Below are 57,671 nucleotides of genomic sequence, written 5' to 3'. Positions count from 1 at the left end.
TATTCCCTTCAAACAACTGCTCCATTTCCTCTTCATAAAAAAAATGAGGAAGTTTTTTTTCTTTTTTTGGATGAAACAGAGATTGAAATGCGTCGTCTCGAATATTATATTCTTTATGAAGAAATTTATAATAAGAACGAATAGAGGATATCTTTCTAGAAATAGTAGTTCTCGCTAGTTTCTCATCATATAACTTCGTCACATATAATCGGGCATGAATATATTCAACCTCATTTAAATCAGTTACTCCCTCTATTTTTAAAAAAGACAGAAACTGCTTTATATCTTTATCGTACTCTTGTACTGTATGATTCGAATAATTTCTTTCTAATTGTATGTATTCCATAAAAGCATGAAGTTCTTCTAACCCTATGATGATTATCAACTCCACTCCAATATATCTGCATTATAAAAGCCTCTAAAAGTATACAACTTTTGAGAGGCTTTTAGCAATTATAACGCAGTACTTTTCATAAAATTTCGAATTGTTGTCAGTGCTCTATTTGCTAATTGTTCGGTTTTCACTTTTTTATCTCTAACTTTTGGCTGTAAGTCAGGGAATAAACCAAAATTAATATTCATCGGTTGGAAGTTTTTTGGGTTCGCTTCTGTTATATATCTTGCCATGCTTCCAAGTGCTGTTTCAGCCGGAAATACGACTAAATCTTCACCTTTAGCTAGTTTAGCTGCATTAATGCCAGCCAATAATCCACTACCCGCTGACTCTACATAACCTTCTACACCTGTCATTTGACCAGCAAAGAAAATTTGTTTATTTGCTTTTAACTGATAAGTTGGTTCTAGGACATATGGCGAATTAATGAACGTATTACGATGCATAACACCGTAACGCACAATCTCCACGTTTTCAAGACCAGGTATTAGTTTCAATACCTCTTTTTGTGGTCCCCATTTCAAATGTGTCTGGAAGCCAACAATATTATAAAGTGTACCCGCACCATCATCTTGTCGAAGCTGAACTACTGCATATGGACGTTCCCCTGTTTTGGGATCTTCTAATCCTACCGGTTTCATCGGCCCAAATAACAATGTCTTACGACCACGCCCAGCCATTACCTCAACAGGCATACAGCCCTCAAAGAAAATTTCTTTTTCAAATTCTTTTAATGGTACAACTTCCGCAGCTACCAAAGCATCGTAAAAGCGATTAAACTCATCCTCAGTCATCGGACAATTTAAGTAAGCAGCTTCCCCTTTGTCGTATCTGGATTTCAGATAAACTTTATCCATATCAATGCTATCTTTTTCTACGATCGGAGCCGCAGCATCATAAAAATACAAGTAATCTTGACCAGTCAGCTCTTTTACCTTTTCCGCAAGAGCTGGAGAAGTTAATGGGCCAGTCGCTATTATAGTGATGCCTTCTGGGATTTCTGTTACTTCCTCATTGACAATTTCTATTAACGGATGGTTACGTATAGCTTCTGTAACTTTTCCGGAGAAATCATGTCTGTCAACTGCAAGTGCACCTCCAGCAGGCACACTACTATTATCTGCTGATTGTATAATAATCGAGTCCAACATACGCATTTCTTCTTTAATAACGCCTACAGCATTAGTTAAGTTATTCGCTCTAAGTGAATTGGAGCATACTAATTCAGCAAATTTGTCCGTATGATGCGCAGGGGTTTGTTTAACAGGTCGCATTTCGTAAAGACGTACATTTATACCTCTTTTTGCTATTTGCCACGCTGCTTCACTTCCTGCAAGTCCTGCACCAATAACGTTTACTATTTCAGTCATGTCGTAGCCTTCTTTCTAACTTTGCGGATCTTCTTTATAATCACACGCAACACATTGTATTTGTATACCTTTTTTCAATTTCTTCTCTACTAACATTTCATTACATTTTGGACATGGTCGGGCTATCGGCTTATCCCATGAAACGAATTCACATGTTGGATATTGGTTACAGCCATAAAACAACCGCTTTGTTTTACTTTTTCTTTCTACTATTTGACCCTCTTCACACGATCGGCAAGGGACACCTATTTCCTTGATAATTGCCTTTGTATTGCGACATTCGGGGAAGTTGCTACAAGCCATAAATTTACCGTATCGCCCTAATTTATACACCATTGGTGAACCACAGTTTTCACAATCTTCTCCTGTTGGTTCATCTTTAATAACAATTTTTTCCATCTCAGCGTCTGCATAAATGACACGCTTCTCAAAATCTTGATAGAAGCCATCAATTACTTCCACCCATTTAACATGTCCCTCTTCTACACTATCCAAATCTCTTTCCATCTGGGCAGTAAACTCTATATCTAAAATTTGAGGGAAGAACTCCAATACGAGATGATGGACAATTGTTCCAAGCTCAGTAGGAACAAAACGCTTCGTTTCTAAAGCTACATATCCTCGTTTTTGAATCGTATCTAAAGTTGGAGCATAAGTAGAGGGTCTACCTATCCCTATCTCTTCTAGTGTTTTCACAAGTCTTGCTTCCGAGTATCTTGGAGGAGGTTGAGTAAAATGTTGCTTCGGATCAATGGACAATGCATTGACCTTATCTCCGACCTCTAGAATCGGTAATAGCTTGTCCTTATCATCTGTTTGATCATCCGAACCTTCCACATACACCTTCATAAATCCTGGAAATTTAACTTGAGAACCATTTGCTCTAAAGTAAACTTCCCCGTTTTTAAGGTCAACGGCTACGGTGTCTAGTATAGCTGATGCCATTTGACTAGCTAAAAAACGTTCCCATATTAATTTGTATAACTTTAGTTGGTCACGAGATAGAATTGCTTTAACTTCATTTGGGGTTCTTAATACACTGGTAGGTCGAACAGCTTCGTGGGCATCTTGTGATTTCTTCGATTGCTTTTCTGCTTCCTTCGTCGAAATGTATTCCGAACCATATTCATTTTTAATATATTCCTGTGCATCTGCCTTTGCACTCTCAGAGATTCTTGTTGAATCTGTACGCATATAAGTAATTAACCCGACTATACCTTGTTTTTTGCCTAGGTCAATTCCTTCATATAATTGCTGTGCAAGCATCATTGTTTTTCTAGCTCTAAAATTCAGCTTTCTAGCAGCTTCCTGTTGAAGCGAGGATGTAGTAAATGAAAGAGCTGGATTACGTTTGCGTTCTTTTTTCACTACATTGGCAACTTCAAATTTTTTACCTTTAATTAATGTTAACACTTCTTTTACTTCTTGTTCATTCGTAAGCTTACGTTTTTCTTTTTCACTGCCATAATAGAGAGCATCGAATGCTTTCTTGCTTTTATCGAATTGCCCTTCAATTGTCCAGTATTCTTCTGGTGTGAAATTATTTATCTCATTTTCTCGATCCATAATTAAACGAAGAGCTACCGATTGAACACGTCCTGCTGAAAGTCCTTTTTTAACTTTTTTCCATAAAATTGGACTTATATTGTATCCTACCAGTCTGTCTAAAATTCTTCTTGCTTGCTGAGCATCTACTAAATCCGTATTTATTGGTCTAGGGTGTTTAAAGGATTCTAGTATTGCCTCTTTTGTAATTTCATTGAATACTACCCGGCAATCTGATTCAATATCAACATTTAAAGCTTTTGCCAAATGCCATGCAATTGCTTCCCCTTCTCTGTCAGGGTCAGCCGCGAGATAAATTTTCTTCGCTTTTTTTGCTGCTGTTTTTAATTCTTGTAGTACAGGGCCTTTACCCCTAATTGTTATATACTTTGGTTCGTAGTTATTTTCCGTATCGACACCCATTTGACTTCTAGGTAGATCACGTACGTGACCAATCGATGCTTTCACTTTATATTTCTTTCCAAGATATTTTTCTATTGTTTTTGCCTTTGCTGGTGATTCAACAATTACCAAATAATCCGACATAAATCTGCCTCCTTATAGAAGGTAACTCGCTTTAATCTACAAAACAAATACCTGTTGCAAAATGTATAACAGTTTTCTTATAAAAGCAAGACTTTTCATTTTTTTGTTTTTTATTTAATTAATTCTTCCAGTATTTGATGGCCGTCCCAAACTGGCTTGGCACCCTCTAATATAAGCATATGCGGACCTACAGAAAGTGGAGAGTGGATAGATCCAGGAATTGCAAAAATCTCCTTACCATTTTCTAATGCATGCTCCATAGTGGAAACTGTACCACTCTTTTTTGTCGCTTCTGTAATAACGACACCTTTGGAAAGTCCACTAATAATTCTATTTCTCATAGGAAAATTCCACTTCTGTGGTGTTATATACGGAGGGTACTCTGTCAATAATAACTGATTTTTCACCATTTCATTAGCCAATTTAATATTTTGTTTAGGGTATACATGAAATAATCCTGTTCCTAGAACTGCAATCGTTTTGCCACCTAAGTTCATCGTTATTTCATGAGCTAAAGTATCTGCTCCCTTTGCAAGACCACTAACAATTACATACTCTTCGTTTATTAATGGGGGGAGTATAGTTTTGATACTTTCGGCGGAATAATCCGTTGCCTCTCTAGAACCAATAATTGCTATTTTTTTAGGGTTGGAAAGTAATTCAATTTTACCTTTTACGTATATCGCGGCTGGAGGATCATATAAATTTAATAGACTTTTAGGATAGTTGGGATCGGAAAAAAGAATGGGGGTAATCGATTGCTTTTCATACATTTGAATCATCGGAGTTTCGACAAATTCTTGAAACATTTTTTGTAGTTTAATAGCGCGTTCGAGGGTTATTTTACATAGTTTCGACAATAATTGCGGGGATATCTTTTCTAATTTAGATAGTTCAGGATCATATTCAAGTAATGGGAATAACTTATTTAGTGGCACCGGAAAAATATAATGTAAAGCTAAAAAACGGTTAGTAAATTGATCATTATTCATTGGTTTCCTCCTTATTTATATGACTAGTTTAGTAATATTTGTCCATTCGTGCGTGGGATATTTAAAAAAAATACGGCAACACCGGTTGATGTGCCGTACTTTTATCTTAATGTGTTTTACAAGAATCGTAAATACCTGCTTCTTTAATTGCTTCGATTAAAGTTTCACCAATAACAGATGGAGTTGCCGCAACTTTCATGCCAGCTGCTTCCATTGCTTTGATTTTTCCTTCTGCCGTGCCTTGTCCACCAGAAATAATAGCTCCAGCATGACCCATACGTTTACCCTCAGGTGCAGTTTGACCACCGATGAATCCAATGACAGGTTTTGTCATATTAGCTTTAATCCATTCAGCTGCCTCTTCTTCTGCAGTTCCACCAATTTCCCCAATCATTACTGCTGCATATGTGTCAGGGTCATCATTGAATTCTTTTAGAACATCGATGAAGTTTGTTCCGTTAACCGGATCTCCACCAATACCTACAGAAGTAGATTGACCGATACCTGCATCAGTTAATTGTAGAACAGCCTCATAAGTTAGAGTCCCTGAACGAGAAACTACTCCTACATGGCCTTTAGTGTTGATGTAGCCTGGCATAATACCAATTTTACATTCATCTGCAGTAATAACACCTGGGCAGTTTGGTCCAACTAGACGAGTTTTCTTGCCTTCCATGTAACGTCTAACGTTAACCATGTCGAGCACTGGGATATGCTCCGTTATACAAATAGTCATATCTAAATCAGCATCAACAGCTTCTAAAATCGCATCTGCAGCAAATGGTGCTGGAACATAAATTACAGAAACATTAGCGCCAGTAGCTTTAACAGCGTCTTCCACTGTATTGAAAACTGGCACTCCTTCTACTTCTGTTCCACCTTTACCAGGTGTTACCCCAGCAACGATTTTAGTTCCATATTCTAACATTTGCTTTGTATGGAAAAGAGCAGTTGAGCCCGTAATTCCTTGTACAATTACTTTAGTATCTTTATTAATATATATGCTCACTTTTTGTCCCTGCCTTTCTTATCCTACAAGATTAACGATTTTTTGAGCACCGTCTGCCATTGAATCTGCAGCAACGATATTTAAGCCTGATTCATTTAATAGTTTTTTACCTAATTCTACGTTAGTACCTTCTAAACGAACTACAAGTGGTACTACTAGACCTAGTTCTTTCGCTGCAATAATAACACCTTCAGCGATAATGTCACACTTCATAATACCACCGAAGATATTAACAAAAATGCCTTTTACGTTTTTATCAGAAAGGATGATTTTGAATGCTTCTGTTACTTTTTCAGCTGTCGCGCCGCCCCCAACGTCAAGGAAGTTTGCGGGTGAACCGCCGTAATAGCTAATCGTATCCATTGTTGCCATAGCTAGTCCTGCACCATTAACCATACAACCGATATTTCCGTCTAATGAAATATAGCTTAGGTCATATTTTGAAGCTTCAATTTCTTTTGGATCCTCTTCATCATAATCACGCATTTCTAAAATATCTTTATGACGATATAATGCGTTACCATCGAAGTTGAATTTTGCATCAAGCGCTAAAACATCGTCATCAGTAGTTACTACTAATGGGTTGATTTCAACGATTGAAGCATCTTTTTCTTTATAAACTTGATATAATCCAAGCATAAATTTAGCTGCTTTATTCACTAGTTTAGCTGGGATATTCATATTAAATGCCATACGACGTGCTTGGAAGCCTGTTAAGCCTACAACTGGATCGATTTCTTCATAGAAAAGTTTTTCAGGAGAATTTGCAGCCACTTCTTCAATGTCCATACCGCCCTCTTCAGAGCCCATTAATGTAACACGAGAAGTTGAACGGTCTAAAACTAACCCTACATAGTATTCTTTCTTGATGTCGCTTCCTTCTTCGATCAGTAAACGTTTAATTTCTTTACCTTCAGGGCCAGTTTGGTGAGTAACAAGTACTTTACCTAATAGTTCCTTCGCGTATTCACGTACCTCATCTAGATTTTTTGCGATTTTAACTCCACCAGCTTTACCTCGTCCACCTGCGTGAATTTGAGCTTTTACAACAATAACGCTTGATCCTAATTCTTTTGCTGCTTTCACTGCCTCATCTGGTGAGAAAGCTACAATTCCGTTAGAAACCGCTACGCCATATTGTCTAAGGAGTTGTTTACCTTGATATTCATGGATATTCATCTTACATCCTCCAATCAAACTTAAGTCAAGTAATTTACTACCTTTCAATTGTATTCAAAGTGTCACAACTTGTCCACAAAAGTCTAGCATTTGCGTAAAATAGAGAATATTCAGTTTACCAACCGGAATATTAACCTTGGTTTCCTTTTTCTTTATCTATTTTATAAACATAAGCAAAGACCTCAGCCACAGCCTGATATAGCTCCTCTGGAATAGATTGATTGATATCTAATTGTCCAAGAAGTTCTACTAAACTCGCATCCTCCTGAACCGGTACATTAAACTCTTCCGCTTTTGCCAAAATATTTTCTGCTATTTTCCCTTTTCCTTTGGCAACTATTTTTGGTGCATCATTTACCCCTGGATTATATGTTATTGCTACCGCTTCTTTTCGAGTATATCTTTCCTCTTTCATATACGAATGTCTACTCCTTGCACATCAACCGTGTTTGCTTTCGATTTTAATGCCGCTGTCATTTTTTGTTGCTCGAATGTTTTTATGAATACTCCAGATAGCTGATAGCCGACAGATGATAATCCATTCTTTATTGTTTCTTTATACTTTTCAGCTAACGAACTTAACTGCACATCATTATTATATAAAGTAATCGATACTATTCTATTTTGCACCTGCATATCTACTACCGTTTCTTCTAAAGTATCTAGTTGCAAATAAAACATTATTCTAGCAAAATCAGCGTCAATTTTACCGTCTTCTTTCATACGACCATTCCACTCAAGTGTAGCATCCATTTTTTTGCCTAAAAATTCTAATGGAACTTGCATTAGCAATTGGTGCTGGGGTCCATTTTCATTGGATAGTATTTGTAATCCATTCATGCGGGCAAGGACTGTTTCGGCACTATCTCTGATCGTAGAAGAAATGGTTTGGTTTTGTAATAACTCCACTATTTGTGGCTTTAATTGAGAAGCTAATTGTCTTATTTCTTCGCTATTACTCCCTAGCTTCGCTTCATAACCAAATCCAAGCGTTTTTAATACCTCTTTCATAGCATGCTCGAATGCTTTTCCATCTAGCTGCTGTATAACATGTTGTTCTGCTTGTACGATAGTTTGAGTTAATAAAGGACTACTTGTAGGATTTTTACTATTATTTGTTACTTGTTGTAAAGTTTGTGCAATCGATTCTACGGTAGTCCCTTTCCCTAGCAATGACACCAAATGTTCCTTGGGGGTTAACCCATTCAAATCCTTTGAGAATATCGCTTGTTGACTTTGCTCTGCAAATACTTTTGTCAATGCATTATTGACTGCTTGTAGTTGGTTAGGTTGACTATCATTTTTTAATAAAGCCAGTACTTCAGTTTTTTGGGTGGACGTTAAAGAAGGCTGCTGACTTACCCAATTTCGTAATTGTTCTAACACTTGTCCTTTTTCTGATGGAGGAGCCTGACCAAGCTTTAATAATAATTCACCAGCTGAATTCACAACTGCCTGCTGACCAGAAATCGGAGTAGGATTCGCAAGACTTGCAGTGGTTGGCAAAACACTAGATTCTTTTAAAAGTTGTAACATCGGTAAGCGAGAAGATAGTGGTTGCTGCTGGTTTTGAAGGATTTCTACTTGCTTCCCAAGCATTGCTCCAGCTACTGGCCCAATGAATGGCTCTGCTAATTTCACTAAATTCTCAAGGATATTATTTTTTAATGCTGGCGACACTGTTTGATCCAGCTGTAATTGAGTTTGTAAATTTTGAAGGATATTATGCAGTCCGTCAGTCGATTTTCCGCTAGTTACCGTCTGTAGCATGGATGCTGTTAAAGGAAGTTTCATATCCACCATTTTTTGAATAGTCTCGAGCGCAGCTTTCATCGTCATATCTTTTGGCAGTTGCTTTAATAATTGTTCTACTTGCATCAATGTCTCTTTAGAAACGGGTAGTTGTTGTTTCATAAAAAACTGAATAGCTGCTTGCATTTCAGTTGTTTTTGGCAAATTCATGGCTAGTAATAATTGTTGGCCTTGTTGTGCTATGGAATTTCCCTGCGTGAGAGGGCCGGTAACTACTTTTAACTGTAATTCAGGTGCCGATTTTTCAACTTGAAAAAAATGAGAATCTCCAGCTTTTAGCGGAGTCTCTAATTTAGCTATTACTTTTTGATTGCCTATTTGTACTTCTGCCGTTTGGTTTGGGTACAATTTTTTAATCGTACCGTGAACTACTTGACCTTCCTTCATAGGTACTTGAAATGGAGAGTTTATGGCAGAAGTTCCTTGTGATTGGATAATTGAAAAAGATGTAGAATTCACGTAATCACCTCATTCTTAATATAGACTTAATCGGTTCGAATGTTGTTCGATGATGCTGGGTGGGCCCATATTGTTCTATCATTTCGATATGTAGCTTTGTGCCATAACCAGCATGCTTGTTAAATAAATACATAGGAAATTGCTCATGTAATTGATCCATATATTCGTCTCGAGCCGTTTTAGCTAATATAGATGCCGCAGCAATTGCTAAGCTTTTTGCATCACCTTTTATAATGGAATGTGTTTCTATATCAATTGGCAATTTCATGGCATCTACTAATACGACATTTGGTCTTGCTTCTAAACTCAAAACAGCTTCTGTCATGGATTGTTTCGTTGCTTCGTAAATATTGAGCTCGTCTATTTTTTCAACTGATTGAAAGTGGATACTATAAGCAATTGCCTTTTGTTTAATCGTTGTAGCTAATTCATTTCGTTTATTTCTGGATAATTGTTTAGAATCATCTAGGCCAATTAAATCTTCTGTATTCTGTTGAAGTATGACAGCCGCTGTTACTACTGGTCCTGCTAAAGGACCGCGCCCTGCCTCATCTACCCCTGCCACTAAATCATTGTCACGAGAACAATAACTTCTATCAAATACCATTTTTTCTTCATGTGCTTGACGCTCCAATAGTACGAGTTGTTGTTTTCTTTTCCAACTTGTCCATAGTTTTCGAGCACCGATTCTTTCATCCTGCTCTAACTCAGTTATCCACGTTTCTGTGCCTGAAGATTGCTCCAATTTTTCTTTTATTTCTTTTAAACTTAACATTACATTCACATCAACTTTCTATCACTTAATCTATGTATCGGCAAATATGTATAAAATTAAATAACTCCACATGTAATGGAAACTCTACTGAAAAGACAAACCCCTTTTTACCATTTGGCAAAAAGGGGTTCATAATTCAGTCATATTCTTCCACAAAATCAAATGTTAATCTACCTAGATTTAGATTACGAACGTCTCGAACAATAAGTTCCGAAACTTGATCGTAATCTATTTCGGTTCCGTTTGTATAACATCTTCTTAACTTCCCTATATGGTCAAACGTTTCTACTAAATCTTTGTTAACTTCTTTAATCTGATACCGTTCTTCCATACGCTTTGGATAGTGGTCCTGCAAAAAATTTAAGCCGTAAACAGCTAAATCTTCCATATTGATGACTGCATCTTTAATAGCCCCTGTAAGAGCAAGTTTATAACCCACTTGCTGATCCTCAAATCTCGGCCATAAGATACCCGGTGTATCTAACAATTCAATTTCTCTTTCTACCTTGATCCATTGTTGCCTTTTCGTTACACCCGGTGTATTACCTGTTCTGGCAATATTTTTCTTTGCAAATCGGTTAATGAGCGTGGATTTACCCACATTCGGGATACCAACAATCATTGCCCGAATTGCTCTAGGTTTAATGCCTCTGTCCTTCATACGGTCCCATTTAGGCTTTAACAGCTCTTTTGCCGCCTTAAATACGGTTTGGAGCCCTTTTCCCTCTAAAGAGTTAATTGCCACCGCAGGATGCCCTTTTTCCTCAAAATAGGCAATCCATTTTTTAGTTTGCATTTCATCTGCCATATCCATTTTATTTAATATGAGCAATCTTGTTTTCTGATGTATAACTTCATCTATCATTGGATTTCTAGATGATAGAGGTAAACGTGCATCTATTAATTCAAATACAATATCCACTAATTTTAAGTTTTCGGTTACTTCTCTTCTCGCTTTGGCCATATGACCAGGAAACCATTGAATTGTCATAGTGCACCTCCTTTTTACTTAATAAAACCGATTTCATTCAGAGGCCAAAAAACAATATTCGTATTACCAATAACTTCATCAATATCGACTAGTCCAATATGTCGACTGTCTTTACTATATCTTCGGTTATCGCCCATAACAAAAATATATCCTTCAGGGATTATCTCCACTTCGGCAGGAGTTCCTTCTATAGCGAAGTCCTCTGTAAGTGTACCATCTGTAATTTCACTTTTATATTGATCCAAATAAGGTTCTTCCATAGCTTTTCCATTAACGTATAATTGATCATTTTTAAACTCTACATGATCACCAGGGAGCCCGATTACACGTTTGATGTAATTCTTTTGCTCTGGGGCATGGAATACCACTATGTCATAGCGATCCGGTTCACCAACCATATAGCCAATTTTGTTGACAACCATACGATCCCCATTCTCTAATGTAGGCATCATCGATTCTCCGTCTACTACGATAGGTGTAAATAAAAAGAAGCGAATTATTGCTGCTAGCCCAAAAGCAATTAATAGAGCTTTTGACCACTCCCATAATTCATTCTTTTCTTTTTTTACTTGTTCCATCAACTTGCCCCCTTTAGTTATTGTCTTTATTGTACAAGGAAAACTCTTTTCAAGCAAAAACTATTGTACATTTTTCTCGTTGTTTGTGTGACATGAAATATATCCCACTAGTTAAAAATTTTTTAGACAAAGTCAAAATAAAAAATGTTGTAGCAAAAGTGGAAACACCTTCGCTACAACATTTGCTTTTACTATTAACGACGCTCTTTAATACGAGCAGCTTTACCACGTAGGTCACGTAAGTAGTACAGTTTAGCACGACGAACTTTACCACGACGAGTAACTTCTAAGTTTGCAATTTTTGGTGTGTGTACAGGGAATGTACGTTCAACACCAACACCGGATGAAATTTTACGAACTGTGAAAGTTTCGCTAATTCCGCCACCGCGACGTTTAATTACAACTCCTTCGTACATTTGGATACGTTCGCGAGTTCCTTCAACAATCTTAACGTGAACACGAACTGTGTCCCCTGGACGGAACGTTGGAAGGTCTGAACGTAATTGTTCTTTAGTGATTTCTGAAATAATGTTTTGCATCATTTTCTCTCCTTCTGTAGAATGCTCTTACACACAGTTGCTGTTGCAGCGGAACATCCAAAATCAGTACTTTAATAAAAGCACATAGTAAAATATAACACAACTAATTATTGGATGCAATAATTATTACAAAATTACTATCCTTTTATTTCTTTTAATAAACGTTCCTCTTCGGAAGTCAATATTATCTGCTCCAATAAATCTGGTCTACGGGTGAACGTTCTTTTTAATGACTGTTCTTTGCGCCAACGATCAATTGCCGCATGGTTTCCAGACATTAATACATCCGGAACTTTAAAACCACGGAATTCCACAGGACGGGTGTAATGGGGATGTTCTAACAAACCAGTAGAAAAAGAATCTTTTTCATGTGATTCTGCATTACCTAACACATTAGGCAATAATCTCACAACACTATCCACTACAGTCATAGCTGCTAGCTCGCCACCTGTTAATACAAAATCTCCTATAGAAATTTCATCTGTTACTAAATGCTCTCTAATTCGTTCATCATAACCCTCATAATGACCACAAATAAAAACAAGTTCTTCCTCTAGGGCAAGTTCTTCTGCTTTTTTCTGCGTAAAACGCTCTCCCTGTGGACATAACAGGATAATGCGTCTTGTTGGTCCCTGACTTGGCGGAAGAGCCTCTAGGGCATTAAAAATAGGTTCTGGCTTCAACACCATTCCTGCTCCACCACCATAAGGATAGTCATCCACTTGATGGTGTTTATTGCCTGAGTAATCTCTAAAATTCACTACATTTATTGCTACTTCATTCTTTTCTTGAGCCTTTTTCAAAATCGATGAATTAAATACACCTGTGAACATTTCAGGAAAAAGAGAAAGAATGTGGATGTTCATCATGACAACAATCCGTCCAGTACTTCTATAGTAATTTTCTTCTGTTCAATATCAATTGATTTCACTACATCCTCAATATACGGAATATAGTGGTTTTTTTTACCTTGTTCCGGTTTTACTGTCCAAACATCATTGGCCCCTGTTTGAATAATTTCTGTTATAGTTCCAATGATTTCACCTTCAGTAGATTCTACTGTACAGCCAATTATTTCATGAAAATAGAACTCATTTTCTTCTAGCTCCGAAAGATACTTTTCAGAAACCTTTAAAATAGCATTTTTAAATGCCTCAACATCCTTCAACAACGCATATCCTTCAAAAGTTAATAATTCAAAGTTCTTATGTCTGCGATGACTTGCTACTTTAACGATAATTGGTTTGGAGCCATCCGCTTTATGCAGAGCAAGTTCACTTCCAACCTCAAAGCGTTCGTCTGCAAAGTCTGTCGTAGAGATTACTCGAATCTCTCCCCAAATACCGTGTGTATTTACTATTTTACCTACATTAAACCATTCCAATAAGATTACCTCCTAGTTCAAAACATAAACCTAGATATGCCATTGATTTCCGCTCCGGTCGGACGCTTTCCGTGGGCACGGCTCGAGCCTGTAGTCTCTCCCTCGTGCTGTCCCACTGGAGTCGCCGACCTGCGCTACAATCTACAATCTACAATCTACAATAACCACTTAATATTAAGAAAAGTTGTATACAATATCGTATAAAATAAGCGGTCTTTCTCTATCCTAATAGTATAAATTAAATACCGCATTCTTCATCTATTATTGGTTAGCATTTTAAATTTAAAACAGATTACAATTGATTTGAATTGACCGCTAAAAATTTGACCAATCTTTTTATGTTACTGAAAATCTATGCCAAATCTTTTAGTGTAGTACTACACATTTATTGATTGTAGTGCAAGGTGGCGACTCCAGTGGGAAAAGCGTTAGGCGAAGACCCCGCAGCGAAGCCATTGGCCAAACTTTGTTTGGGTAATGTCTTTGCGACGAGTAACCGCAGGAGCATATGTTTTCCAAGCGAGGAGGCTGTGGCAACGCCCGCGAAGGCCAACAGGATGTTGGTCACGAAGGTGTTGCCACACGAGGTGGCGCTCTTAGCCTTCGTTCCATCACCTGTAACGGAAATCATAGGATTATTCATTCTTACAAGTCCCTTAAACAAGTGTTAACAGGACATTTTTATATACTTTCGCTGGCGTTTGGAGCTAGACATATACTGAGTATAATGTTTTCTTAGCTATCAAAAAAGGAAGAACAAATTGTTCTTCCTTTAATCTAATATGTCGACATATGTTTTTTTCTTTTGGTGACTGCCTGCTGCTGAGTAAACAATTGTGCGAATTGCTTTCGCGACACGCCCTTGTTTGCCAATTACTTTTCCCATATCTTCAGGATGAACAGAAAGTTTATAAACTATACGGTTTATACTTTCTTCTTTTTCAACCTTCACATTTTCTGGATAATCAACTATCGGTTTAACGATTGCTTCGATCAGCTGCTTCACATTGTCACCTCCGATTATTTGCCGAGTTTTGCGTTATGGAATTTTTCCATAATTCCTTGTTCTGAGAACAAGTTACGAACTGTATCAGATGGTTTCGCACCATCTTGAAGCCATTTTAACGCTAATTCTTCGTTAATTTTAACTTCAGCTGGTTTAGTAAGTGGGTTGTAAGTACCTACTGTTTCAATTTGACGACCATCACGCGGTGCGCGAGAGTCTGCTACTACAATACGATAGAAAGGAGACTTTTTTGCTCCGATACGTTTTAAACGAATTTTTACTGCCATTTTCATTGCACCTCCGAATAGTTTCACACAAGATAGTATATTATCAAGCTTTGATTTGTTTGTAAAGTGTTTTTTCTTAACACCCTATATTTTTTATTTAAATAATGAGTCTAAACCAGGCATTTTCATCTTTTTCTTGCCTTTTTGTTGCATGTTGGTCATTTGTTTCATCATTTTTTTCATGTCTTCAAATTGTTTTAGTAATCTGTTTATATCTTGAATAGATGTACCAGATCCTTTAGCAATTCTCTTTTTTCTTGGTCCATTAATAATCTCTGGCGTTGTTTTTTCTTGCGTAGTCATCGAATAGATGATGGCTTCTACACGATCCATCTGCTTTTCATCTACCTTCGCATTTTCCAATCCTTTGATTTTACCTGCACCTGGAAGCATTTTTAGAATTTCGTCTAATGGTCCCATTTGTTTCACTTGGCCGATTTGCTCTAGGAAATCATCGAATGTAAAACTTTGCGTGCGGAATTTTTCTTCTAATTCCTTCGCTCGATCCTCATCGACATTTGCCTGGGCTTTTTCGATCAGTGACATCATATCACCCATACCTAAAATTCGAGACGCCATTCGTTCCGGGTGGAAAGGCTCCAATGCATCCAGTTTTTCACCCATCCCGACAAATTTAATCGGTTTTTGAGTAACGGAGCGAATAGATAATGCAGCTCCACCGCGTGTGTCTCCATCTAACTTCGTTAAAACAACACCAGTAATACCTATAGCTTCATTAAAGTTATTCGCTACATTGACTGCATCCTGACCAGTCATTGCATCTACCACTAAAAACACCTCATCAGGCTCTTTAATCGCACGTATATCCTTTAACTCTTGCATAAGTGTCTCATCAATATGAAGACGCCCTGCAGTATCTATAATGACTACATCATAATGTTCTTCCTTCGCATGTTCCATAGCCTGTTTGGCTATTTCAACCGGGGATATATCGGTTCCTAAAGAAAACACAGGTAATGAAAGTTGTTTTCCAATCGTTTCCAATTGTTGAACAGCAGCTGGTCTATAAATATCAGCAGCTACTAATAATGGCTTTTTATTATACTTTTTACGTAGGACATTGGCCAATTTACCTGTAGTTGTTGTTTTCCCTGCTCCTTGCAAACCGACCATCATAATAACCGTTGGGGGTCTAGTAGAGAAAGAAATTTGACTTTGTTCTCCACCCATCAGTTCGGTCAATTCATCTTTAACGATTTTAACAACCTGTTGACCAGGAGTTAAACTTTTCATCACGTCTTGCCCAACGGCACGATCCGATACTTTTTTGACGAATTCTTTTACTACTTTTAAGTTAACGTCTGCCTCAAGAAGTGCATATCGGACTTCTTTCATCATTTCTTTTACATCGGCTTCAGAAATTTTCCCTTTACCTTTAATCTTCTGAAGTGTACCTTGGAGTCGCTCAGCTAATCCTTCAAATGCCATGCTCGTTCGCCTCCTAATCCCATTCTTTTAATTGATTAATGAGTTGAATTAGTTCTTTTTCAGATGATTGATCTTTTACAAGAGAAAGCAGTTGTTCCACCGTTTCTTGTCTACGTTGAAATTTAGAAAACAGACTAAGCTTTGCCTCATATTCTTCCAACATAGCTTCAGTTCGACGTATATTGTCATATACTGCCTGCCTAGAAATAGTATATTCCTCCGCAATTTCTCCAAGAGATAAATCATCTAAATAATAAAGTTCCATATAGCTTCTCTGTTTATCTGTTAATAAAGCCTGGTAAAAATCGAAGAGAAAATTAATGCGAGTTGTTTTTTCAATCATTCCCATCTCTCCCTACCATATTGATTATGCTAGAGCACAATCAATCGTTATTCTCTAGTTTAGTAAGAAAAAAGAGATCTGTCAAGTAAAATTACTTGTCTGACTCTTCCTCTTCTTCTAAATCCAATCCATCTGCAAAAAGTCCATATACATACTTCTCCGCATCGAATGGTTGTAAATCATCCATCTGTTCTCCTAGACCAACAAATTTCACTGGAATATGAAGTTTATTGCGTATTGCGAGCACGATACCACCTTTTGCTGTACCATCTAGCTTCGTTAGAACAATTCCTGTTACATTCGTTACTTCTTTAAAGGTTTGTGCTTGAACAAGTGCATTTTGCCCTGTAGTAGCATCAAGAGCTAGTAGCACTTCATGCGGAGCATTAGGTAACTCTCGAGAAATGACACGATGAATTTTTTCTAGCTCATTCATTAAGTTTACTTTGTTTTGCAATCTACCTGCAGTATCACAGATTAATACATCGACTCCACGAGATTTAGCTGCTCTTACAGCATCATACATAACAGCGGCAGGATCAGAGCCTTCAGACTGCTTGATCACTTCGACTCCTACTCGATCTCCCCAGACTTGAAGCTGTTCGATTGCCCCAGCACGGAAAGTATCTCCTGCAGCTAGCATAACATTTTTCCCTTCCCCTTTTAAACGATGGGCAAGTTTTCCAATCGTCGTTGTTTTACCAACACCGTTCACTCCGACAAACAATATAACAGACAATCCAGTTTCTTCTAGTTGAAGTTCCGTTACGTCATCCTCTCCTGCATTATAAATCTCTACTAATTTCTCAGAAATAACCGATTGAATTCCGGAAGTATCTTTAATATTTTTGCGTTGTACTTCAAATCGTAACGAATCCATCAATTCAGTAACTGTTTCAAAACCTACATCTGCTTGAAGTAAAATTTCTTCTAGTTCTTCAAAAAAGTCCTCGTCTACTTTCCGATATTTGGCAACTAGATCATTGACCTTAGACGTAAATTGGTTTCTTGTTTTGGAAAGACCTTCCTTAAACTTATTAGTAATCGAAACTGTCTCTTCCGCTTCTGGTGTAGAACCTAACATTTTCTCTTTGAATTTTTTAAAAAAGCTCATGAATAAACTCCTTTTAAGTTACTAATTCCTCTTCTAATTTAACAGAAACTAATTTAGATATTCCAGATTCCTGCATGGTAATACCATAAAGGACATCCGCACCTTCCATTGTTCCTTTACGATGTGTAATAACGATAAACTGTGTATCATGACTGAATTTCTTCAAATAATCGCTATAACGAGTTACATTTGCTTCATCCAGTGCGGCTTCCACTTCATCCAAAATACAAAACGGAACTGGTCGTGTACGTAAAATAGAGAATAGCAGCGCGATGGCCGTAAGTGCTCGTTCCCCACCTGATAGCAAGGAAAGATTTTGAAGTTTTTTCCCTGGAGGTTGAGCTAATATATCGATACCCGTATCGAGTAATGAGGTAGGGTCAGTCAATAATAAATCTGCATGACCACCACCAAATAATTCTCGGAACACCACTTTGAAATGACGTTGAATTTCATTGAAGGTTGTTTCAAAACGAATAGTCATTTCTTCATCCATTTCTTTAATAACCTCGTGTAGTGTTTCTTGAGCTGATAATAGATCTTCTCTTTGTTCCGTCAAAAATGAATGGCGTTCATTTACTTGATCATATTCTTGAATGGAACTAAGGTTTATCGGACCTAATTCTTCAATAGAGCGTTTCAATAATTTCACCTTTTTACGGGCCAATTCTTCTTCCATCTCAAATGGATAATCACACTCTGCTTGTTCCAATGTCATTTCATATGTTTCTTCTAAATGATTTTGTAACGTATTCATCTCTACTTCTACTTTACTTTGTTTTATGTCTAAAGTACGCTCTTCCGTAAGTTGTATATTAGCTTGTTGTTGCAATTGTTTCGATGCAATTTCTGCCTGTAAAATTGTTTGAGCAAGACCCGTCCGCTTAGTTTTACCTGATTGAATTTGGACAACTAAATGTTCTTTCGTCTGTTTATGGTGTTGAATTAGTTTCAAGAGTTCTTCAGGAGATGTTTCACCCTGGTCATCATTTTCATACCAGGAAATTTCCTTTTGTAGGGTTGCCACTTTTTGCGAACTTGCCATGCTAGACTGACCCAACAAAACATTTTCTTTCTCAAGTTGAGAAATTTGTTCATTGACTACCGCGATAAGAGATAGTAATTCACCTAATTCATTTTGGAATTTATCTTTTTCCAGTAGCGATTGTTGTTTCAATGTTTGCAATTCGTCAATTGTTTTCTGAATAGAATTCAATGACTCGTTAATCTCTGCACTTCTAGAAACTGTTTTTTCTTTTTTCCGAACTAATCCTTCATGGAGATGACTTTTTTCTGTTTTTTCTTCATCATATTCCAATAGCTGATTCGTCAATCTAGAAATAATAGCTGCACATTCCCTGGATTCTGAGAGCAGTTTGTGTTCTAGTTCTCGTAATTGCTCACCTGAGAGTCGTGTTTCTTCTAAATCTTTTTTCAAATCTTGAACTTCTTTTTTTCTTTTAGAAACAGAAACTTCCGCTTCCAAAACGGATGTTTCTAATTCCACTAATTTAATATTAAGTTGCTCAAGCTCCGCCTTACGAGTAAATAAAGAAGATTGCTGTTTAACAGAACCTCCTGTTAAAGAACCTCCTGCATTTACTACATCCCCATCTAACGTAACGAAACGGAATTTATATTGCAGACGGGCAGCCATTTCATTGGCTCCTTTTAAATCTTTGGCAACAATAATATTGCCAAGTAGATTTTCTACAATAATTTGATAACCTTCTGAATAATTTACAAGTTGATCTGCTGTATTCACAAAAGACGGATGTTCCTTAATAGAATTTAGTGTAAATTCGTTTACTTTACGAGATTTCATGACCTGCAGAGGCAGGAATGTTGCTCGACCGACTCTTTTTTTCTTTAACCAATCTATGGCAATCCTTGCATCCTGACTACTATCCGTAATTATATGTTGGGATTGAGGTCCAATTGCAGTATCAATAGCCGTCATATAAGATTCCGGTATTTGAATTAGCTCCGCAACTGCTCCATGAATTCCTTTTAGTTCCTTTTTATCACGCGCAATTAGAACCTCTTTAACTCCTTGGAAAAAACCTGAAAACTCAGACTCTAACTCTTCCAATGAATCTCTTCTTGCTTGCATTTGATGTTTCATTTGATAGGCTTTTTGAAGCATTGTTTGTTGTTCTTCGAATGAGCCTTCCAATCGTTCTGAAACTTCTCGTTTTGTTTTAAAATCCGCAAGTTTTTGTTGTAGTTCCTTTTGACAAGTTGCTAATGATGGATCTAATTCATTTTTACGGATCGTTAGTTTTTCTAATTCGTCTTTGATTTCTTGATAATCTGCAACCATTTTTTCAGAAGAAACTAATTCAAAGTGAAGTTGCTGCTCCATATGCTTCATCTCATTTTTCATCGTTGCTTCTTCATTTAACAAATCGATATAAGTACTTTTCAAATCTTCAATTTCTTCTTCCATTTCAGAAGCCGATTTACTTAAGACATGATCGATTTGAACTTTCTTGGCACGAAGTACTTTGAGTTGAGCTAGTTTTTCTGATTTCGCACTACTATTAGTTTTCAATTGCTCTTCTAGCGTTTGGACTTTCTGTTGTTCTTCTTCCAGCACTTTTTTTAGCTGTGAGATTTGCTGACTAGCATTTTGTTGTTTCTCGGCCAAAAGTAGCTTTCTACCTTCTAAGCGTTCTAGCTCAGAACTGGACTCAACTAGTTCACTTTGCTCTATATCTAACTTTTCATCAATATCAGACATCACTTTTCTATCTTGTTGAATATTTCTTTCCAATTCATCAATCTGTACTAACAAAGATTGTTTTATCTGCTGAAGTTCTTCTAATTTTGTTTGTAACTCCATATTTTCTTGAACAAAATGCCTTAAATCATGGGCGATAACGGCAATTTCAATGTCCTTGAGCTCTGCCGACATCATTAAATAATCGGATGCCAAAGAAGATTGGATTTGCAAAGGCTCCATTCGGGCATCTAATTCATGCAAAATATCTAGCACACGGTTTAAGTTATCGTCTGTTTCGATTAGCTTAAATTCAGCTTTCTTTTTACGCTGCTTATACTTTAGCACTCCCGCAGTTTCTTCAAAAATTGTGCGGCGATCTTCTGGTCGACTATTTAGTATTTCATCGACTCTTCCCTGAGAAATAATAGAAAAAGCTTCTTTTCCAAGTCCTGAATCCATAAATAAATCGGTAATATCCTTTAGTCTACATGTTTGCTTATTTAACAAATATTCACTGTCTCCAGAACGAAATACTCTTCTAGTGACACTAATTTCCGCAAAATCAAGCGCAACACGTTGATCTGCATTATCTAATATTAAGGTCACTTCTGCAAAATTCAAAGCTTTTCTAGAATCACTTCCTGCAAAAATGACATCCTCCATTTTTGCACCTCGTAGGGATTTAGCTGATTGCTCACCTAACACCCATCTAATGGCGTCTGTAACATTACTTTTCCCACTACCATTTGGTCCTACTACCGCAGTTACACCAGGTACAAAATCAATACCTATACGGTCTGCAAACGACTTAAATCCAACAATTTCTAATCTTTTAAGGAACAATGATTATTCCCCCTGTTCTGAATCCCTTAATGCTAGTATGGCAAGTCTTGCCGCTTGTTGTTCGGCTTCTTTTTTGGAACGACCATTTCCGATACCTAGTTCATTAGTGTTTAATATAACCCGAGAAACAAAAGTTCGATTATGAGCCGGACCTTTTTCCTCTACTATTTCATAGCTTAACGTACCATTATTTTGTTGTTGAATAATTTCTTGTAATTGACTTTTATAATCCATCACATGCGAAAAAGCACCGAGTTCGATTTTAGGGAAAACAATTTTTTCTAAAAATACTATAACTGTTTCTAATCCCTGATCTAAATATAAAGCACCGATAAATGCTTCAAAAACGTCTGCTAGAAGTGCCGGTCTTTCACGACCACCTGTCAGTTCTTCCCCTTTTCCTAACAATACATATTTGCCGAAGTTTAATTCATTTGCAAATAATACAAGTGATGGCTCACAAACGATTGCAGCTCGAAGTTTAGTTAACTCCCCTTCACTCATACCTGTATATTGTTGAAATAAATATTGAGAAACAGACAATTCTAATACAGCGTCTCCAAGGAACTCTAAACGTTCATTATCGGCAAAAAACTTCCGTCGATGCTCATTCACATAAGATGAATGGGTAAAGGCTTGATACAATAACGTTGGATTATGAAACCTAATCTGAAAATGCTCCTGAAACTGCTCAAATTGTTCTTTTACAGTTTCTGAAAATACTACCTTGCGTATACTTTTTTTATTGCGATTTACGTTCATCAATAATCTGCCTTTCTCACTTATCATATGTACTACTAAGTTTACCCGTTTCTAAACTAATGTGCAAAAAGAAATAGAGACGTTCTTTACTATTCACACGGAATAAGTAGAACGTCTCTGCTACTATTAGATTTTATGTAGTAGTCTCAAACTACTGCGTAAAATTTAACCTTGTTTGCTTTCAATATACTTAACTGCACTACCTACAGTTGAAATTTGTTCAGCATCTTCATCTGAAATTTCCATATCGAATTCATCTTCTAATTCCATTACTAATTCTACCACATCTAGAGAATCAGCACCTAAATCTTCACGAAAAGATGCTTCTAATTTTACTTCACTCTCATCTACTCCTAGACGGTCAATGATTACTTTAGTTACGCGTTCTACAACAGTTGACACATAAGTCACCTCCCCTCAATGATTATACAAAATACTACTCCCTAATGAAAGAGCTAACGCAATTTATACATAAAACTGTTGATTTCAGTCCACTGGAGTCGCCGCTCTGCGATACAAATCAACTAGATCCACTCTTTATATAATCGTACACCTAATTCAAGAGACGATTTTACCCGACTAGTAACTTTGACTACGCTTATCATCTAAGCGAGAGGCTATGCTCAATCTATAAGTGGAGTACTACCCATTTAATTGATTGTAGTTATATGTGGCGACTCTAGCGGGATAAGCGAGAAATCGAGCCCCCCCCAAGAAGCGTCCACATGTAACGAAAATCAGTAATATCTTTCATTCTTAAAAGTTCTGTAAACTCAGTGTTCATGCTACATTTTTATATACTTAATCTTTAAAATATATGAAAACCTTACATATACATGCCGCCATTTACATGAATAGTTTGACCAGTTATATAGTTTGCGTCTTCTGAGGCTAAAAACGCAACGGCCTTCGCAATATCCTCTGGATTTCCAAACTTTGCAAGTGGAATTTGGCTCAGCATTTGAGATTTTATATCCTCTGGAAGAGCATCTGTCATATCAGTTGTTATGAAACCTGGTGCAATCGAGTTCACCGTAATATTACGACTTGCCAATTCTTTAGCAGATGATTTCGTTAAACCAATAACCCCTGCTTTAGCAGCGACATAGTTGGCCTGACCTGCATTACCTGAAACACCAACAATGGAGGTAATATTTATAATTCGACCAGAACGTTGTTTCATCATTTGTCTAGTCACGGCTTTTGTGCAAAGAAAAACACCTTTTAAATTCGTATTAAGCACATCATCCCACTCTGTCTCCTTCATACGCATAAGAAGATTATCGCGAGTAATACCTGCATTATTCACTAAAATATCAACCGAACCGAATTGTTCTAAAGTTGTGCTTATTAGATTCTGGACATCATCTGCTTTGTCAACATTCGCTTGAATAGCAAACGCCTCGCCGCCAATTGCCTTAATTTCTTCTACAACTGTTTCTGCTCTATCTTTACTGCCACTATAGTTTACGGCAACCTTTGCTCCTTCTTTTGCTAGGTATAGAGCAATTTCTCTCCCAATTCCTCGAGAAGCACCAGTTACAATTGCAGATTTCCCATCTAATTTACCCATTTTGCTTATCTCCTAACTCTGTTATCACTTGCTGAAGCGTCTCTTCATCATACACACAATAAGTTGTTACAGATCGATTGATTTTTTTCAATAACCCACTTAATACTTTTCCAGGACCACATTCCACAAAAATAGTCGTTCCCTGTTCGATCATTTGTTGAATGGACTCTTCCCAGCGAACAGGTGAATATAATTGTTCCACGAGTATTTTTTTTATTTGGCTAGCGTCTGTAACAGACTCAGCAGTTACATTTGAAATGACAGGTATAGAAGCAGACTGTAATTCGATCGCTGAAATAGCAGCATCTAATTGCTGAGCTGCAGGTCTCATTAATTCGGAGTGGAATGGTCCACTAACAACTAAAGGAATCGCTCGTTTAGCACCAGCTTCTTTTGCTTTAATCGAAGCCTCTTCTACTCCAGCAGCGGTTCCAGAAATAACAATTTGTCCTGGACAATTTAAGTTCGCAATTTGGACAATCTCCCCATTTTTCGAAACTTCAGCTGTTACTGCTAATAATTCTTCCTTACCTAATCCAAGTATTGCTGCCATCGCTCCTTCTCCAGAAGGCACTGCTTCATTCATAAATAAGCCTCTCTGATGAACCAATAGAACAGCTTCTTCAAAGCTTAGAACATTGGAAGCAACAAGGGCAGAATATTCACCTAAACTATGACCTGCAGTGAAATGTGGAATGATTCCAGCCTGTTTTAGTTTGTGTGCAATCATTGAACTCGTAGTGAGCAATGCCGGCTGCGCATTATATGTTTTAGTAAGCTCCTCTGCAGGTCCATTCAACATAAGGTCACTCAAAGAAAATCCTAGTACCTCATTTGCCCGCTCATAAAAAGTACGACAATCCGCATTATTCTCTACTAATTGTTGACCCATACCTACTGTTTGAGATCCCTGTCCAGGAAAAATAAAAGCAATTTTAGTCATTGGATGATTCCTTTCGTAATGTAGTTGAAATAATGTCTGGAACATTATGCTCCACCATTGTTCGAGCCTGTCTGATCGCATGATAAATCGCATGACCGTTTGACGAACCATGCGCTTTAATAACCGGGGCCTTTAGTCCGAATAATCCAGCACCACCATACTCAGAGTAATCTAGTGTATTCTTTATCCCTTTAAGCTCATTTTTTGCCAATAAATAAGATATTTTCGTTTTAGCAGATGTATTAAAAGCTTCCTTCAATAAAGTAAACATACTCGAAGCTGTACCTTCAATAGTTTTAAGCACCATATTACCAGTAAAACCATCTGTTACAACTACGTCTGCTACTCCTGAAAGTAAATCTCTAGATTCCACATTACCTACGAAATTAATCGGTGCGCCTTTTAAGAGAACAAACGCTGCTTTTGTTAGCTCGTTTCCTTTAATATCTTCCGTTCCGATGTTCAACAACCCAACACGAGGATTCGATATGCCACGAACTTTCTCAGCGTATATGCTACCCATTACTGCAAACTGCGCTAAATGCTCTGGTTTTGCATCCGCATTCGCTCCTAAATCTAGCATAACAAATCCTTTGCCATCCAGTGTAGGTAAGGTAGGTGCTAGAGCAGGACGATCCACTTGATCGATACGACCAACTATAAATAATCCAGCAGCCAATAGAGCACCCGTATTTCCTGCTGACACACACGCATCAGAATCTCCATTTTTCACGGATTCCGCCATTTTAACGAGGGAAGAGTTTTTCTTTTTTCTAATTGCACGAACGGGCTCATCTGTCCCTTCAATTACTTCATCTGTATGTATAACCGTTAAACGTTCATGTTGCGTGATTAAAGAAGCCAGCTTTTCCTCATCACCAAATAGTTGAATTTCTATATCAGTGAACGCTTCTAACGCCTCATAAACACCTTTTACGATTTCGCGGGGAGCATTGTCCCCACCCATTGCATCTATCGAAATTTTCATTGTTCATCACCTTTTTTATGACATCGTTACTCTGTACATGCTAAACTGACCAACGAAAACCGTTTCATTTTCTACTTTGCTGGTCACCTCTATTAATGTACTATTCTTTTTTGCATCGCTGTTTATTACAATCGCTTTTGCAACTACACGATCACCTGCTTTTACAGGTTTGACAAACGTAAGAGTAGACTTTCGAGTAAGTGCTAGATCATCATTTATAACCGCAACAGCCAATGAATTAGCCTGAGCAAATAAATGGTGCCCCCTAGCTATACCATTTCTAGCAAATACATGCTCCTTTGTTATATCCAATATCGAAATGGCTTGCTTATCAAGATCTATATCAATAATCTCTCCGATTACTTCATCGATTGGAAGAGATTTGACCTCTTCTCCAAAGTTATGAGCTGCTACTGATTTAATACGCTCCCGTAGTTCCGGAATAGATAATTCCATCCTATCCAATCGAATAGTTTGAACACTCACATGAAAAGTAAAAGCTAAATTTTCATCCGTCACAAACGGATTTTTCTCAAGCGTTTCTAAAAGTAATTTCTGCCTATCCTTTTTGGAGTATTTCATATCTTCACCACCATTTTAGCACTTGGTACTAATATCAGTATATAAATATTAAAAAAAGAATGCAAGAATTGATTTAAAACCATTCTTACATTCTCTTCAATCAATTCGTTCGCCATCCATCGCTTTTGAATTAATAAGTATCTCCCGCAGTCCAGCTAGTTCAACTGAATTCCAAAATTCTTTCGAACCCAATAGTCTTTCAGCATCTACTTTAGCAGTATTTAAAGCCCTATAATCATGAACCAGATCTGCTACTTTGAATTCTGGAAGTCCACTTTGTTTCTTTCCAAAAAAATCACCAGGACCTCGAAGCTCTAAATCTTTTTCCGCTAGTATAAATCCGTCATTTGTCTCGGTCATGGAAATCATTCGTTCTTTTCCTTCTTCGGACTTAGGATCAGCTAATAATACACAATACGATTGATGTTCACCTCGACCAACTCGACCACGTAATTGATGTAGCTGGGCTAAACCAAAACGTTCCGCATCGAAAATAATCATAAATGATGCATTTGGAACATTCACACCAACCTCCACAACAGTAGTGGATACTAATACATGTATATTTCCTTCGGAGAAGTCTCTCATTACCTGTTCTTTCTCATCCGAATGGAGTCTCCCATGCATTAAGCCTACTGTGGAGTTGCCCTTCAGTTCCTCTGTCATCATATTGTACACATCTACCGTATTTTGCACATCGAGCTTTTCAGATTCCTCGATTAATGGGCAGATTATATAAGCTTGTCTCCCAGTGGACAGTTCCTCTTTTAATCTAGCTATCAATTTTTGTAGCTGATCAGGTTTCATCCAATGGGTGTCAATTTTCTTGCGACCAGCAGGCATTTCATCAATAATGGAAACATCCATTTCACCAAAAGCCGTAATGGCTAAAGTACGAGGGATTGGCGTCGCAGTCATAAATAGTACGTCTGGATTTTCGCCTTTTTCTTTTAACACTCTCCGCTGTTCCACACCAAATCGATGCTGCTCATCTGTTATCACAAGACCAAGCTTATTAAATACAACATCTGGTTGAATTAATGCATGTGTCCCTATCAAAAGATCAATAGTCCCGGTGGCTAAGTTTTCTAATACAGCTCTTCTTGCTTTTACTTTTGTAGAACCTGTCAGCAAAGCAATTCGGACACCTATAGGGGCCAACCATTCATCCAGCGAGCTAGCATGCTGCTCAGCCAATATTTCTGTAGGAGCCATGAGAGCACCTTGATACCCCGCTGTAATCACAGCGTATAAGCAAATAGCTGCGACAATCGTTTTCCCGGAACCAACGTCTCCCTGTAATAACCGATTCATACGATGAGGTTCACGTAAGTCTCGACATATTTCATTGACAACTCTTTTTTGAGCATTTGTCAGTTCATACGGTAAGGTTTCGATAAGCTTTTTCACTAAATCATTGTGAAAGGCAATCTCATTCCCTACGTTTTGTTCTTTTCGAACCTTTTTAATAGCTTGCATTTTTAGTTGAAATACTAGTAACTCCTCATAAACAAAGCGTCTTCTGGCGTCTTTAGAATGTTCCGCGTCTTGCGGAAAATGAATACCTTCTAGAGCTTCCGATATGCCTGGTAATCGATACGGCACTCGAATAGACGCTGGTAATGGATCTACTAGAGATTCCTTCCTTTGATCTAAGGCCTGTCTCATAAATTTACGAAACGTTTTTTGATTGATCAAACCTTTTAGAGAATATACCGGTTCAAAGTCCTGTAAGTCCATTTTTGGACCGATCGAAAAGGTGGTGACATTAATGACCTGTCTGCCTCTATCCCATTTACCCGATACCGTAACGATAGAACCCGGAATAATTTTATCTTTTAAATAACCTTGGTTAAAAAATACTGCTTTTATCAGATGCTGTCCTGCTAATATTCGAACTTGCATTCTAGATTTGTTCTTCCCTAAAAAAAGAAGGGAAGGCTCACTTTCGACCCTTCCTTCTACTGTGACCCGTTCATTATGTGCTGTTTCCGCTAAGTTTTTTAGCCGGAAATCCTCATGCCTATATGGAAATGTCATGACTAAATCCTCTAGTGTAACAATACCTAGGTCATGTAATGCGTTAGCTGTCCCACTCCCCACACCTTTTAAGGAAGTTACTAAATCATTTTTATTAGTTTCCACTTCCAACTACTGCCCCACCAAAAATTTTAGCTTCTAACCATCTACCAGTAGGAGTTGCTGCAAGACCACCTTGACCTGTTTCTTTTAAGGTATTTGGCATCGCCTGCCCAATTCTATACATTGCATCAATTACTTCATCACAAGGAATTCGACTAGTAACACCTGCAAGTGCCATATCTGCTGCCACTAGGGAATTGGCAGCACCCATCGCATTTCTTTTCACACAAGGCACCTCTACTAATCCAGCAACTGGATCACAAACTAAGCCAAGCATATTTTTTAATGTTATCGCAAAAGCTTCCGCACATTGAGCAGGAGATCCCCCTGCCATTTCCACGATGGCTGCTGCTGCCATTCCAGAGGCAGATCCAACTTCTGCCTGACAACCACCCTCCGCTCCTGAAATAGAAGCATTATTCGCCACTACAAACCCAAAAGCCCCAGATGTGAACAAATAGCGTATCATTTGTTCCCTTGTAGGATTCAATTTGTTTTTCACTGCAAATAAAGTACCAGGAACTACTCCTGCCGAACCTGCTGTTGGCGTAGCACATATTGTGCCCATAGCAGCATTAACTTCGTTAGTCGCAACCGCTTTACTTACTGCGTCCAACAAAAGCTCTCCAGTTAACGTATTACCTTTTTTCATATAGGTTTGTAGAAGAACAGCGTCTCCACCAGTCAGACCTGAAGTAGAATGAACCCCCGCCAGTCCTTTTTCTACAGCCTCTTCCATGACCGTCAAATTACGATCCATTTGAGCCATTATATCTTCTCTTGAACGATCCGTAATCATTATTTCTTGTTCTATCATTATTTCAGAGATAAGTTTATTTTCCTCGTTTGCTCGTTCCACTAACTCACGAACATTACGAAATAGAACTTCCATTTGTATTCCTCCTTAATCGGCGATTCTTGTTACTTGCGTAATATTTGGTAAATTGCTAATTTCTTTTAATATTTGTTCATTCACATTTTGATCGATTTCAATAACCATCAAGGCCATATTCCCTTTTTCCCTACGCGAAACTTCCATATGACCAATGTTAATGTCATATTTCGCCAAACAGTTTGCCACATTTGCAATACAACCTGAACGATCCTCATGGACTACTAAAATAGCAGACAATTCTCCAGAAAGACGAAGTGGAAAGCCATTTAACTCCGTAATTTCTGTCTTTCCTCCACCAATTGAAATACCAACCATAGACATTTCCCGATTTTCATCACCTATTACAATTCGAGTCGTATTCGGATGTTCCGTATGCGCAGTTTCTGGGATAAATTCATATGTTAATCCTGCTAGTTCTGCATCCTCAAACGCTGTCTTAATGCGTTCATCAAAGGTATCGTAATCTAGCAATCCACCAATAATCGCTTTGTCTGTTCCGTGTCCTTTATAGGTTTCTGCAAAGGATCCATATAAATGTATTTTAGCCCATGTAGGCTGTTTTCCAAATAAATCTCTAGCCACTCTTCCAATACGAGCCGCCCCAGCAGTATGCGAGGAGGATGGACCAATCATGATCGGCCCGATAATATCAAAAACAGATTTAAATTTCAATGATTAAACCTCCAAAAGATGTTTTAGTAACCCCATTTTACACGCAAAGCACAAAATAAACAAAGGATTGTATATTGGCAAGTAAACACTTGATGAATGAAGTAAGATGATAGATAATTCAATATATGTATTGGAGGAAAATATAGACAAATCTATCTATATTTTATTAATAAAAAAGCAAAAAACCATGTGAAGAAAGTACCTCCACATGGTTTATAAATTATTCTACAGATAAAATATATGGGTATAATGGCTGTTTACCATTATATACTTCTACTTCTACATCTTCATATTGCGCTTCGATAAAGGCGGCAAATTCATTTGCTTCCTCTTCACTTATATTTTCTCCGTAAATGACCGTAACTATTTCAGCTTCATCGTCCATTAATGTTTGGATCAAACTAATTGCTACTTCTTTTAAGGAAGGATTTGACAGAACAATTTTACCTTCCGCAAGTGCCATGAAGTCATCTTTTTTAATTTCGACTCCATCTATTGATGTATCTCGAACTGCAAATGTTACTTGACCAGTTTTGACATGTGCAAACGCATCGGTCATGTTGTTTTTATTTTCTTCAACTGTAGCTTGCGGATTAAAGGCTAATATTGCTGCCATTCCTTGTGGGATAGTTTTAGTAGGAACTACAGCAGCTTCAATACCAAGTATTTCTGCAGCTTGTTCCGCAGCCATCACAATGTTTTTATTGTTCGGCAAGATTAATACCCGCTCTGCTCCAACTGCTTCAACAGCTTTCACGATATCCTCTGTGGATGGATTCATTGTTTGTCCACCCTCGATAACTGCTGATGCACCTAGGCTCTTTAGTAGTTCCGAAACACCAGTACCCATTGCTACAGTAACAATTGCATATGGATGAACTTCTACTTTTTTCGCTTTAGCTTCTGTTGAATATCCTTCACCAACGATTTCTGTATGTTGCTGACGCATATTTTCAATCTTAATCTTGATGAGATCGCCATATTGTTGACCGTATGTTAGAACCTCACCAGGCGTTTCTGAATGTATATGAATTTTAGCAACTTCATCATCAGAAATAACTAGTAAAGAATCACCATATACACTTAAGTCATTACGGAAAGCCGTTTCATCAAATGTTTTTTTACCATCTTCAAATCGAACCATAAACTCTGTACAAAAGCCAAATTCAATATCTGCAGTATTCATAAATCCTTGAACATTCATATGGTGTTCAGCACTTACTAGGTCATCCATGGAAGAACCTACCGTTTTACTTGGTAGCGCTTCCCCTTTTAAACTTGCTAAAAATCCTTCAAATACAAATACTAGGCCTTGTCCACCACTATCAACAACTCCCACTTCTTTTAATACTGGTAGAAGGTCTGGTGTTCGATCCAAAGATTTTTTTGCTTCTTCTACTATTGCTTCCATTAGTTCACGTATATCATCGATATCTTCGCTAACTTCTACAGCTTTTCTAGCAGAATCCTTTGCAACTGTTAAGATTGTACCTTCAACAGGCTTCATTACTGCTTTATATGCGGTTTCAACACCATAGTTAAGTGCGTCAGCAAACTGTTTTGCATTTAACACATCTAATTGTTCAATCGATTTGCCGAAGCCACGGAATAATTGTGATAAAATAACACCTGAATTTCCACGTGCCCCCATAAGCAGCCCTTTTGAAAGTGCTTGAGCTGTTTTCCCAATATGTTCAACTGTATGGGCAGCTGTTTCTTTTGCACCTGAAGTCATCGATAAATTCATATTAGTTCCTGTGTCACCATCTGGAACAGGAAATACATTTAATGCATCTACATAATCTGCATTTTGGAAAAGATGATGAGCTCCCATCTGAACCATGTCTGCAAATTGGATACCATTGATTGATTTCATTATTTTCTCTCCTTATTTACACGTTTGCCACGCGAACTCCTTGAACATACACATTAACGGATTTCACTGACATACCAAGAGATTTGTTTAGTGTGTATTTTACTTTTGATTGTACCTGGTAGGCTATTTCCGATATTTTAGTACCGTAGCTAACAATTATATACATATCAATATGTAAATCTTCTTTTTCTTGTCTCACTAAAACTCCTTTAGTGAACGTTTCTTTTCTTAATATATCTGTTAATCCATCTCTAATTTGATGCTTTGATGCCATCCCAACTATTCCATAGCATTCAATTGCGGCTCCACCAGCAATTTGAGCAATTGTATCTTGTGATATATCAATTAGTCCGAATTCATTTTTCAATTCAATTGACATTATAATACCTCCCAAGTCTTTTTGACTATCCTTTATTGTACTACACCCATTAAAATTATAAAAGAGACGTTTACTTCCGTCCACTTTTATAACACATTGGAAATTTGTTCCAATTAAAATATGAATGAACCTTTAAGAAAAACCGGGAAAAAAACGCCCGGTCCTTTAGGATCTAAACCTGTATCTACTGTTTTCGAAGGGCTTTGGACAGACTTATTGCTATATAATTACCGTTTGATTTTTTAAAGATGCTGGTCGTGACTGAAGTCACGACCAGCATCTTTTTTTCTCGGTAATCTTATGGCTATTGACTGTCCGTCGCCCTTCTACAACTTCTAGAAACGGGTCAGTTCATTTTTTGGGTAACTAGAGAAAAGATACTATCCTAATAATAGAGGATAGATGATGACAGTCTAAGTACGCGACATCTTGTCGCAACGACTGCCTGACCCGCATCGTGCGGGCCTGAAGATGCAATTTCGTTCGCTATTTCGCTTCTTTATTGGGCAGACACTTCCTATTTTTCTTTTTTTCCACTAGTAAAAAAGGAAATCTACTATCTTCATCCTTCCTTACACAATTTCATTCTCAAATTCAACAGACGGTTTTATCCCTACATTAACTCGGACTACTCTTCTAATATAAGCGAGAGTCTATGCAATATCTCCTAGTTGAGTACTACTCACTTAATTGATTGGAGTGCAGGGTGGCGACTCCTGTGGGAACAGCACGAGCTGAAAGCCCCGCAGGAACGTAGTGACGAGGAGATTGAAGCCGTGCCCACGGAACGCGTCCACCTGAAACGGAAATCAGCAGTATTATTCATTCTTTCAAGTCCCATGAATCCAGTGTACACGGTACATTTTTATATACTTTCTTATCTTTTAAGAAAAACCGGGAAAAAAACGCCCGGTCCTTTAGGATCTAAACCTGTATCTACTGTTTTCGAAGGGCTTTGGACAGACTTATTGCTATATAATTACCGTTTGATTTTTTAAAGATGCTGGTCGTGAGTTGCCGCAGGACGCGGCAAACTTAGATTGCCTCCCTTTTGAGATGTGGCGCACTTAGCCTTTGTACCCCACCTGAAACGCAAATCATATAGGTATTATTTTTTAGTTGTTATTTAATATACTTGCATTTTTTATGTAAAAAGGCGTCTTATGCATTTCTATGCTGTAAAGGTTTTTTTCTTGATAAGGCTTGCACTTCATTAAGGTCTGTGGTAAATTATTAAAGTATGTGAAATAACGAACTGAAAATATCTTTCAGCTTCTTTTTTAAGGAGGAAATATAATGCCAAAAGTATGTGCAATCACTGGGCGTAAAACTCGTTCGGGTAATGCTCGTTCTCACGCAATGAACTCTACTAAACGTACGTGGGGAGCTAACCTTCAAAAAGTACGCATTCTTGTAGACGGTAAACCAAAACGTGTATGGGTTTCTGCGAGAGCTTTAAAATCAGGTAAAGTTGAGCGCGTTTAATCGCCCTCATAATTAATGCCAGGCCGACTAAAGTAGTCGACCTGGCATTTTTTCATTTCTTCTTTTCTTCTTTTTTAAATAGGCGTATACAAACCTTCACAAAACTACTTACGGATTTAGGCAATCTAAATGTGTAGACCTTCACACAATTCCTCCCTTTTAGTCGCTGCTTCTTATCATTAAACATATGCCAGCAGTAAAAGAGATAGTACCAATTTGGTCTTTAAGTTCATTGCTTGTGAATTTAGCATTTCCTACATTTATAAACTCATCTTCCACATCGTATAGAAATCCTTGTAATGCCATTTGCTCCACTCTTTCTCCAAAAGAGAAAAAAGAAACATACTTATAATGGTCATCGAATTTAATCGCATGTGTCCCAGACGGTAAAAATTGAATAATATTTTGATTGTTTTGGATCGTAAAAGTAATAGTAGGGTTCTCAAGTTGAAAACGACAAATATCATGTAAAGCAGCCTCGTAATGATCTAGACGCCCACCAGTTACTCCTGTTACGATTACTTCATCCGGTTTATAGGCTAAAGCAGTGAGTATGGCAATATGAGTATCCGTTTCATCTTTTTCCATCTGCAGTTCTGTTACTTTTTGTATTTTTTGCTTCATGAAGTTTTGCTCTTCCTGTGTAAGTGAATCAAAGTCGCCTATAGCTTCATCTGGCAGTATTCCCTCGTTTAACAGCCATAATGCCCCTCGATCAGCACCTATAAAAACAGTTTCAGCTGCATGAAAAGGAAGTTGTTTAAAATCAACAACTTCCTTAGATGGTCCTCCTGAACAAACTACTACTCGCTTCATTTTGGAACTACACTTAAACCTGCTTCTTTAATCGCTTGCAAAGCTTTTGCTTTGTCAGGAGCATTATAAATGGCAGATCCGGCAACAAATATAGTAGCTCCCGCTTCGACACAAGGTTTGATCGTTTCTTCATTGATACCGCCATCAATTTCAATTTCAATAGATAAATTTCGTTGTTTAATAATATCTGATAGTTGCTTTACTTTAGGGACAACAGAGTGTATAAACTTTTGGCCCCCAAATCCAGGGTTAACCGTCATGAAAAGAACCATATCAATATCCTCTAGTACATGTTGTATTGTTTCAATCGGTGTATGTGGGTTTAATACAACACCCGGCTTTACACCGAATGAACGGATTAATTGAATTGTTCTATGCAGATGCGGACATGCCTCTACGTGAACCGTAATATAATCTGCTCCTGCTGTGGCAAAAGATTCAATGTATTGATCCGCATTTTCAATCATTAAATGTACATCTAAAGGCAATTTGGTAAGTGGGCGAAGTGCCTCTACAACGATTGGTCCCATCGTAATATTCGGAACAAAATGTCCGTCCATTACATCGATATGAATCAGTTCTGCACCTGCTTTTTCTACTTCTATTACTTCTTCACCTAGTTTAGAAAAGTTTGCTGCTAATATTGATGGAGCTATTTTCACCATAATTTAGTACCTCGGCTTTCTATCCATAATTTCTTCTAAGAATTGTAAATAATGTTTATATCGATACGCTTTAATCTCACCATTATCTACTGCTTCTTTGACTGCACATTTTGGTTCTTTCACATGCATACATTCTCGAAACTTACAGTCATTTTGTTTTATCACAAATTCTGGGAAACATCGGTAAAGTTCCTCTTTTTCCATTAAATCAAATTCAAATGAGCTAAAACCAGGAGTATCCGCAAGTAATCCTCCACAAACTTCAATTAGTTCCACATGCCTAGTAGTGTGCTTACCTCGTCCTAATGCAGTAGAAATGACACCTGTTTTTAAATCTAAGGAAGGTAAAATCGTATTCAATAAAGTTGATTTACCCACCCCAGATTGACCTGCTAAAACAGTTGTCTTTCCTTCTAATAAGGGAGTAATTTTCTCGTCAAAAGCTGGATCGTCCTTATATGTCATAAATAACTGATACCCAATTTTTTCGTAATCCTTCATATATTCCCTAATCTGAGTTTCTAGTTTCTCATCCATTAGGTCACTTTTCGTCAAACAAATAATCGGTTCAATCAAAAATGATTCTAAAACTACTAGAAATCGATCGAGTAAGATTGTATTAAAGTCTGGTTCCTTGATAGAAAAAACTAATATTGCTTGATCGATATTCGCAATAGGTGGGCGAACTAAACTATTTTTTCGTTCGTGGATGACTGTAATTGTGCCATCATTTTTACCTTCCACCGTATAATCGACAAAGTCCCCTACTAATGGGGATTCACCTCTATTTCTAAATATACCTCTCCCACGACACTGGATAACTTTCCCATTATCATACACATAATAAAATCCACTTAATGCTTTTCTTATTTGACCTGTTGGCATCCGAAACCTCCCTATTCTAAATCATCATATGCAATTGTTTCTTGTAAGATTGTTTGTGAGTTTATCTCAATTCGATATGCTGCTTTTTTGCCTTCACTAATTTCTAATTTTAATTGTTTTACGACTGTTTTAGTTAAGACAAATTCTTCGACCGGTTCCAAATTTGAACGAGTTTTATCTTCAATATAAATTCGAACTACTTGCTCCTGAACAACTGGTTTTTCTTTGTTTTTTTCTTTGTTTTCTTTATCTTCTTCCTTATTCTCTTCCTCACCATCATCATCTACTTGAACTGGTTCTTCCTCTATTTCTGCTACAGGTTGTTCATAAGGAATCGTCACGGATTTCACGACGAATTTAGATGGCTTGGCCATTGGACCATCAGAAAGTGTTACTTCTATCGTGCTTCCAGGGCTTACTTTTGCATTTGGCTTTGGGAATTGATCTATCACGTTACCTTTTTGTATGGAGCTTGAAGTTTGTCTTTTCGTAAATTGAATTTTAAATCCAGATGATTTTTCATAATCACTTAAAGCTGTCTCATTCCAGTCAGTCAAATCACCTACTGTGTGTAGTTCTGGTCCTTTACTGACAGTAAATAAAAGATCTGTTTCATCTGGGATAACCTCTTCTCCCACAACCGGCGTTTGCTCTATTATAGTTCCTTTTGGCTGGTCATCAAAGTCTTCAGTTATCTTTATATTGAAATCTGGTAATAATATTTTTACTTGGTCTATATCTTTACCGATATAATTCTCAAGGACAAAGGATTCCTTGCCAGAAGATATAAATAAATGAATTTCACTACCTTTTTCACGAAGTTTGTTCGCTTCCGGTGTCGTTCGTATAATCTTATTTTCTTCTACTTCATCTGAAAGTTCTAACGTTTCATCACCAATCGTAAATCCTTCAGACTCTAATTGTTCAATAGCCTCTTCTAGTTCTAAGTTCGATACATCTGGAACTGGTATCTTGTCTGCCTTAAACATACCAGGAAACACGATGAAAAATAGCAAAAATAGGAGGATAACTCCACCTAATATTCCCCCAATTATTTTCCACTTTTTATTCTTATTTATTGGCTTTACGGGTTTTGTATCGTTACTTGATGCCGACATTTTTTTGGTATCAGTAACCTCATTAAATGATACAGGCTCTTTAATAACAGGCAATACCTTCGTTGCGTCATCATCAATAGCTACTACAAACTTCTCTTCTCCTGCTCTTTCAGGAGATAAGGCAGTTGTCAAATCTGCGGCCATTTCTTCTGCAGAAAGATATCTATCTTTAGGGTCTTTTGCAGTAGCTTTCATAACTACATTTTCAATGCTTTGTGGTATGGAAGGAATAATTTTTCGTATAGATGGCGTTTCTGTTTGTAAATGCTTTAATGCTATCGATACCGCGGACTCTCCTGAAAACGGGAGTTGTCCAGTTAAAAGTTCAAATAAAACGATGCCCAAAGCGTAAATATCTGACTGCTTCGTTGCTGTACCTCCACGGGCTTGTTCAGGCGATAGATAATGTACTGTACCTAATACTGAATTCGTCTGCGTGTAGGAGGTTGCACTAAGGGCCATTGCGATACCAAAATCGGTTACCTTTACATTTCCCTCTTCATCCAGCAAGATGTTCTGCGGCTTAATATCACGATGGATAATATGATTATTATGTGCAGTAGAAATTGCCGATGTAAGTTGCTTCATAATTATGACCGACTTCGTTGGTGAAACTGGCGAATTTAATTGTATGTATTCTTTTAACGTTTTGCCCTTCACATATTCCATGACGATATAGTGAATATCTTCATCTTCGCCTACATCATATATATTAACAATATGTGGATGTGTAAGGCTAGTTGCAGAAAGGGCCTCACGTTGGAATCTGCGGCGTAATTCTTCTTCATTAGCAAAATCATAGCGCAATACTTTCATCGCTACATCACGATCTAAAATCATATCATGTGCCAAATAAACATTGGACATGCCGCCTCCACCAATCATCTCAAGCAGTTTATATCTACCACTTATTCGTTTACCTATCAGCATCCTTACACCTCCTCGTCATTATTTGATAATAGGATTAATGAAATATTATCTTCTCCACCTAAATTATTCGCTTCTTCCAGTAAATCTTGCCCTTTTTTTTCAAGCGTCTTATTGGAAAATAAAATGGATTGCATAAATGATTCACTTATCTTATTGCTTAAACCGTCTGTACAAAATAGTAAATAAGAGTTTGGCTGAAAAGCAATCTCGTAAAAGTCTGGTTGAATGGTTCGTTCCGTACCAATTGCTTTCATTAATACATTTTTATTGGGGTGTGTCTTCCCTTGTTCCTCACTGATTTCCCCAGAATCTATGAGGACATTAACATACGAATGATCTCGTGTTATTTGAAGTACTTGCGCAGGAGTTATTAAATAAACGCGACTATCCCCTACATGAGCAATAATTCCCTGGTGTTTCTCAAACAACCCTGCGATTAACGTCGTCCCCATACCAGCACAATCTGGGCTCGTTTTAGAATGTCTACTAACGGTTTGGTTGATCGACTGAAATGTATAAGTTAACCAATCTTTAGCTTTTACGATAAACGGATTGAATGCTGCAAAATACTTTTTTAATTCTGTAACTGCAAGTCCACTTGCAACGTCTCCCGCATTATGACCACCCATACCATCTGCAACGACAGCCAATAAACGACCGTCCTCTCGTAAAAAAACCTCTACTCTATCTTCATTTACCGTTCTTTTCAATCCTACATCCGTCTTCACAACAAACTTCACTATATCATTCACCTCTTTTGAATTGGGCAAAGATTTTTAGCTGTTTTTTTTTTGAAAAAGAGCTACATAAAAGCCATCACTACGAATATCTTGCGGGAAAATCTGAAGTGTCCCTTCTTTTTCCTGATTCTTTATACGTTTAATAACGTCAGGGAAATGTTGAAGTTCCATATCTGGATGTGCATCTAAAAATAGCTGTGTTGTTCCTTCATTTTCTTCCAAATCGACTGTACAAGTACTATAAACCATTAACCCAGTTGGTTTTAATAATTTATATGCTTCTTCAAGTAAACTCATTTGAATTGGTTTAAGGGATGCAAAATCTTTTTCCTTTTTTGTGTACTTAATATCAGGCTTACGCTTCATCACTCCAAGTCCACTGCATGGTGCATCGACAAGTATGCGATCAAATGATTGTTCTGCAAAATGTGCGCTTGCCTTTCTTCCATCCATCTCAACTGTTTCGATAAAACTAAAGCCTAAACGCTCAGCATTTTCTTTCACTAGCTTTAATTTATGCTGGTGAATATCCATTGCTACAAGTTTCCCTGTGTTTTTCATTTTTTCGGCAATATGAGTCGTTTTACCTCCTGGTGCTGAACACATATCAAGAACCGTCATTCCGGGCTCCGGCTGAAGGACATAAGCGGGAATCATGGAACTTTCGTCTTGAATTGTTACGAAGCCTTCTTGATAAGCAGTTGTTCTGGCTGCTTGTCCGTTTATCAAATAAATACACTCTGGAATGATTTCACTCTTAGCGACCACATGTCCTTCTTGAGTCATTTGATGAATTACTTGATCAACCGTGCGCTTAAATAAGTTAACTCGCAACGTCGTAACAGGCGGTTCATTATTTTCCTTCAACATTTTCTCGGTCGTTTCAAAACCATATTGGGATATGAAACGTTTTACCATCCAAAGAGGGTGGCTTGTTTCAATGGATAGTCTCTCTTCTTTATCTTTAATATCTTCTGTTGAACGAACGCCTTCTCTTAAAACAGACCGTAATATTCCGTTAACCGCTGAGGCAATCCCTTTATGTCCTCTTCTTTTCGCAATTTCAACTGCCTCGTTCACAGCCGCATGATCAGGAATACGCGATAAATAATGGATTTGATATAGGGATAGGCGGAGTAATTGTTGAACCCAATCATCTAATTTCCCTTTTATAAACGGCTGTAAATAGTAATCTAGTGTCATTTTATATTGAAGTGTGCCATATGTTAGTTCCGTCAGTAACGCACGGTCTTTCGAATCAATCGTGTATTTTTCAATCGTTTGGTGTAACAGTAAGTTACTATAAGCTTGTTGTTTTTCAACAGCCATTAATATAGTAAGGGCAGCATCTCGAACATTTCCTGTCCAAATCTTTTCGCTTTTTTTCGTCATTCAAATATATCTCCTATTCGCAATTTCGAACCTACGCCACGCAAATAATCTTCTGCGGACATTTTCTTTTTACCGGCTGGTTGTAACTCATTAATGCGAATTGCTTCTGACTTACCTGTTTGTACAACAAAATAATCAGACTCAATTTTCACAACAGTTCCAGGTTTTTCGGATGTTTGAACGGAAATAGTATCTGCCTTCCAAATCTTCACAACTTGTCCGTCTAATGTTGTGTAGGCAACTGGCCAAGGGTGTAGCCCTCGAACTTGATTGTGTAATTGCAATGCTGAATTATTCCAATCCAGTCTTTCCAGTTCACGTGAAATATTTTTAGCAAACGTTACTTTTGTTTCATCCTGTTTTGTCTGATTATTCGTTTTTGCAATAATGGAAGGCAATGTCTCTTTTAGTAGCTCTGAACCTACTGCACTCAATTTTTCAAATAGCAGTCCAGTATCATCTGTATGTTCAATAGATATTTCACTCTGCGATATAATATCTCCCGCATCTAATTTCTCTTCCATATACATTATTGTTATACCTGTTTTACTTTGACCATCTATAATTGCCTGATGAATTGGAGCTCCACCGCGGTATGCAGGTAATAATGATGCATGAACATTAATACAGCCAAGTTCAGGTATTTCTAACAATTCCTTTGGTAGAATCTGACCGAAGGCAGCAGTAATGATTAAATCTGGCTTTAGAGCAATAATTTGGTTTAGCTCATCTGATCCCTTTAGTTTGTTCGGTTGAATAACTGGCAAACCAAGTTGAATCGCTTCTTCTTTTACAGGAGTTGCAGTTAATACTTTTTTTCTACCTACTGGTCGATCTGGCTGTGTCACAACAGCCTCTACTTTATAGCCTTCCTCTACTAACATTCTCAGGATAGGTGCGGAGAATGCCGGAGTTCCCATGAAGATAATTGATGTCATACTTCTTCCACCTCATTTTCAAGTTCATCCAATTCAACATAACGAACAACCTTTGTGGTAAATAAAACACCATGTAAGTGATCAATTTCATGTAAAATGGCTCTTGCTTCATAATCCTCTGCCTGTAATTCATATAAAGCTCCTGTACGATCCTGAGCTTCTACTTTTACAAAAAATGGACGTTCTACTTCTCCATAAACATCAGGAAAACTTAAGCATCCTTCTACTTCGATTTCGGATCCTTCCATTTCCACTACCTCAGGATTGATCATTTCGATGATATCTTGACCTTCGCCTAAGTCAACGATTGCTACTTGGATAGCTTCTCCGACCTGTGGTGCAGCTATTCCAATTCCATCAGAAGCGACCATCGTATCGTACATATCGTCTAAAAGCTCAGCCAGTTTGGTATCAAATTCTGTCACTTCTTCACATTTCTTTAATAATACATCATTTGGATGTGTAATAATTGGTCGTATTGCCATTTCTTTTCCTCTTTTCAAACACCTTATAAAATAGTAGATGGATCCAAATCAATTGTTAAGATGATTCCTTTTTTTATCCACTCGGTTCGGTATATTTTTATTAATTGCTGAAGTTTTTCCACTAGTATTGGTTCTTTTTTGTATTTTATCAAACATTGGTAACGATATCTATTTTGTATTTTACTAATAGCACTAGAAGTTGGTCCAATTACCATCGTGCTGGCAGACAAATTCGCTCGTAACCAATCAGTCGCCAGTTTTGCATATTCCGATGCTAACATAACATTTTCATGTGTTACTTGGACAAGTGTTAAATAGTAGAAGGGTGGATATTCGAACTGTTTTCGTACTTGCATTTCTTTATGATAGAACGGCTCATACAACTGTGATTTTGAATACTCTATTGCATAATGCTCTGGTGTATAAGTTTGAATATGCACCTGACCTTCTTTATCGTGTCGGCCAGCTCGTCCACTAACTTGTGTCATTAGCTGAAATGTTTTTTCGGCTGCTCTAAAATCAGCTAAGTGCAACGTTGTATCCGCATTTAACACTCCAACAAGCGTAATATTAGGGAAATCTAACCCCTTTGCAATCATTTGAGTTCCAAGTAAAATATCCGCTTCTCCATCTCCGAATTGTTTTAAAATCCGCTCATGAGAGCCTTTTGTTCTAGTCGTATCTACATCCATTCGAAGAACTCTCGCGTAAGGAAATAACTTAGTGATCTCCTCTTCTACTTTTTGAGTACCTGTTCCAAAAAAGCGAATATGCTCACTGGAACATTCAGGACACTGCTTCGGTACAGGTTCTTGATGTCCACAATAATGACATTTTAGTTGCTCGCCCTCTCGGTGATAGGTAAGCGAGATATCACAATTATCGCATTCAACTACTGTTCCACAGTCTCTACAAAGTACAAAGGAAGAAAACCCTCTTTTATTTAAAAATAAAACGATTTGTTCTTTCTTCTCCAACTTTTCTCTGACAGCATCCGCAAGGTCTATACTAAACATAGAACGGTTTCCACTTTTTAACTCTGCACGCATATCTACGATATTTACGACTGGTAAAGATTGCTCTTTCGCACGCATATGCAAAGTTAACAAACTATATACACCCTTTGAAGCACGTGCATAGGATTCAAGGGAAGGAGTTGCACTTCCTAAAACAACTGGACATTGATGGAAATTACTTCTCCAAATTGCTACATCTCTTGCATGATATCTTGGTATATCTTCTTGCTTATAAGTAGACTCATGTTCCTCGTCTAAAATGATTAAACCAAGATTTTTAAAGGGGGCGAATATTGCGGATCTAGCTCCGACAACTACCTTTACTTCACCACGCCAAATTTTACGCCATTCATCAAATTTTTCTCCGACTGATAATCCACTATGCATCACAGCTACTTGATCATGGAAACGCAATTTAAATCTTCTGGTCATTTGAGGTGTCAAAGATATTTCAGGTACAAGCATAATTGCCTCTTTGCCTTCATTGATTGACTTTTCAATTGCATTCAGATAGATCTCCGTTTTACCACTACCAGTAATACCGTGTAATAGAAAAGTAGTATGCTCGTTATTATTCTGTGCATCATTGATTTTTGATAGAGCTTCCTGTTGTTCATCTGTCAATTTAAATCGATGATCCTTGTCGTTATACTCTAGACTGCTAATTTCACGGTATATTTCTTTGTTTTTTGTTTCTAGGATACCTTTTTCAATTAAAGCTTTAACCGTATGATTATTTGTTTGTGCAGAATCTTTTAGTTCTGCCATTGTATACGTGGATTGCTTTTGCGTTAAAAGCCATTCGATTAGCTCTTTTTGTTTAATGGCATTTTTCGGAAGTTCACTAAGTTGGGTATGGACCAATTCCATGTTTTCCACCAAACGATATTGGGCGATTATTTTCATCTTTCCATGTTGCTTAATAACAGTATCCAATTGGAAATTACCTTGATCTAGATACTTTTTCAGCTGTCGTAATAACCCAGCTTTTTCAAAAATCTCATAAGAAACAATTTCTTTTGAACCGAATAATGCTAGTGATTCTATATCTACTCCATCTCGTTCCACAAGTCGAATTTCTTTTTTATATGTAGCACGAAGAGCAGCTGGGAGCATAACTTGAAGCGCATCTATTTCATAACATAATGTCTTATTCGTCATCCATTTAGAAAGCTGTAATAATTCTTCGGTAATGACAGGTTCTACGTCAATTATAGAAATTATTTCTTTCAGTTTGGACATATCTAAATCAGAATGCTCTTTTATATTCGTTATAAATCCTAGGACTTTTCTATTTCCAAAAGGAACATGTACACGACTTCCACGTTCTATAATCGTTTCTAATTTTTCAGGAACTATATAGTCAAAAGGTCGATCAATAGGATAAGCTGATACATCTACAATAACTTCTACTATCATTTGGCATCATCTTTCTCCAATTGAATAATTGTTTGCAGTAATTGAATTGCAAGTTCTTTCTTGCTTTGATGAGGAAAATACTGTTCCACATTTTTACCAACTAACGTAACAGCATTCGTATCTGTTCCAAAACCTGAACCTACTTCGGTCACGTCATTGGCAATGATATAATCTGCATTTTTCTTTTCCAGCTTACCTTTAGCATAATGGATCACATCATTTGTTTCTGCTGCAAAGCCTATTAATAATTGGTCTTTTTTCCGTTTTCCCAGTTCTAAAAGAATATCGGTAGTTCTTTCTAGAACGATCACCGACTCACCAGGTTGCTTTTTAATCTTTTGAGTATGTATCTCTTTTGGTTTATAATCTGCCACTGCAGCAGTTTTTATAACCATAGAAGCTGTATCGAAATGAAGTAACACAGCATCTAACATTTCTTTTGCACTTTCCACGGGAACAAGCGCTACATTTGCTGGTGCACTTATGCTGACAGGACCAGAAATCAAAATAGTTTCAGCTCCTAGACTTGCTGCAGCCTCTGCCATAGCGTAACCCATTTTCCCACTAGAAAAATTAGTCAAAAATCGAACAGGATCTATTTTTTCTCTAGTTGGTCCAGCTGTAACTACAACTTTTTTTCCTATTAAAGGTAACTTCTTCGGCCAAAAATATCCCTCTACCAACTGAACTATTTTCTCTGGTTCTTCCAAACGACCTTTTCCTACATATCCACATGCTAAAAAACCTTCAGAAGGCTCGATAAAATGATAACCATCTTTTGAAAGTTGAGCAATATTGCGTATAACAGCAGGATTATCGTACATATGTACATTCATTGCCGGGGCTATCCACACATCTGCAGTTGTTGCCAATAGAGTAGTCGTTACCATATCATCTGCAATACCATTTGCTAACTTACCTATTACATTCGCTGTCGCAGGTGCCACGATTACAAGGTCAGCCCAGTCTGCTAAATCTATATGCGCAATTACGCTAGAGTCCTTTTCATCAAATGTATCAAAATATACATCATTTCTAGACATTGCTTGAAAGCTTAATGGCTGTACAAATTCCATCGCTGATTTTGTCATCATTACTTTTACATTTGCTCCTGCTTGTGCCAATTTACTAACCAATGCAACCGCTTTGTAAACAGCAATTCCACCTGTAACACATACAAGAACTTTCTTAGAAGTTAACATCACGAATTCTCCCCTCTAAACAACAACCTCCCAAAGAAACGTACATTCTTTGGGAGGTCATTGCTAACCAAAATATTTAAACTTCGTCTTCATAAACTACAGAATCACTTGATGATAGTATAGTTAATTCACCAGCTGCAACTTCCTCTAACGCTCTTCCTACTTTTTTGTAGGACACATATGAAGTTAGACGTTCTCCGCCTTCTTCTTGTAACTGTCGAGCTCGCTTAGATGCGACCGTCACTAAAGAATATTTTGAGTCAATTTTAGTTTTTAATGAATCTACAGATGGATATAACATTTAAAATTCTCCTTCCAGCATAGCTGAATATCTTTTTTCTACACGTTCACGTCGACAATGTTCGGCTACTACTATTGCATTAATCTTTGCGCATGCTTTAGCTACTTCATCGTTTTCTACTACATAGTCATATAAATGCATCATTTCAAGCTCTTGTCGTGCAGCTTTAATTCTCGAACTAATGACGTCTTCCGTTTCCGTCCCTCTACCAATAAGCCTTTGTTGAAGTTCAGATAGACTTGGAGGCGCAAGGAAAATAAATAAAGCTTCCGGAGCTTTTTCACGGACAAGCGCTGCTCCTTGGACTTCAATTTCTAAAAACACATCTCGTCCAGAATCTAACGTAGCATTTACATAATCGATAGGTGTGCCATAGTAATTTCCTACATAGGATGCATACTCTAACAATTTACCTTCTTCAATCAACTGTTCAAACTCTTCTTTTTGTTTAAAGAAATAATCTACTCCATCCACTTCACCTTCACGGGGGCTTCTAGTAGTCATGGATATAGAATACTCATAATTTGTACCTGGTTCTGAAAATAATTCTTTTCTTACTGTCCCTTTACCTACTCCTGACGGACCTGATAAAACGATCAATATACCTTTTTCTCTTCGCATAACGTCTCCTTCAAATACAGTCATACAACGTCGACTTCTTCCATTACATACTTAACTGATTATAACACAAGTAGGTCTTAAAATGATAAGATATATAAGAAAAGTGCAAGCGCTTAGTAGGCAATAGTCACTAATTACAAAATAATGTTTTGAAAGAGGATTACTTATGGCTTTTGACGGTTTATTTACTATATCAATGACAACTGAATTACAGCAACTTGTTACGGGACGTATTTCTAAAATACACCAACCAAATGCACAGGAAATATTACTGCATATAAGAGCTCAAGGTAAAAATTATAAATTATTGTTCTCCGTTCACTCATCCTATTCTCGTGTACAAATTACCAATGAAATCATTGACAACCCAGCGCAACCACCGCTTTTTTGCATGGTATTACGAAAGCATTTAGAAGGTGGAATTATTACTGGTATTCACCAACACGAAAGCGATCGAATAATTATTTTCCAAATACAAAGCAAAAATGAAATCGGGGATGATATTACTCGTGAAGTTCATATGGAGATTATGGGACGTCACAGTAATTTACTTTTAATAGACCCAACTCGCAATCTAATTTTGGAAAGTATTAAGCATCTATCTCCTTCTATGAATAGTTACCGTACTATTTTACCTGGTCAACCATATATTGCGCCACCTTCTCAAAATAAGCTGAATCCACTTGAGATTTCAGAAGCATTAATAGGAGTACTTCAATTAGCCGTTGACTCTAAAGAAATTATGGATCAAATTTCCGGCTTTTCTCCATTGCATGCAAAGGAATTAATGTATAGATTCCAAAATGCTACTGACAGAGTGGAGATTTATAAAGAATTTATGGAAGAAATTCAGGTAGGAGGCTCTACAAAACAAATTGTAGAAGTAAATGGGAAGTCCTTTTATTCACCAAATGCATTAACCCATTTAGATGGCGAGAAATTTAATGAAGAAAATTTAGGTAATTTACTAGATCGTGTCTACTTTGCAAAGGCTGAACGTGACCGTGTGAAGCAGCAGGCTGGTGATTTAGAAAAATGGCTCCAAAACGAATTAAGCAAATTGAAGTTAAAAATGAAAAAACTCCAAAAAGATTTTGAACAAGCGGAAAACCTAGAAACGTATCTGCTATTCGGTGAACTATTAATGGCAAATGCACACGCAATTGAAAAAGGATTGAAAGAAGTAGAACTTGTAAATTATTATGATGAAAATGAAAAAACAGTTGTGATTCCATTAGATGTTCGGAAAACAGCTTCACAAAATTCACAAAGGTATTATAGCCGTTATACAAAAGCAAAAACAGCATTACTAAAAATTGAACAGCAATTTGAAATCACCAAAGATGATATAGCTTACTTCGAATTGTTACTTCAACAAGTAATGCAAGCTTCTCCAACCGATATTGAAGAAATTCGGGAAGAATTAATGGAGCAAGGATTACTGAAAATGCGTGCTTCTAAAAAGAAGAAAAAACCGGTCAAACCGACACCAGAAAAATATATAGCATCTGATGGAACCGAGATTTCGGTCGGCAAAAACAATAAACAGAATGATTTTGTCACATTTAAATTAGCTCGTAAAACAGATACATGGCTCCATACAAAGGATATCCCAGGATCACATGTAGTTATACATGTGGATAATCCATCAGAAACAGCATTATTAGAGGCAGCGAATCTTGCAGCTTACTTCAGCAAGGCACGTGAATCTGCTTCGGTTCCTGTGGATTATACGGTCGTCAAACAGGTAAAAAAACCAAATGGCGCAAAACCAGGTTTTGTTATTTATTTTGAGCAGACTACAATATTTGTAACACCCGATGAAGAAAAGATAAGACAAATGAAAAAGTAATATCTCCAATAAAACTAGCCCATCTGAGTACTTACTCAAAGATGGGCTAGTTTTTATTTGAATGCTTTATTTACATTAACTAATTTTATTGCTTTTCGAATTACCATGTAACCTTTTCCAAATACCTTTGTATTTTCTACAATTTCAATGATAACAGCTTCTAAAAGGGCAACACTACAAACGATAAAAAATGTTGTAAATGCAATCATATCGAAAATTCTATCGAAGGAATTAGGGTTGTAAGAATTAAATTGGAGTTTGATATACAAAAAAAACACACCTACTCCAAAAGAAAATACCGGAATATATTTCATGAAGCTATTAGATACCTTTTTCCCTAAATAATAAGTAATACCAGCAATTAGAAACATTAAAGTCAAACAAACAAGTATAGCCATGTTAAAGCTCATTTGAACACCACTTTCCTATTATTTTATTAGACTTCAATTAGTCATTACATTACTATATTCGTGAAATTAGATTGCTAACACTTCAAGAACAATACTAGTTTAACCAAGCCTAGAAAAGTTTAGTCTATATTTGTATGATTCGAGTATCATCCATTTTTGCAATGTGATTTTCTTGTGAATATTAATGTTATTTTACGGAAAGAGACTATGCACATGAGAGGACCAAAATTGGCACGCATAATAAAAGAATCTTTGGGGATTATAAACCTGAAATGGATGTCCATGAGGATATTTTCATGTGGCTTTTCTTTGAGTTGCGATTGGAATTTTTCCCATTGACTTTCATTCACTCTTTGTAGTATTCCCAAAGCAAGAACAATATTAATATGGAGGTTCTCACAGATGGCACATAACCAACAAAATTTAAGTCCTGGCACTGCTTACGTTCGCTTCATGCTAGGCTCAGTAATGACCGCTTATGGCACCATACAACTTATACGCGAACCGAAAAGCAGAAGCGGTAGGATGCTTGTCTTGTATGGTTCCATGAAAGTAGCGGAAGGCGCAACAAAGTTTTGCCCAAGGAAAGCGATGAGTACAGTTATGGAAAAAATGATGAGTGAAACAACTACTCAAGGTGCACAACCTAATTCCGGAACAACGATGAATAGTGGAATGCAATCAAATGCCTCAAATAGCAACGCTGGACAAAAGAATGGAAACATGATGCAAATGGTTGGAAATATTGCACAAAAACCAACTAGCTGGAATTCGGCTCAAAGTATGGGAGGTAATCAAAACAGCAGCGGGGCTGGACAAAATACTATGGGTACCAATGCTCAAAAAATTGGCGTCATTGCTCAAACAGTCGCACCACAAGTCAGTCAAATAGTAAAGGACGTTGCTAGTTTGGCTAGTACACAAAGTGCAGCTGGGACGAATAATACCTCGAAACAAGCCACTACACCGGGCGGATCAACCAACAAAAATTCTGTAACAAATGGAAATGCTAACAAGAAAGATGTTTCTGCAAATAGTGAACATATGAAATCCGCCTCAAATACAAATAGTAACAACAAGCAAGCTACTTCTGCAAAAGGGGACAACATGACAAAATCAAATACAAAACCTCTTCAATACGGCGCAACTAATAATTCTAATCTAGACTCATCGGTAATAGATGCAATTTCGAAACCTGGTCAAAAAAACCCATCTACACCAAATATTCTACATTAACAACAAGTAGAAACGTGCTGCATACCATTCGATTAATTTTCGATTAGTTCGCAGCATGTTTTTATTTCTTCGAACATCACTAAGAATTTTTTCACTTTTGTTCACTTAGAATATTCTTTTTTAAACTTTTCCATTGGCTGTTTCCGCGTAGATTGTTGCTTTTTTGATCACAATATTAAAAGGTTCATAAAATGGGGTTTAGGGTGCGTTCATTGCTTATTTCTGCTTTTCGAAAGCCAAATCACTTTGCAGTAGAAATGTTAAAATGTTCTTAATGGTTAATTATTAGGTTTATATTTGTTGCTTCCAGGAAGTTTTTTGATTTTATTCCAGGCTTCTATTGCTTCTTCACGACTTTTCCCTTGATTTTTCGGGTCAGCAAAAAAGTCACGAATAAATTGGTTGTATTCAAATTGAGGTGCAATGTTTTTCTTGTAAGAGGGGTCTTTCTGTCGTTCTTCTTCCTCATACCAAGCATCTACAACATCACGATACGTTTTTCCTACGTTATTTTTAAAGTAGTTTTGTATATACGTAGAAAAATTAAATTTTGGGATAACTGTCTTGAAAAAGGCTCTCGCATCTTGACTACAACGATGGTTTTCTGTAACGACTGTATCAAGTCTTAAATCTATTTGTGATTCTACCTTCTTGTTTAATCTTGATTTTCTAATAGGTTTTTTTATCTCTCCTGTCCGAAGAAATGAGTCAATCCCATCTGAAATTTCTATTTTTGAGCCAGAAGCACTTATCCCATTTTCCCTGCAAAATGCTTGTAATTCCTCTTTCAACCAATAGAAATCTTTAAAACTTTGAATGCTAATATCTTTTGATAGATTAGGCCTCAACAACAACACCTCCATAATATTCTATATATATCCATTATAGAACAATTGTTCTCTTCAATCAAAGTAAGCATCTACAAAAACAACAATGTTTACGAAAACAGCCTTTCCATTTAATCCCCACTCGTTTATTTGTAAGAGCTTTAGAAAATCACAATTAAAAAACATTTTCCAAGTTTATGTTTTTTAGTTGAAAATAATCGAAATGAATTTTCACAAAAAAAAAACCCTCCATACATATAAATACGGCGAGTACTCTTGTATTATTAATTATTGTGGTTCTTCCTCTATTTCTTCCTCTATTCTTTTCACAAATTCTTCCGCTGCACTATATCCCTGTTGTTTTAAATACCAGTTATTTGCAGCTGCTTCAATTAGACCGGCCACATCTCGACCAGGCTGTAATTGGATTTGAATATGTGGAATTTTCACCCCCATATAATCCTTAAACTTAGTTTCTAATTCTAGTTCATTATTCAATGCGTTACTGTCCCATTTAGTCAATTCAATATCTAATGCAATACGTGTTTCCTCTTGAAATGCAGTACGACCATAAAGACGAACTACATTTAAAAGTCCTATACTCCGTAAAGCCAAAAATTCTTTATTCTTTTCATTATGAGATCCTAGAAGTGTTTGGGGACTTAGCTTTTTTAATACAACTATATCATCTGCTATGAGTCGATGACCGCGTCCTATTAATGTATGAGCTGTTTCACTTTTACCAACACCAGATTTCCCACGCAACAAGATTCCCATACCGGAGACATTTACACAAACACCATGTATAGAAATCTCTGGAGCCATCGCTTTTACGACAAATGCATCTAGTTTAGCACCTATTTCGCTTGTAGAATCTTTTGTACGTAAAACAGGAATTCCGTTTTCTAAGCAGTATTGAACTAAACCATTGGGCTCATTTTGATTGGAGGTAATAATGATACAAGGTGGATTGTATGAAATTATATGGCCAATACGTAATTTACACTCTTCCTCATTCAATGTATATAAATAATTTATCTCATTTTTCCCTAAAATTTGAATATATTCAGGAGTAATAAAATTAAACATTCCCATGAACTCTAATCCAGGTCTACGCACTTTGCTATACTTCAATTCTCTGTACAACTGATTCTCACCTGTTAATAGTTCAAATGAAAATCTTTTTACTATATCTTTAACAGTTATTATTTCCATGTGTTTTTCTCTCACCTTCTAAAAATAAAGCATTCTTCCGATTGTTCTTTTACTGGTAATTATTTTTATTATAGTACCATATTTTATCAATCATTAGTTTAATTTCGAATACATTTCACAGATTTCGTTCAATAACACCAATAAAAGGCGCTCACCCTGATTATAGGGAGCGCATTTATCATAGATGTTATTTCAATAATCCATGCTTTATGTCATTCTACCATTGAGAAAGTATTAGAATATTCTCTTCTGTAACCATTTCGGCTTCTTTTAGTGAATATGTAAAAATACTAACTACACCGATTACCTCTAATCCTTCTTTTTGAACATTCCTAATTTAATTTTAGAAAAGTTCCAAGTGCCATCATTAGAGTTAAGAGTACCAGACAAAAATTCAGATACATTCGCAACACTTGTGGATAATCCTCAAAATTAAATGAAATTCTATTTTTAATATAAGGTTAAGAAACTATTACAATGTGTTAGTTTAAGCATATTGTCCGTGTACAGAATCTATTAAAGCTGAAATTTGATATTCTTCGAGATGTAGTAATATCTCTATTATTTTCTCTCGATCCACTTTTTTATAAGAGTCTGCAAGCTCATTAAATTTAGCAATTAGCACTTCTTCAGAAACAGGGTTTTCTGGGTCTCCTACAGGAAATAGACTCTGTAATCGATCCACCTCACCATTTTTCCAATGTACTGATATTTTAGCTCCCCACTCCAATGGGTATTTCGAATGAATTTCTTCATCACGATCCACATTTATTCGAGCCATTAAAGTTCTAATTGAAGAATCCTGTAAAGTACTTTCGGTATATGCTGTATACCCACCAGTTTCCTTAAGAAGTGCCAGTGCCGCACAAAACTGCAAGCTAAACTTTGCTGCGTAAAGAGTTTGAGGATTAGTATTATCCGTTATATTCAGTGCAACCTGATAAGTGCCAATTTCAATCTTCAATATATCATCTACATTTTTGGTAGCTAGTGTTTGATGATATGCGCAAAGTAAATCCATAACAGAATGCGTATGACGACAAGAAGCGTGTATTTTAAATGAGTTTTCCATGATCTTATATGTGCTTCCCAAACCATCAGTCATTTTATCTACATCATATTCCTCACTCATTGCTTCAAAAAATCCGCGGCGGCCCTCCAATATCTTTTGAGCTCCGGTAAATCCTTTTTGAGCGAGTAAACAACTTAATACTCCATTCATTGCTGCCTTTCCTGGATGAAGTTGTTTACTCATCGCCCCATCCTCTATAAACTCCCAAAGACCTGCCGCTTGAGTACCCGCACTACCAATTGCTTCGACAATCTGCTTTTCTGATAGATCTAACAACTTTGCTACTGCTGCCGTAGCTCCGAATGTTCCACAAGTAGCAGTATTATGAAAATAATAATAATGGGATGGTGATACCGTTTCCCCTACCCGAAATGCAATTTCATATCCTACAACGACGGCAGTAATTAAATCTTTGCCAGTTAATTTTTTCCATTCTGCGATTGCTAAAGCAGCTGGTAAAATGACTGTTGCCGCATGGACAATAGAAGCTTTATGAATATCATCAAGCTCTATCACGTGACTAGCTCCTCCATTAACAAATGCTGCATTCGTGACACTTGTTTGAAAGCCTGTAATAGTAGATGCCTGAACATCCCCTCCTAGTTCTCGAATAACAGCACTCATCATTTCAACAGGAGGAGCATCTTTCCCTTTTATTAAGGAGGAATAATAGTCTACAATACACAGTTTTGTAAAGTGAACAACCTCTTCAGGTAATTGCTCAAAAGTGATATTACGTATATATAGAGCAATTTCCTCACTTAAGTTCATCTAAAACACCTCAGTCCATTTTAATAATTATTCGTGAGGCATCACCCGTAGCCAGCAGGTCAAATCCTTCATTAATTTCTTCCAATGTAATAATGTTCGAAAGTAGTCGATCGACTGGTAGTCTTCCCTGTTGCATTAAGTTTATATAGTTAGGTATATCTCTTTTTGGAACGGAACTGCCAACATAAGATCCTTTTAAAGTGCGCTCTTCTGCAGTTAAAGTAACATATGGAAATGCAAATTTATGTTCCGGATGTGGCAACCCGGTGGTAGTTGTTACACCACCACGTTTTGTAACTCCATAAGCTACCTCCATTGCTGGGACAACTCCTGCTGTTTCAAAAGCGAAATTTACTCCGCCGTTCGTATATGCTCTAACTTGTTCAATAACATCCGGATCTTTCGAGTTAAATGTAGCAGTTGCACCAAGCTCTTTAGCCTGTTTGAGCTTATTATCATTAATATCGATTGCAATGACTTCATTGGCCCCTGCGGCTAATGCACCGAGTAATGCACTTAAGCCAATCCCACCTAGTCCAACAACCGCAACGGTGCTTCCCAAAGTAACTTTAGTAGTGTTTACAACTGCTCCTACACCTGTTATAACTGCACAACCAAATAAAGCCATTTTTTCAAATGATAAATCTGCTTCAACTTTTATCAGTGAGTTTTGTGAAACTACAGCATATTCAGAGAATGCAGAAACTCCTACATGGTGACCGATATTTTCGTCGCCTTTATGAATTCTCTTCCCACCACCCAGAAGCGTTCCTGCCCCATTCGATGCCGCACCTGGTTCGCATAATGCCGGACGTCCCTCTGCACAAGGTATACATTGTCCACAACTAGGAACAAATACACATATTACCTTATCACCCTTCTTATAGTTTGTTACACCTTCACCTGTCTCTACTACGATTCCGGCTGCTTCATGACCAAGTGCCATTGGTAGAGGTCTTGGTCTACTACCATTTATCACGGATAAATCAGAATGACATAAGCTAGCTGCTTTTATTTGGATCAATACTTCTCCAACCTCAGGTGGATCTAGTTCCACTTGTTCAATTTTAATAGGCTTACTAGAGGCATAAGGTCTTTCAACACCTGAAGCACGTAAAATGGCAGATTTCACTTTCATATGATAAGCTCCTTTATGGTAAGATTTTCATACCTATAAATTTCAGATCAGTCATTTCTTCCACTGAATATTGAATTCCTTCTTTGCCAATACCACTTTCTTTCACTCCACCATAAGGAATATGATCATATCGTTTAACTGATACTTCATTTATCCATACCCCACCTGTTTCTAATGCTTCAGCCATACGCATTGCTAGATTAATATTGTTGGTGAAAACGCCAGCCTGTAGCCCATAACGGGAATCGTTGGCATACCTAATAACCTCTTCTTCCGTTTCGAAAGGCATGATTGCAATAATTGGAGCAAAAACTTCCGCACAAACGACTTTCATATCAAAACTCACATTTTCTAATATCGTGGGCTCTAAGAATGCATTATCTCTTGTGCCACCCGTTCGAATAATTGCTCCTAACTGTACTGCTTCCTGTATCCAACTTTCAGCTTTTATAGCTGCCTCTTCTGTAATCATTGGTCCTAATTGGGTTGTTACTTCTATTGGATCGCCTAATTTCAGGCTAGATACTTCGACAGATAGTTTCGAAACAAATTCATCATAAACAGATGTATGCACAAAAATACGTTGTGCCGATACACATGCTTGCCCTGCAAATGTATATCCACCCATCAATATAGAAGAAACTGCATTATCAATATCTGCATCTCCAAAAACAATATTTGGGGCATTTGAACCTAATTCAAGTGTCACTTTTTTTCCTTTAGCCATGTCGTTAATTTTCCACCCTACTACACCACTTCCAGTGAAAGTAACTTTTTTGACAAAGGGATGTGTTACAAGTGATTCTACTAACTTCTGACCAGAACCCTGAATAATATTAAGTGCACCGGTCGGTAGTCCTGCTTCATGTAATAATTTATATAAAGCAACTGCAGTAAATGGTGTCTTTTCCGCTGGTTTTAATACAATTGTATTTCCTGCTGCTATAGCAGGTGCAATTTTATGAAGTGCCATATTCAATGGAAAGTTAAAGGGAGTTATTGCAGCGACTACCCCAAGTGGAACACGCATAGAGAAGCCAAATTGATGTTCTCCTCCTACTGCATTATCCAACGCAATTTGTTGCCCGTTTAGATTTTTAGCCCCTTCAGCAGCAAAATGTAATACTTGGATTGCTCTGCCCACTTCCCCACGTGCTTCAACAATTGGTTTACCTGCCTCTAGGGTTAAGAGCTGAGCAAATTCTTCTACTCTCTTTTCTAATAGACTTGCTGCATTCCTTAATATTTGACTTCTTTTATATGCAGGCATTTTTTTCATTGTATGCTGAAATACATCATGAGCATTTTCAACTGCTTGCAAAACTTCTTCTTCATTCGCACAATATATATGACCAATCTTTTTTAAATTAAATGGATTAAAAACGTCTATTATATCTCTATCGCCATCTATTACTTCTGTTTCGCCTATGAATGATCCATTTTCCAACATACTAACACCTACCTTAAAATTTTTATTCGTAGTATCCTTCAGTAGATTTTATGAATGTTTTAAATTGCTTTGCATCATGTCCAAACCAAATGGTCGAATTATTTTCCTCTGCAAAACCTCTAATTCGTTCAACCGTCGAATTATATCCAACAGAGTCATATAAAATTCCAGGCGGTTTTACAGGAGGTCCTAAGCTTTCTGCAGTATACAAGGCATCAGAGGCTAATAATAAGTTACCTGTTCCAGGTAATTCAATGTGCAACCCAAGCATTCCATAGGCATGACCTGGACCAAAATTCACAATTTTAACACCCTCTACTAACTGTACTTCTTTCTCATGAGGCTTAATCGTTCTCCAAGTTAGTTCATTTTTAATCCACGCCATGACATCGCCCCAAATATAAGCACCCATATTTCGAGTCATCGCAAACGTTTTCATAACATTTTGTAATTCAGAGTCATGAACAATAATTTCAGCATTTGTAAATAGTTCTAGACAACCTGCATGATCCAAATGCAAATGAGAAGCTACAACATATTTAATATCTTCTGGGCGCACTTTTAACTGTTCCAATCTATTAATTAAATAACATTCTTCACTTTGAAATGCTGGGAATAATTGCTGAATACCTTCTGGCCAACGACCATCATCACCCATGCCTTCTGGGTTACACCCTGTATCAAACAAAATTTTACCTTCAGGGTGGTCAATTAATACAGCATAAACGGGAAACTCAACAAATTCCGATTTTGGATTTGGATTTTCTACACTAGCAGGGTTATGCATTGAAATCATATAGTTTTTATCCATTTTCATCGTACCTGTATCAAGAACATATACTTTTTTCGAATTACACATAATTTATTCCTCCTGTATTTATAATTTTAACTGCATTATGAATAAGCCTTACTCTTTAGGTAAATATTGCGTTTTTCTAAGTGGTGAAAGTATTTCTTCTGTGTGCTCTCCAAGCAAAGGAGAACTAGTTCGAATTGGAAAAGAGCTTTTGTTGAAGGTTATTGGTATTCGGGTAAAAAATGTCTTTCCATTAGTTGGATGCTTTTTACTTATCACCATATTATTAGACATCGTTTGTGGATGTTTAATGACATCTTGCATAGATTGAACTTTTGAAGCTGGTATTCCGGCTTTATTGAATACTGTAATCCACTCATCCGCTGTATAGTGCAGGAGTATCATTTGGATTTCCCTATTTAATTCATCACGGTTTTGCACACGACTTTCGTTTGAGATAAATCTTACGTCTCTAATCCAATCAGACTTATCCAGTACATTACATAGTTTTTGAAATAACCTATCATTTGAAATACCTATCATAATAGGGGCCTCTTTAGTATGAAAAGCTCCATAAGGTGCAAAAGATCCATGACTAGAGCCAAATTTTTTAGGATTTTCATTTGTTTGAATAGTAGATAACAAATGATAATTTGACCAAAAAACTCCCGTTTCAAACAAAGAAGTATCTACTTTCACCCCTTCACCTATTTTTGTCCTTTGTAAAATGGCTGATACG

General features: G+C 37.1%; 55 protein-coding genes (1 of these 55 running past the window's edge). 3 read left to right on the top strand and 52 right to left on the bottom strand.

Annotation, left to right across the window (positions count from 1 at the left end; translation table 11 throughout):
- From xerC to LDK52_RS01185, 31 genes are all read right to left on the bottom strand, one after another.
- Positions 1 to 382: the start of a tyrosine recombinase XerC gene (gene xerC / locus LDK52_RS01335; RefSeq protein ID WP_277584298.1), read on the bottom strand. Its footprint begins 518 nt before the window's first position; only the first 382 of its 900 coding nucleotides appear in the window; it begins with the start codon at positions 380 to 382; its stop codon lies off the left edge, out of view.
- A 71-nt stretch (positions 383 to 453) separates the two neighbouring features.
- On the bottom strand, positions 454 to 1,764 hold the full coding sequence (trmFO, locus tag LDK52_RS01330; RefSeq protein WP_277584152.1) for an FADH(2)-oxidizing methylenetetrahydrofolate--tRNA-(uracil(54)-C(5))-methyltransferase TrmFO: 1,311 nt from the start codon (positions 1,762 to 1,764) through the stop codon (positions 454 to 456).
- 15 nt (positions 1,765 to 1,779) lie between these two features.
- Positions 1,780 to 3,855: a type I DNA topoisomerase gene (gene topA / locus LDK52_RS01325; protein WP_277584151.1), complete on the bottom strand. Its 2,076-nt coding sequence runs from the start codon at positions 3,853 to 3,855 to the stop codon at positions 1,780 to 1,782.
- 110 nt (positions 3,856 to 3,965) lie between these two features.
- Positions 3,966 to 4,847, bottom strand: a complete 882-nt coding sequence (dprA, locus tag LDK52_RS01320; RefSeq protein ID WP_277584150.1) for a DNA-processing protein DprA — start codon at positions 4,845 to 4,847, stop codon at positions 3,966 to 3,968.
- Between the two features lie 106 nt (positions 4,848 to 4,953).
- A complete protein-coding gene (gene sucD, locus LDK52_RS01315; RefSeq protein ID WP_277584149.1) occupies positions 4,954 to 5,856 on the bottom strand; it encodes a succinate--CoA ligase subunit alpha in 903 nt (300 codons plus the stop codon).
- A gap of 18 nt (positions 5,857 to 5,874) precedes the next feature.
- Positions 5,875 to 7,035 (bottom strand): ADP-forming succinate--CoA ligase subunit beta, encoded by a 1,161-nt coding sequence (gene sucC / locus LDK52_RS01310; protein WP_277584148.1) that lies wholly within the window; start codon positions 7,033 to 7,035, stop codon positions 5,875 to 5,877.
- Positions 7,036 to 7,165: 130 nt separating this feature from the next.
- Entirely contained in the window at positions 7,166 to 7,450 is a 285-nt protein-coding gene (locus LDK52_RS01305) for an EscU/YscU/HrcU family type III secretion system export apparatus switch protein (RefSeq protein WP_277584147.1), read from the bottom strand.
- On the bottom strand, positions 7,447 to 9,306 hold the full coding sequence (locus LDK52_RS01300) for a hypothetical protein (RefSeq protein WP_277584146.1): 1,860 nt from the start codon (positions 9,304 to 9,306) through the stop codon (positions 7,447 to 7,449). The genes LDK52_RS01305 and LDK52_RS01300 overlap by 4 nt, the downstream gene beginning before the upstream one ends.
- 4 nt (positions 9,307 to 9,310) lie before the next feature.
- A complete protein-coding gene (locus LDK52_RS01295; protein WP_277584145.1) occupies positions 9,311 to 10,081 on the bottom strand; it encodes a ribonuclease HII in 771 nt (256 codons plus the stop codon).
- Between the two features lie 136 nt (positions 10,082 to 10,217).
- Positions 10,218 to 11,072, bottom strand: coding sequence for a ribosome biogenesis GTPase YlqF (gene ylqF / locus LDK52_RS01290; RefSeq protein WP_277584144.1), 855 nt, complete (start codon positions 11,070 to 11,072; stop codon positions 10,218 to 10,220).
- 14 nt (positions 11,073 to 11,086) lie between these two features.
- Complete coding sequence (lepB, locus tag LDK52_RS01285; RefSeq protein ID WP_277584143.1) at positions 11,087 to 11,650, bottom strand: signal peptidase I; 564 nt, start codon at positions 11,648 to 11,650, stop codon at positions 11,087 to 11,089.
- A 194-nt stretch (positions 11,651 to 11,844) separates the two neighbouring features.
- Positions 11,845 to 12,189: a 50S ribosomal protein L19 gene (gene rplS / locus LDK52_RS01280; protein WP_277584142.1), complete on the bottom strand. Its 345-nt coding sequence runs from the start codon at positions 12,187 to 12,189 to the stop codon at positions 11,845 to 11,847.
- Between the two features lie 137 nt (positions 12,190 to 12,326).
- Complete coding sequence (gene trmD / locus LDK52_RS01275) at positions 12,327 to 13,055, bottom strand: tRNA (guanosine(37)-N1)-methyltransferase TrmD (protein WP_277584297.1); 729 nt, start codon at positions 13,053 to 13,055, stop codon at positions 12,327 to 12,329.
- Entirely contained in the window at positions 13,055 to 13,573 is a 519-nt protein-coding gene (rimM, locus tag LDK52_RS01270) for a ribosome maturation factor RimM (protein WP_277584141.1), read from the bottom strand. Before rimM ends, trmD begins: the two co-directional genes overlap by 1 nt.
- Positions 13,574 to 14,345: 772 nt before the next feature.
- A complete protein-coding gene (locus tag LDK52_RS01265) occupies positions 14,346 to 14,579 on the bottom strand; it encodes a KH domain-containing protein (protein ID WP_090562641.1) in 234 nt (77 codons plus the stop codon).
- A gap of 14 nt (positions 14,580 to 14,593) precedes the next feature.
- Positions 14,594 to 14,866 (bottom strand): 30S ribosomal protein S16, encoded by a 273-nt coding sequence (gene rpsP / locus LDK52_RS01260; RefSeq protein WP_277584140.1) that lies wholly within the window; start codon positions 14,864 to 14,866, stop codon positions 14,594 to 14,596.
- 93 nt (positions 14,867 to 14,959) lie between these two features.
- A complete protein-coding gene (gene ffh, locus LDK52_RS01255; RefSeq protein WP_277584139.1) occupies positions 14,960 to 16,315 on the bottom strand; it encodes a signal recognition particle protein in 1,356 nt (451 codons plus the stop codon).
- 13 nt (positions 16,316 to 16,328) lie between these two features.
- Positions 16,329 to 16,658, bottom strand: coding sequence for a putative DNA-binding protein (locus LDK52_RS01250; RefSeq protein WP_277584138.1), 330 nt, complete (start codon positions 16,656 to 16,658; stop codon positions 16,329 to 16,331).
- Positions 16,659 to 16,749: 91 nt separating this feature from the next.
- Positions 16,750 to 17,772, bottom strand: a complete 1,023-nt coding sequence (gene ftsY / locus LDK52_RS01245; protein WP_277584137.1) for a signal recognition particle-docking protein FtsY — start codon at positions 17,770 to 17,772, stop codon at positions 16,750 to 16,752.
- Between the two features lie 13 nt (positions 17,773 to 17,785).
- Positions 17,786 to 21,340, bottom strand: coding sequence for a chromosome segregation protein SMC (gene smc, locus LDK52_RS01240; RefSeq protein WP_277584136.1), 3,555 nt, complete (start codon positions 21,338 to 21,340; stop codon positions 17,786 to 17,788).
- A gap of 3 nt (positions 21,341 to 21,343) precedes the next feature.
- The gene (gene rnc / locus LDK52_RS01235) at positions 21,344 to 22,102 is read right to left on the bottom strand and encodes a ribonuclease III (protein WP_277584135.1); all 759 of its coding nucleotides are present in this window, start codon (positions 22,100 to 22,102) and stop codon (positions 21,344 to 21,346) included.
- A 165-nt stretch (positions 22,103 to 22,267) separates the two neighbouring features.
- Entirely contained in the window at positions 22,268 to 22,504 is a 237-nt protein-coding gene (gene acpP, locus LDK52_RS01230) for an acyl carrier protein (RefSeq protein WP_277584134.1), read from the bottom strand.
- 424 nt (positions 22,505 to 22,928) lie between these two features.
- Positions 22,929 to 23,675, bottom strand: a complete 747-nt coding sequence (gene fabG / locus LDK52_RS01225) for a 3-oxoacyl-[acyl-carrier-protein] reductase (RefSeq protein WP_277584133.1) — start codon at positions 23,673 to 23,675, stop codon at positions 22,929 to 22,931.
- Entirely contained in the window at positions 23,668 to 24,618 is a 951-nt protein-coding gene (gene fabD / locus LDK52_RS01220) for an ACP S-malonyltransferase (RefSeq protein WP_277584132.1), read from the bottom strand. The genes fabG and fabD overlap by 8 nt, the downstream gene beginning before the upstream one ends.
- A complete protein-coding gene (plsX, locus tag LDK52_RS01215) occupies positions 24,611 to 25,606 on the bottom strand; it encodes a phosphate acyltransferase PlsX (RefSeq protein ID WP_277584131.1) in 996 nt (331 codons plus the stop codon). Before plsX ends, fabD begins: the two co-directional genes overlap by 8 nt.
- A 15-nt stretch (positions 25,607 to 25,621) precedes the next feature.
- The gene (fapR, locus tag LDK52_RS01210; protein ID WP_277584130.1) at positions 25,622 to 26,188 is read right to left on the bottom strand and encodes a transcription factor FapR; all 567 of its coding nucleotides are present in this window, start codon (positions 26,186 to 26,188) and stop codon (positions 25,622 to 25,624) included.
- A 96-nt stretch (positions 26,189 to 26,284) separates the two neighbouring features.
- Positions 26,285 to 28,333, bottom strand: a complete 2,049-nt coding sequence (gene recG / locus LDK52_RS01205; RefSeq protein ID WP_277584296.1) for an ATP-dependent DNA helicase RecG — start codon at positions 28,331 to 28,333, stop codon at positions 26,285 to 26,287.
- Positions 28,323 to 29,222: an L-serine ammonia-lyase, iron-sulfur-dependent, subunit alpha gene (sdaAA, locus tag LDK52_RS01200; protein WP_277584129.1), complete on the bottom strand. Its 900-nt coding sequence runs from the start codon at positions 29,220 to 29,222 to the stop codon at positions 28,323 to 28,325. Before sdaAA ends, recG begins: the two co-directional genes overlap by 11 nt.
- Before the next feature lie 12 nt (positions 29,223 to 29,234).
- Positions 29,235 to 29,897: an L-serine ammonia-lyase, iron-sulfur-dependent subunit beta gene (sdaAB, locus tag LDK52_RS01195; RefSeq protein WP_277584128.1), complete on the bottom strand. Its 663-nt coding sequence runs from the start codon at positions 29,895 to 29,897 to the stop codon at positions 29,235 to 29,237.
- Positions 29,898 to 30,117: 220 nt separating this feature from the next.
- The gene (locus LDK52_RS01190) at positions 30,118 to 31,773 is read right to left on the bottom strand and encodes a DAK2 domain-containing protein (protein ID WP_277584127.1); all 1,656 of its coding nucleotides are present in this window, start codon (positions 31,771 to 31,773) and stop codon (positions 30,118 to 30,120) included.
- A gap of 16 nt (positions 31,774 to 31,789) precedes the next feature.
- Positions 31,790 to 32,152 (bottom strand): Asp23/Gls24 family envelope stress response protein, encoded by a 363-nt coding sequence (locus LDK52_RS01185; RefSeq protein ID WP_277584126.1) that lies wholly within the window; start codon positions 32,150 to 32,152, stop codon positions 31,790 to 31,792.
- A 1,296-nt stretch (positions 32,153 to 33,448) separates the two neighbouring features.
- Here LDK52_RS01185 and rpmB point away from each other — a divergent pair.
- Entirely contained in the window at positions 33,449 to 33,637 is a 189-nt protein-coding gene (gene rpmB, locus LDK52_RS01180; RefSeq protein ID WP_277584125.1) for a 50S ribosomal protein L28, read from the top strand.
- Positions 33,638 to 33,689: 52 nt separating this feature from the next.
- Here the strand turns inward: rpmB and spoVM are convergent, their stop codons facing one another.
- From spoVM to gmk, 13 genes are all read right to left on the bottom strand, one after another.
- The gene (gene spoVM / locus LDK52_RS01175) at positions 33,690 to 33,824 is read right to left on the bottom strand and encodes a stage V sporulation protein SpoVM (protein ID WP_235753847.1); all 135 of its coding nucleotides are present in this window, start codon (positions 33,822 to 33,824) and stop codon (positions 33,690 to 33,692) included.
- Complete coding sequence (locus LDK52_RS01170; RefSeq protein WP_277584124.1) at positions 33,797 to 34,453, bottom strand: thiamine diphosphokinase; 657 nt, start codon at positions 34,451 to 34,453, stop codon at positions 33,797 to 33,799. The genes spoVM and LDK52_RS01170 overlap by 28 nt, the downstream gene beginning before the upstream one ends.
- On the bottom strand, positions 34,450 to 35,118 hold the full coding sequence (rpe, locus tag LDK52_RS01165; protein WP_277584123.1) for a ribulose-phosphate 3-epimerase: 669 nt from the start codon (positions 35,116 to 35,118) through the stop codon (positions 34,450 to 34,452). The genes LDK52_RS01170 and rpe overlap by 4 nt, the downstream gene beginning before the upstream one ends.
- Positions 35,119 to 35,121: 3 nt before the next feature.
- Entirely contained in the window at positions 35,122 to 36,003 is an 882-nt protein-coding gene (gene rsgA / locus LDK52_RS01160) for a ribosome small subunit-dependent GTPase A (protein WP_277584122.1), read from the bottom strand.
- An 11-nt stretch (positions 36,004 to 36,014) separates the two neighbouring features.
- Positions 36,015 to 38,051, bottom strand: coding sequence for a Stk1 family PASTA domain-containing Ser/Thr kinase (pknB, locus tag LDK52_RS01155; RefSeq protein WP_277584121.1), 2,037 nt, complete (start codon positions 38,049 to 38,051; stop codon positions 36,015 to 36,017).
- 2 nt (positions 38,052 to 38,053) lie between these two features.
- The gene (locus tag LDK52_RS01150; RefSeq protein WP_277584120.1) at positions 38,054 to 38,791 is read right to left on the bottom strand and encodes a Stp1/IreP family PP2C-type Ser/Thr phosphatase; all 738 of its coding nucleotides are present in this window, start codon (positions 38,789 to 38,791) and stop codon (positions 38,054 to 38,056) included.
- Positions 38,792 to 38,827: 36 nt separating this feature from the next.
- Complete coding sequence (rsmB, locus tag LDK52_RS01145; protein WP_277584119.1) at positions 38,828 to 40,183, bottom strand: 16S rRNA (cytosine(967)-C(5))-methyltransferase RsmB; 1,356 nt, start codon at positions 40,181 to 40,183, stop codon at positions 38,828 to 38,830.
- Entirely contained in the window at positions 40,180 to 41,121 is a 942-nt protein-coding gene (gene fmt / locus LDK52_RS01140; protein ID WP_277584118.1) for a methionyl-tRNA formyltransferase, read from the bottom strand. The genes rsmB and fmt overlap by 4 nt, the downstream gene beginning before the upstream one ends.
- Positions 41,118 to 41,606, bottom strand: coding sequence for a peptide deformylase (def, locus tag LDK52_RS01135; RefSeq protein WP_277584117.1), 489 nt, complete (start codon positions 41,604 to 41,606; stop codon positions 41,118 to 41,120). Before def ends, fmt begins: the two co-directional genes overlap by 4 nt.
- 23 nt (positions 41,607 to 41,629) lie before the next feature.
- Entirely contained in the window at positions 41,630 to 44,041 is a 2,412-nt protein-coding gene (priA, locus tag LDK52_RS01130; RefSeq protein ID WP_277584116.1) for a primosomal protein N', read from the bottom strand.
- Positions 44,038 to 45,243 carry a bifunctional phosphopantothenoylcysteine decarboxylase/phosphopantothenate--cysteine ligase CoaBC gene (gene coaBC, locus LDK52_RS01125; protein WP_277584115.1) on the bottom strand — a complete coding sequence of 402 codons (1,206 nt, stop codon included), beginning with the start codon at positions 45,241 to 45,243 and terminating at the stop codon, positions 44,038 to 44,040. Before coaBC ends, priA begins: the two co-directional genes overlap by 4 nt.
- 76 nt (positions 45,244 to 45,319) lie before the next feature.
- Positions 45,320 to 45,544 (bottom strand): DNA-directed RNA polymerase subunit omega, encoded by a 225-nt coding sequence (gene rpoZ / locus LDK52_RS01120; protein ID WP_277584114.1) that lies wholly within the window; start codon positions 45,542 to 45,544, stop codon positions 45,320 to 45,322.
- Complete coding sequence (gene gmk / locus LDK52_RS01115) at positions 45,545 to 46,165, bottom strand: guanylate kinase (protein WP_277584295.1); 621 nt, start codon at positions 46,163 to 46,165, stop codon at positions 45,545 to 45,547.
- 166 nt (positions 46,166 to 46,331) lie between these two features.
- On the opposite strand from gmk, the gene LDK52_RS01110 reads away from it, so the two are divergent.
- Entirely contained in the window at positions 46,332 to 48,017 is a 1,686-nt protein-coding gene (locus LDK52_RS01110) for an Rqc2 family fibronectin-binding protein (protein WP_277584113.1), read from the top strand.
- Between the two features lie 53 nt (positions 48,018 to 48,070).
- On the opposite strand, the gene LDK52_RS01105 is transcribed toward LDK52_RS01110, so the two are convergent.
- Positions 48,071 to 48,427 carry a hypothetical protein gene (locus LDK52_RS01105; protein WP_277584112.1) on the bottom strand — a complete coding sequence of 119 codons (357 nt, stop codon included), beginning with the start codon at positions 48,425 to 48,427 and terminating at the stop codon, positions 48,071 to 48,073.
- Between the two features lie 402 nt (positions 48,428 to 48,829).
- Between LDK52_RS01105 and LDK52_RS01100 the strand changes: the two genes are divergently transcribed.
- A complete protein-coding gene (locus LDK52_RS01100; RefSeq protein WP_277584111.1) occupies positions 48,830 to 49,663 on the top strand; it encodes a hypothetical protein in 834 nt (277 codons plus the stop codon).
- A gap of 278 nt (positions 49,664 to 49,941) precedes the next feature.
- On the opposite strand, the gene LDK52_RS01095 is transcribed toward LDK52_RS01100, so the two are convergent.
- The 7 genes from LDK52_RS01095 to LDK52_RS01065 form a co-directional block, all read right to left on the bottom strand.
- A complete protein-coding gene (locus LDK52_RS01095) occupies positions 49,942 to 50,511 on the bottom strand; it encodes a DUF6434 domain-containing protein (protein ID WP_277584110.1) in 570 nt (189 codons plus the stop codon).
- A 267-nt stretch (positions 50,512 to 50,778) separates the two neighbouring features.
- Entirely contained in the window at positions 50,779 to 51,705 is a 927-nt protein-coding gene (gene hprK, locus LDK52_RS01090; protein ID WP_277584109.1) for an HPr(Ser) kinase/phosphatase, read from the bottom strand.
- A 487-nt stretch (positions 51,706 to 52,192) separates the two neighbouring features.
- Positions 52,193 to 53,548 (bottom strand): MmgE/PrpD family protein, encoded by a 1,356-nt coding sequence (locus LDK52_RS01085; RefSeq protein ID WP_277584108.1) that lies wholly within the window; start codon positions 53,546 to 53,548, stop codon positions 52,193 to 52,195.
- A gap of 10 nt (positions 53,549 to 53,558) precedes the next feature.
- Positions 53,559 to 54,686, bottom strand: coding sequence for a zinc-dependent alcohol dehydrogenase family protein (locus LDK52_RS01080; RefSeq protein WP_277584107.1), 1,128 nt, complete (start codon positions 54,684 to 54,686; stop codon positions 53,559 to 53,561).
- A 13-nt stretch (positions 54,687 to 54,699) separates the two neighbouring features.
- The gene (locus tag LDK52_RS01075; RefSeq protein WP_277584106.1) at positions 54,700 to 56,136 is read right to left on the bottom strand and encodes an aldehyde dehydrogenase family protein; all 1,437 of its coding nucleotides are present in this window, start codon (positions 56,134 to 56,136) and stop codon (positions 54,700 to 54,702) included.
- A gap of 22 nt (positions 56,137 to 56,158) precedes the next feature.
- Positions 56,159 to 56,995 (bottom strand): AhlS family quorum-quenching N-acyl homoserine lactonase, encoded by an 837-nt coding sequence (gene ahlS, locus LDK52_RS01070; RefSeq protein WP_277584105.1) that lies wholly within the window; start codon positions 56,993 to 56,995, stop codon positions 56,159 to 56,161.
- A gap of 48 nt (positions 56,996 to 57,043) precedes the next feature.
- On the bottom strand, positions 57,044 to 57,671 hold a 628-nt coding region (locus LDK52_RS01065), incomplete at its 5' end, for a CoA transferase (protein WP_277584104.1).

Source organism: Psychrobacillus antarcticus, from assembly GCF_029533155.1.
GTDB classification, from domain to species: Bacteria; Bacillota; Bacilli; order Bacillales_A; family Planococcaceae; genus Psychrobacillus; species Psychrobacillus antarcticus.
Note: the sequence above shows the minus strand (reverse complement) of the source record. Positions and strands in the feature narration are given on the sequence as shown.

What these genes read in the sequence shown, in the direction of transcription:
- trmFO (WP_277584152.1), bottom strand. Translation starts at nt 1,764, where the DNA reads ATGACTGAAATAGTAAACGTTATTGGTGCAGGACTTGCAGGAAGTGAA.
- topA (WP_277584151.1), bottom strand. Translation starts at nt 3,855, where the DNA reads ATGTCGGATTATTTGGTAATTGTTGAATCACCAGCAAAGGCAAAAACA.
- dprA (WP_277584150.1), bottom strand. Translation starts at nt 4,847, where the DNA reads ATGAATAATGATCAATTTACTAACCGTTTTTTAGCTTTACATTATATT.
- sucC (WP_277584148.1), bottom strand. Translation starts at nt 7,035, where the DNA reads ATGAATATCCATGAATATCAAGGTAAACAACTCCTTAGACAATATGGC.
- LDK52_RS01305 (WP_277584147.1), bottom strand. Translation starts at nt 7,450, where the DNA reads ATGAAAGAGGAAAGATATACTCGAAAAGAAGCGGTAGCAATAACATAT.
- LDK52_RS01295 (WP_277584145.1), bottom strand. Translation starts at nt 10,081, where the DNA reads ATGTTAAGTTTAAAAGAAATAAAAGAAAAATTGGAGCAATCTTCAGGC.
- ylqF (WP_277584144.1), bottom strand. Translation starts at nt 11,072, where the DNA reads ATGACAATTCAATGGTTTCCTGGTCATATGGCCAAAGCGAGAAGAGAA.
- lepB (WP_277584143.1), bottom strand. Translation starts at nt 11,650, where the DNA reads ATGGAACAAGTAAAAAAAGAAAAGAATGAATTATGGGAGTGGTCAAAA.
- rplS (WP_277584142.1), bottom strand. Translation starts at nt 12,189, where the DNA reads ATGCAAAACATTATTTCAGAAATCACTAAAGAACAATTACGTTCAGAC.
- trmD (WP_277584297.1), bottom strand. Translation starts at nt 13,055, where the DNA reads ATGAACATCCACATTCTTTCTCTTTTTCCTGAAATGTTCACAGGTGTA.
- rpsP (WP_277584140.1), bottom strand. Translation starts at nt 14,866, where the DNA reads ATGGCAGTAAAAATTCGTTTAAAACGTATCGGAGCAAAAAAGTCTCCT.
- ffh (WP_277584139.1), bottom strand. Translation starts at nt 16,315, where the DNA reads ATGGCATTTGAAGGATTAGCTGAGCGACTCCAAGGTACACTTCAGAAG.
- LDK52_RS01250 (WP_277584138.1), bottom strand. Translation starts at nt 16,658, where the DNA reads ATGATTGAAAAAACAACTCGCATTAATTTTCTCTTCGATTTTTACCAG.
- ftsY (WP_277584137.1), bottom strand. Translation starts at nt 17,772, where the DNA reads ATGAGCTTTTTTAAAAAATTCAAAGAGAAAATGTTAGGTTCTACACCA.
- rnc (WP_277584135.1), bottom strand. Translation starts at nt 22,102, where the DNA reads ATGAACGTAAATCGCAATAAAAAAAGTATACGCAAGGTAGTATTTTCA.
- fabG (WP_277584133.1), bottom strand. Translation starts at nt 23,675, where the DNA reads ATGGGTAAATTAGATGGGAAATCTGCAATTGTAACTGGTGCTTCTCGA.
- fabD (WP_277584132.1), bottom strand. Translation starts at nt 24,618, where the DNA reads ATGACTAAAATTGCTTTTATTTTTCCTGGACAGGGATCTCAAACAGTA.
- plsX (WP_277584131.1), bottom strand. Translation starts at nt 25,606, where the DNA reads ATGAAAATTTCGATAGATGCAATGGGTGGGGACAATGCTCCCCGCGAA.
- fapR (WP_277584130.1), bottom strand. Translation starts at nt 26,188, where the DNA reads ATGAAATACTCCAAAAAGGATAGGCAGAAATTACTTTTAGAAACGCTT.
- sdaAA (WP_277584129.1), bottom strand. Translation starts at nt 29,222, where the DNA reads ATGGAAGTTCTATTTCGTAATGTTCGTGAGTTAGTGGAACGAGCAAAC.
- LDK52_RS01190 (WP_277584127.1), bottom strand. Translation starts at nt 31,773, where the DNA reads ATGAAATCAATCAATGGTATCCAATTTGCAGACATGGTTCAGATGGGA.
- LDK52_RS01185 (WP_277584126.1), bottom strand. Translation starts at nt 32,152, where the DNA reads ATGTCAATTGAATTGAAAAATGAATTCGGACTAATTGATATATCACAA.
- rpmB (WP_277584125.1), top strand. Translation starts at nt 33,449, where the DNA reads ATGCCAAAAGTATGTGCAATCACTGGGCGTAAAACTCGTTCGGGTAAT.
- spoVM (WP_235753847.1), bottom strand. Translation starts at nt 33,824, where the DNA reads ATGTTTAATGATAAGAAGCAGCGACTAAAAGGGAGGAATTGTGTGAAG.
- LDK52_RS01170 (WP_277584124.1), bottom strand. Translation starts at nt 34,453, where the DNA reads ATGAAGCGAGTAGTAGTTTGTTCAGGAGGACCATCTAAGGAAGTTGTT.
- rpe (WP_277584123.1), bottom strand. Translation starts at nt 35,118, where the DNA reads ATGGTGAAAATAGCTCCATCAATATTAGCAGCAAACTTTTCTAAACTA.
- rsgA (WP_277584122.1), bottom strand. Translation starts at nt 36,003, where the DNA reads ATGCCAACAGGTCAAATAAGAAAAGCATTAAGTGGATTTTATTATGTG.
- pknB (WP_277584121.1), bottom strand. Translation starts at nt 38,051, where the DNA reads ATGCTGATAGGTAAACGAATAAGTGGTAGATATAAACTGCTTGAGATG.
- rsmB (WP_277584119.1), bottom strand. Translation starts at nt 40,183, where the DNA reads ATGACGAAAAAAAGCGAAAAGATTTGGACAGGAAATGTTCGAGATGCT.
- fmt (WP_277584118.1), bottom strand. Translation starts at nt 41,121, where the DNA reads ATGACATCAATTATCTTCATGGGAACTCCGGCATTCTCCGCACCTATC.
- def (WP_277584117.1), bottom strand. Translation starts at nt 41,606, where the DNA reads ATGGCAATACGACCAATTATTACACATCCAAATGATGTATTATTAAAG.
- priA (WP_277584116.1), bottom strand. Translation starts at nt 44,041, where the DNA reads ATGATAGTAGAAGTTATTGTAGATGTATCAGCTTATCCTATTGATCGA.
- coaBC (WP_277584115.1), bottom strand. Translation starts at nt 45,243, where the DNA reads ATGTTAACTTCTAAGAAAGTTCTTGTATGTGTTACAGGTGGAATTGCT.
- rpoZ (WP_277584114.1), bottom strand. Translation starts at nt 45,544, where the DNA reads ATGTTATATCCATCTGTAGATTCATTAAAAACTAAAATTGACTCAAAA.
- gmk (WP_277584295.1), bottom strand. Translation starts at nt 46,165, where the DNA reads ATGCGAAGAGAAAAAGGTATATTGATCGTTTTATCAGGTCCGTCAGGA.
- LDK52_RS01110 (WP_277584113.1), top strand. Translation starts at nt 46,332, where the DNA reads ATGGCTTTTGACGGTTTATTTACTATATCAATGACAACTGAATTACAG.
- LDK52_RS01105 (WP_277584112.1), bottom strand. Translation starts at nt 48,427, where the DNA reads ATGAGCTTTAACATGGCTATACTTGTTTGTTTGACTTTAATGTTTCTA.
- LDK52_RS01100 (WP_277584111.1), top strand. Translation starts at nt 48,830, where the DNA reads ATGGCACATAACCAACAAAATTTAAGTCCTGGCACTGCTTACGTTCGC.
- hprK (WP_277584109.1), bottom strand. Translation starts at nt 51,705, where the DNA reads ATGGAAATAATAACTGTTAAAGATATAGTAAAAAGATTTTCATTTGAA.
- LDK52_RS01085 (WP_277584108.1), bottom strand. Translation starts at nt 53,548, where the DNA reads ATGAACTTAAGTGAGGAAATTGCTCTATATATACGTAATATCACTTTT.
- LDK52_RS01080 (WP_277584107.1), bottom strand. Translation starts at nt 54,686, where the DNA reads ATGAAAGTGAAATCTGCCATTTTACGTGCTTCAGGTGTTGAAAGACCT.
- LDK52_RS01075 (WP_277584106.1), bottom strand. Translation starts at nt 56,136, where the DNA reads ATGTTGGAAAATGGATCATTCATAGGCGAAACAGAAGTAATAGATGGC.
- ahlS (WP_277584105.1), bottom strand. Translation starts at nt 56,995, where the DNA reads ATGTGTAATTCGAAAAAAGTATATGTTCTTGATACAGGTACGATGAAA.